Source organism: Halomicrobium sp. HArcht3-1 (assembly GCF_058933345.1).
Map to the genome: position 1 here is coordinate 115,343 of NZ_JBZYDM010000007.1, position 57,671 is coordinate 173,013.

At 64.5% G+C, this 57,671-nt stretch carries 47 protein-coding genes (2 of these 47 running past the window's edge); 20 read left to right on the top strand and 27 right to left on the bottom strand.

Annotated features, from left to right (window positions below):
- The 3 genes from AC5FRW_RS13215 to AC5FRW_RS13225 form a co-directional block, all read right to left on the bottom strand.
- A protein-coding gene (locus AC5FRW_RS13215) for a DUF8593 domain-containing protein (RefSeq protein WP_493568925.1) crosses the window boundary here: on the bottom strand, positions 1–496 show its beginning. 824 nt of this gene lie to the left of the window's left edge; only the first 496 of its 1,320 coding nucleotides appear in the window; its start codon is at positions 494–496; its stop codon lies beyond the left edge, outside the window.
- Positions 497–930: 434 nt separating this feature from the next.
- A complete protein-coding gene (locus AC5FRW_RS13220) occupies positions 931–2,136 on the bottom strand; it encodes a DUF7972 family membrane protein (protein ID WP_493568926.1) in 1,206 nt (401 codons plus the stop codon).
- A 183-nt stretch (positions 2,137–2,319) separates the two neighbouring features.
- The gene (locus tag AC5FRW_RS13225) at positions 2,320–3,306 is read right to left on the bottom strand and encodes a helix-turn-helix domain-containing protein (protein ID WP_493568927.1); all 987 of its coding nucleotides are present in this window, start codon (positions 3,304–3,306) and stop codon (positions 2,320–2,322) included.
- 186 nt (positions 3,307–3,492) lie between these two features.
- Between AC5FRW_RS13225 and AC5FRW_RS13230 the strand changes: the two genes are divergently transcribed.
- Complete coding sequence (locus tag AC5FRW_RS13230; RefSeq protein ID WP_493568928.1) at positions 3,493–3,846, top strand: DUF7344 domain-containing protein; 354 nt, start codon at positions 3,493–3,495, stop codon at positions 3,844–3,846.
- 36 nt (positions 3,847–3,882) lie between these two features.
- On the opposite strand, the gene AC5FRW_RS13235 is transcribed toward AC5FRW_RS13230, so the two are convergent.
- Positions 3,883–4,617, bottom strand: a complete 735-nt coding sequence (locus tag AC5FRW_RS13235; RefSeq protein ID WP_493568929.1) for a mechanosensitive ion channel family protein — start codon at positions 4,615–4,617, stop codon at positions 3,883–3,885.
- A gap of 210 nt (positions 4,618–4,827) precedes the next feature.
- Between AC5FRW_RS13235 and AC5FRW_RS13240 the strand changes: the two genes are divergently transcribed.
- Both AC5FRW_RS13240 and AC5FRW_RS13245 read left to right on the top strand, forming a co-directional pair.
- The gene (locus AC5FRW_RS13240; protein ID WP_493568930.1) at positions 4,828–6,759 is read left to right on the top strand and encodes a hypothetical protein; all 1,932 of its coding nucleotides are present in this window, start codon (positions 4,828–4,830) and stop codon (positions 6,757–6,759) included.
- 209 nt (positions 6,760–6,968) lie between these two features.
- Positions 6,969–7,772 (top strand): sugar phosphate isomerase/epimerase family protein, encoded by an 804-nt coding sequence (locus tag AC5FRW_RS13245; protein ID WP_493568931.1) that lies wholly within the window; start codon positions 6,969–6,971, stop codon positions 7,770–7,772.
- A 5-nt stretch (positions 7,773–7,777) separates the two neighbouring features.
- On the opposite strand, the gene AC5FRW_RS13250 is transcribed toward AC5FRW_RS13245, so the two are convergent.
- Complete coding sequence (locus tag AC5FRW_RS13250) at positions 7,778–8,851, bottom strand: Gfo/Idh/MocA family protein (protein WP_493568932.1); 1,074 nt, start codon at positions 8,849–8,851, stop codon at positions 7,778–7,780.
- A gap of 758 nt (positions 8,852–9,609) precedes the next feature.
- On the opposite strand from AC5FRW_RS13250, the gene AC5FRW_RS13255 reads away from it, so the two are divergent.
- From AC5FRW_RS13255 to AC5FRW_RS13265, 3 genes are all read left to right on the top strand, one after another.
- Positions 9,610–10,788: a glycosyltransferase gene (locus AC5FRW_RS13255; protein ID WP_493568933.1), complete on the top strand. Its 1,179-nt coding sequence runs from the start codon at positions 9,610–9,612 to the stop codon at positions 10,786–10,788.
- A gap of 454 nt (positions 10,789–11,242) precedes the next feature.
- A complete protein-coding gene (rdfA, locus tag AC5FRW_RS13260; RefSeq protein WP_493568934.1) occupies positions 11,243–11,875 on the top strand; it encodes a rod-determining factor RdfA in 633 nt (210 codons plus the stop codon).
- 79 nt (positions 11,876–11,954) lie between these two features.
- Positions 11,955–13,868 (top strand): archaea-specific SMC-related protein, encoded by a 1,914-nt coding sequence (locus AC5FRW_RS13265; RefSeq protein ID WP_493568935.1) that lies wholly within the window; start codon positions 11,955–11,957, stop codon positions 13,866–13,868.
- A 57-nt stretch (positions 13,869–13,925) separates the two neighbouring features.
- Here the strand turns inward: AC5FRW_RS13265 and AC5FRW_RS13270 are convergent, their stop codons facing one another.
- Positions 13,926–16,340 carry a bacterio-opsin activator domain-containing protein gene (locus AC5FRW_RS13270; RefSeq protein WP_493568936.1) on the bottom strand — a complete coding sequence of 805 codons (2,415 nt, stop codon included), beginning with the start codon at positions 16,338–16,340 and terminating at the stop codon, positions 13,926–13,928.
- A 179-nt stretch (positions 16,341–16,519) separates the two neighbouring features.
- Here AC5FRW_RS13270 and AC5FRW_RS13275 point away from each other — a divergent pair, with 179 nt between their 5' ends.
- On the top strand, positions 16,520–17,398 hold the full coding sequence (locus AC5FRW_RS13275; protein ID WP_493568937.1) for a phosphatase PAP2 family protein: 879 nt from the start codon (positions 16,520–16,522) through the stop codon (positions 17,396–17,398).
- Positions 17,399–17,740: 342 nt separating this feature from the next.
- Here AC5FRW_RS13275 and AC5FRW_RS13280 read toward each other — a convergent pair whose 3' ends face one another.
- The 8 genes from AC5FRW_RS13280 to cobN all read right to left on the bottom strand — a co-directional run bounded on the left by AC5FRW_RS13280 (position 17,741) and on the right by cobN (position 29,443).
- Positions 17,741–18,823 (bottom strand): outer membrane protein assembly factor BamB family protein, encoded by a 1,083-nt coding sequence (locus AC5FRW_RS13280; RefSeq protein WP_493568938.1) that lies wholly within the window; start codon positions 18,821–18,823, stop codon positions 17,741–17,743.
- Positions 18,824–19,176: 353 nt separating this feature from the next.
- Positions 19,177–20,652, bottom strand: coding sequence for a cobyric acid synthase (locus AC5FRW_RS13285; RefSeq protein WP_493568939.1), 1,476 nt, complete (start codon positions 20,650–20,652; stop codon positions 19,177–19,179).
- Between the two features lie 82 nt (positions 20,653–20,734).
- Positions 20,735–22,033 carry a cobyrinic acid a,c-diamide synthase gene (locus tag AC5FRW_RS13290; protein ID WP_493568940.1) on the bottom strand — a complete coding sequence of 433 codons (1,299 nt, stop codon included), beginning with the start codon at positions 22,031–22,033 and terminating at the stop codon, positions 20,735–20,737.
- Complete coding sequence (cobT, locus tag AC5FRW_RS13295) at positions 22,030–23,037, bottom strand: nicotinate mononucleotide-dependent phosphoribosyltransferase CobT (protein WP_493568941.1); 1,008 nt, start codon at positions 23,035–23,037, stop codon at positions 22,030–22,032. The genes AC5FRW_RS13290 and cobT overlap by 4 nt, the downstream gene beginning before the upstream one ends.
- Positions 23,038–23,053: 16 nt before the next feature.
- Positions 23,054–23,839, bottom strand: a complete 786-nt coding sequence (locus tag AC5FRW_RS13300; protein WP_493568942.1) for a CbiX/SirB N-terminal domain-containing protein — start codon at positions 23,837–23,839, stop codon at positions 23,054–23,056.
- A 189-nt stretch (positions 23,840–24,028) separates the two neighbouring features.
- Positions 24,029–24,793 (bottom strand): cobalt-precorrin-7 (C(5))-methyltransferase, encoded by a 765-nt coding sequence (locus AC5FRW_RS13305; RefSeq protein WP_493568943.1) that lies wholly within the window; start codon positions 24,791–24,793, stop codon positions 24,029–24,031.
- The gene (locus tag AC5FRW_RS13310) at positions 24,790–25,518 is read right to left on the bottom strand and encodes a precorrin-8X methylmutase (RefSeq protein WP_493568944.1); all 729 of its coding nucleotides are present in this window, start codon (positions 25,516–25,518) and stop codon (positions 24,790–24,792) included. Before AC5FRW_RS13310 ends, AC5FRW_RS13305 begins: the two co-directional genes overlap by 4 nt.
- A complete protein-coding gene (gene cobN, locus AC5FRW_RS13315) occupies positions 25,508–29,443 on the bottom strand; it encodes a cobaltochelatase subunit CobN (protein ID WP_493568945.1) in 3,936 nt (1,311 codons plus the stop codon). The genes AC5FRW_RS13310 and cobN overlap by 11 nt, the downstream gene beginning before the upstream one ends.
- A 34-nt stretch (positions 29,444–29,477) precedes the next feature.
- On the opposite strand from cobN, the gene AC5FRW_RS13320 reads away from it, so the two are divergent.
- From AC5FRW_RS13320 to AC5FRW_RS13335, 4 genes are read left to right on the top strand one after another with little or no spacing between them, the layout of a single operon-like run.
- Positions 29,478–31,676, top strand: a complete 2,199-nt coding sequence (locus AC5FRW_RS13320; RefSeq protein ID WP_493568946.1) for a VWA domain-containing protein — start codon at positions 29,478–29,480, stop codon at positions 31,674–31,676.
- Positions 31,677–31,734: 58 nt separating this feature from the next.
- The gene (locus AC5FRW_RS13325) at positions 31,735–31,923 is read left to right on the top strand and encodes a CbtB domain-containing protein (protein ID WP_493568947.1); all 189 of its coding nucleotides are present in this window, start codon (positions 31,735–31,737) and stop codon (positions 31,921–31,923) included.
- A 2-nt stretch (positions 31,924–31,925) separates the two neighbouring features.
- Complete coding sequence (locus AC5FRW_RS13330; protein ID WP_493568948.1) at positions 31,926–32,717, top strand: CbtA family protein; 792 nt, start codon at positions 31,926–31,928, stop codon at positions 32,715–32,717.
- Complete coding sequence (locus tag AC5FRW_RS13335) at positions 32,717–33,046, top strand: (2Fe-2S) ferredoxin domain-containing protein (RefSeq protein ID WP_493568949.1); 330 nt, start codon at positions 32,717–32,719, stop codon at positions 33,044–33,046. Before AC5FRW_RS13330 ends, AC5FRW_RS13335 begins: the two co-directional genes overlap by 1 nt.
- A gap of 16 nt (positions 33,047–33,062) precedes the next feature.
- Here AC5FRW_RS13335 and AC5FRW_RS13340 read toward each other — a convergent pair whose 3' ends face one another.
- Genes AC5FRW_RS13340 through cbiT form a run of 10 tightly spaced genes read right to left on the bottom strand, consistent with a single transcriptional unit; the run spans position 33,063 to position 40,860 of the window.
- On the bottom strand, positions 33,063–33,434 hold the full coding sequence (locus AC5FRW_RS13340; protein ID WP_493568950.1) for a DUF3209 family protein: 372 nt from the start codon (positions 33,432–33,434) through the stop codon (positions 33,063–33,065).
- Between the two features lie 7 nt (positions 33,435–33,441).
- Positions 33,442–34,668, bottom strand: a complete 1,227-nt coding sequence (locus tag AC5FRW_RS13345) for a CbiX/SirB N-terminal domain-containing protein (RefSeq protein ID WP_493568951.1) — start codon at positions 34,666–34,668, stop codon at positions 33,442–33,444.
- On the bottom strand, positions 34,665–35,378 hold the full coding sequence (locus AC5FRW_RS13350) for a cobalamin biosynthesis protein (protein ID WP_493568952.1): 714 nt from the start codon (positions 35,376–35,378) through the stop codon (positions 34,665–34,667). Before AC5FRW_RS13350 ends, AC5FRW_RS13345 begins: the two co-directional genes overlap by 4 nt.
- On the bottom strand, positions 35,371–35,628 hold the full coding sequence (locus AC5FRW_RS13355) for a ferredoxin (RefSeq protein ID WP_493568953.1): 258 nt from the start codon (positions 35,626–35,628) through the stop codon (positions 35,371–35,373). The genes AC5FRW_RS13350 and AC5FRW_RS13355 overlap by 8 nt, the downstream gene beginning before the upstream one ends.
- The gene (cobJ, locus tag AC5FRW_RS13360; protein ID WP_493568954.1) at positions 35,618–36,631 is read right to left on the bottom strand and encodes a precorrin-3B C(17)-methyltransferase; all 1,014 of its coding nucleotides are present in this window, start codon (positions 36,629–36,631) and stop codon (positions 35,618–35,620) included. Before cobJ ends, AC5FRW_RS13355 begins: the two co-directional genes overlap by 11 nt.
- 2 nt (positions 36,632–36,633) lie before the next feature.
- A complete protein-coding gene (locus AC5FRW_RS13365; RefSeq protein ID WP_493569012.1) occupies positions 36,634–37,503 on the bottom strand; it encodes a precorrin-3B C(17)-methyltransferase in 870 nt (289 codons plus the stop codon).
- A gap of 34 nt (positions 37,504–37,537) precedes the next feature.
- The gene (cbiG, locus tag AC5FRW_RS13370) at positions 37,538–38,533 is read right to left on the bottom strand and encodes a cobalt-precorrin 5A hydrolase (RefSeq protein ID WP_493568955.1); all 996 of its coding nucleotides are present in this window, start codon (positions 38,531–38,533) and stop codon (positions 37,538–37,540) included.
- Between the two features lies 1 nt (position 38,534).
- Complete coding sequence (locus AC5FRW_RS13375; RefSeq protein WP_493568956.1) at positions 38,535–39,401, bottom strand: cobalt-precorrin-4/precorrin-4 C(11)-methyltransferase; 867 nt, start codon at positions 39,399–39,401, stop codon at positions 38,535–38,537.
- Complete coding sequence (locus AC5FRW_RS13380) at positions 39,398–40,249, bottom strand: cobalt-factor II C(20)-methyltransferase (RefSeq protein WP_493568957.1); 852 nt, start codon at positions 40,247–40,249, stop codon at positions 39,398–39,400. The genes AC5FRW_RS13375 and AC5FRW_RS13380 overlap by 4 nt, the downstream gene beginning before the upstream one ends.
- Positions 40,246–40,860 carry a precorrin-6Y C5,15-methyltransferase (decarboxylating) subunit CbiT gene (gene cbiT / locus AC5FRW_RS13385; protein WP_493568958.1) on the bottom strand — a complete coding sequence of 205 codons (615 nt, stop codon included), beginning with the start codon at positions 40,858–40,860 and terminating at the stop codon, positions 40,246–40,248. The genes AC5FRW_RS13380 and cbiT overlap by 4 nt, the downstream gene beginning before the upstream one ends.
- 147 nt (positions 40,861–41,007) lie before the next feature.
- On the opposite strand from cbiT, the gene AC5FRW_RS13390 reads away from it, so the two are divergent.
- Complete coding sequence (locus tag AC5FRW_RS13390) at positions 41,008–41,823, top strand: DUF7839 domain-containing protein (RefSeq protein WP_493568959.1); 816 nt, start codon at positions 41,008–41,010, stop codon at positions 41,821–41,823.
- 440 nt (positions 41,824–42,263) lie between these two features.
- On the opposite strand, the gene AC5FRW_RS13395 is transcribed toward AC5FRW_RS13390, so the two are convergent.
- Positions 42,264–43,004 carry a DUF7260 family protein gene (locus AC5FRW_RS13395; protein WP_493568960.1) on the bottom strand — a complete coding sequence of 247 codons (741 nt, stop codon included), beginning with the start codon at positions 43,002–43,004 and terminating at the stop codon, positions 42,264–42,266.
- Between the two features lie 622 nt (positions 43,005–43,626).
- On the opposite strand from AC5FRW_RS13395, the gene gfo6 reads away from it, so the two are divergent.
- A complete protein-coding gene (gene gfo6, locus AC5FRW_RS13400; RefSeq protein WP_493568961.1) occupies positions 43,627–44,700 on the top strand; it encodes a D-xylose 1-dehydrogenase Gfo6 in 1,074 nt (357 codons plus the stop codon).
- A gap of 394 nt (positions 44,701–45,094) precedes the next feature.
- Positions 45,095–45,844: a ThuA domain-containing protein gene (locus AC5FRW_RS13405; protein WP_493568962.1), complete on the top strand. Its 750-nt coding sequence runs from the start codon at positions 45,095–45,097 to the stop codon at positions 45,842–45,844.
- A gap of 403 nt (positions 45,845–46,247) precedes the next feature.
- Here AC5FRW_RS13405 and AC5FRW_RS13410 read toward each other — a convergent pair whose 3' ends face one another.
- Entirely contained in the window at positions 46,248–49,448 is a 3,201-nt protein-coding gene (locus AC5FRW_RS13410) for an alpha-mannosidase (protein ID WP_493568963.1), read from the bottom strand.
- 126 nt (positions 49,449–49,574) lie between these two features.
- Between AC5FRW_RS13410 and AC5FRW_RS13415 the strand changes: the two genes are divergently transcribed.
- The 3 genes from AC5FRW_RS13415 (at position 49,575) to AC5FRW_RS13425 (ending at position 53,111) form a co-directional block, all read left to right on the top strand.
- Positions 49,575–52,019, top strand: a complete 2,445-nt coding sequence (locus tag AC5FRW_RS13415; protein ID WP_493568964.1) for a glycoside hydrolase family 2 protein — start codon at positions 49,575–49,577, stop codon at positions 52,017–52,019.
- Between the two features lie 157 nt (positions 52,020–52,176).
- Positions 52,177–52,656 carry a hypothetical protein gene (locus AC5FRW_RS13420; protein ID WP_493568965.1) on the top strand — a complete coding sequence of 160 codons (480 nt, stop codon included), beginning with the start codon at positions 52,177–52,179 and terminating at the stop codon, positions 52,654–52,656.
- Positions 52,653–53,111, top strand: a complete 459-nt coding sequence (locus AC5FRW_RS13425; protein WP_493568966.1) for a hypothetical protein — start codon at positions 52,653–52,655, stop codon at positions 53,109–53,111. Before AC5FRW_RS13420 ends, AC5FRW_RS13425 begins: the two co-directional genes overlap by 4 nt.
- Before the next feature lie 45 nt (positions 53,112–53,156).
- On the opposite strand, the gene AC5FRW_RS13430 is transcribed toward AC5FRW_RS13425, so the two are convergent.
- Entirely contained in the window at positions 53,157–54,536 is a 1,380-nt protein-coding gene (locus AC5FRW_RS13430; RefSeq protein ID WP_493568967.1) for an alpha-L-fucosidase, read from the bottom strand.
- A 111-nt stretch (positions 54,537–54,647) separates the two neighbouring features.
- Here AC5FRW_RS13430 and AC5FRW_RS13435 point away from each other — a divergent pair, with 111 nt between their 5' ends.
- The 3 genes from AC5FRW_RS13435 to AC5FRW_RS13445 all read left to right on the top strand — a co-directional run.
- On the top strand, positions 54,648–55,925 hold the full coding sequence (locus AC5FRW_RS13435; RefSeq protein WP_493568968.1) for an outer membrane protein assembly factor BamB family protein: 1,278 nt from the start codon (positions 54,648–54,650) through the stop codon (positions 55,923–55,925).
- Between the two features lie 137 nt (positions 55,926–56,062).
- Positions 56,063–57,088, top strand: a complete 1,026-nt coding sequence (locus AC5FRW_RS13440) for an ABC transporter permease (RefSeq protein ID WP_493568969.1) — start codon at positions 56,063–56,065, stop codon at positions 57,086–57,088.
- Positions 57,075–57,671, top strand: the 5' portion of a protein-coding gene (locus AC5FRW_RS13445) for an ABC transporter permease (protein WP_493568970.1). The gene runs 408 nt beyond the window's last position; 597 of the gene's 1,005 nt are visible here — the first part of the coding sequence; the start codon lies at positions 57,075–57,077; the stop codon falls past the right edge of the window. Before AC5FRW_RS13440 ends, AC5FRW_RS13445 begins: the two co-directional genes overlap by 14 nt.

The window sequence follows — 57,671 nt, forward strand, 5'->3', positions numbered from 1 at the left end:
GTGTCTCCGAGAGTGTCGCGTTACATTGATCGACCGTGGAGTCGATGAGTTCGACATCGACGAACCGGGACTCGATGGTCTCCCGGTCGACGATTTCGCTCTCGACGGTCAACTCCTCGACGACGACGTGTTCGAGGACTTTCCGCTCTGTGATTTTCGTCTCGACCGTCTCACCCTCGGCAAGCGCTCGCTCGACGGCCTCGTTGTCGACGGTCGCTCGGCTGATGACCTCTGACCGCTCGACGATATCGATCTCGTCCTCGTCGCTGCGTCGGATGACGAGTCGATCCCGCTCGCGCATCTCCGAGTCGAACTCGTCCCACGATAGCTCCTCGTGTTCGGCGCGCGTCTCGGACTCGCGGACGATCGCCAGTCGGTGCTCGTCTCCGTCTTCGTATCGTACGGGGACGAGGTCGCGCTCTCTCGACCACCTCTGGATGGTGGAGAGATCGGTCGTGATACGGTCCTCTGTGCGTGGGTCTGAATCGTGTGACATCGTTCAAAATCGGACTGTTCGAGGGATAAGTCTGCGGCCTGTATTTGACGGCCGGGTGGGACAGCGCCGATACCGACGGCGATGCGAGGCGCTCACGCTCGTTTTTTCGGTCCCGGCCACAACCCCGAAATCGAGGCGTGAAACTGCTGGATGACAGGACGCGCCATTCGAGACGGTGGTCGACCGGAGTGATCGAAAGACCGGCGGTGCTGTCCAGTCACGCCGGCAGCGACGACTCCTGTGCCTAACAGCGATAGTGTTGTTAAGCACACCGTTCCTCGTCGCTTTCGCCGCTGTCACGGGTGCCAGGACCACCGCTCGCCGGTTCGTCCGGCGCGTCGTTGCGAGCGTCATACAGCTGTGCTTACTCCCGGCATTCGGGACCCTCTCACTGTGGAACTGCCATCGGTTGGGCGTCGAGCAGACACGCGGGGCTATCGGTAACCGCGGTCGGTGGACCCGTCACGCTGCCCGTCCTCGGACCGTGGCTCTATGACAGGCGAATCGTCGGTGCTCTCCGGGTCGTCCTCGAACGCTCCCGGCGAGTCCCACTGTTCGGGGTCGGTGTCAAGCTGGAGCTCCACGATGTCTGTGTGGCTCGTGGCGTGAACCTTGAACGGGCCTGCGGCGAGCGTCTCCTGTGTGATCGCGGCCACACGAATCACGTGTGCCGTCAGGATGACGTACGGCGACAGCGAGATGGTGTAGGCGAGAATGATGAAGACCGGGATCGACGAGAGTGGCCCAACGTCGAACTCGGGGAGGAGGCCGCCGTCGACGCCCAGTATCAGGTACGAGATGAAGACGATGACCGGCATCGTCGTGTACAGGAGCATGCTCGACAGACGCGCGACCTCGCGCTTGTAGTACAGCGACTCGAAGTACTCCCGACCAGTGGCAAAGAGCGTCAGGGTGTCGACGAGCGAGTCGAGCGCCGTCGCCTCGGCATCCGAGAGCCGCTCGGCGTGCCTGTTCTGGATGCGCCGGGCCGTGTTGAGTTGCCACGAGTAGTCGTAGTTCAGCCCCGCAGACAGGACCTTGAACGTCCCGAACCTCGCGCCGTCGAGCGTCTCCCCGGCCTCGCGGGACTCCGTGATGATCTCGTCGGCCAGCTGTTCGATCTGGTCTCTGAACTCCGTGTTGTCGCTTCGCTGGCCGATCTCACGGAGCGTCCGGGCCTTGCGATAGATGGTATAAAGGATGACTTCGAGAAACGCCGCCGGCTGTCCCGGACTCGCCTCGACATCTGCCAGATCTTCCGTGCGGCGCTGGAACTCGATTGAGGCGTCGATCTCTTCCTGTTCGGTCTCGATGTCCGAAATCTCCTTCGACAGCACGATCGAACTGATGGAGGTGACCACCGAGACGATGAGGATCGCGCCGCTCAACAGCGCGCCAAACAGCGTCCTGAGCGTCGCGGTATCAGAGAGGACGCGCTGCATATCGATCGGTCTGAAGAGCGCCAACAGCAGGAACATCGTAAAGACGCCGCTCAGTAACGCGAGGGTCACCAGCGACCGCCGACCCCGGAACAGCAGCCACTGCGTGAGGGGGGCGAGGCTGAGCCGACGCCCGATGGTCGCTATTCGCTCGGTGATCGGTGTGCCTTCGTCCGTGTCGGCTGCCATCTCGTCCGTCATGATGGCTTCTGGATGCGTCGACGGCAGCGTCTTCTCCTCTGGTCGCGTTCGCTCGTGACTGGGGCGTCGGGCCGCGGTCGGTTATTGATTGGGCTGGCGATAGCAGGGTTCTGTCTGGCACCGCCCGACAGCGGCGAGCAGTGGCTGCCTGCGCGACGGTCGTTCGGTGACGTGGGCCGTCTCTCACAGTTTCGGGATCAGTGCGTCGAAAATCTTCTTCTCGGCTTTCCTGAGATGCTGATGAAACGTGGGTGCCGAGACACCCAGCGAGTCTGCGAGTTCCTCGCCAGTGGTCGCGCGGGGCCATTCGAAGAATCCGGCGCGGTAGGCTGCCTGCAGCGTCGAGCGTTGCCGTTCGGTCAGTGACGCTGCCAGATCGTCGACCGGCACGGATTCGACGGTCCAGTCGGCGGGGATCGTCTGCCGGCTGACGACCTCGGCCGAGGGGTACGTCTCGGTCACGGCCTCGACGACGCGGCGTTCGCCGGGACCCGGTGGGAGTCGAACCGTGAGATCGAAGACGCCGTCCTCGATGGTCGAATCGACGATGCTTCCGTCGACGGCGGCGACAGTGGAGACGATCGGTGGTTCCGACAGGCGGATCTCGACGGACCGGCCGTCGGGCGTCCCCTCCCGGACGGTGAGATCAGTCCAGTGGCCGAACGCGTCGGCGATATCGCGGAGCGGCGTCGACGCTGACGAGACGGTGCCGTATCTGAGATACTCGTCTTCACCCGTGGGAATGGCCTCGTGGAAGGTGAGACGTCCCGAAGTGTCGTCCAGACCCAGCGTCGAGACGCGGTCCGTGGCTCGGAATCCGAGTTCGACGACATCGTCGGCCGTCGGCACTCCTTCGCGGTCGGCGACAGCGTCATCGGACTGGCCCGCCACGTCTCCTGGACACGCATTCCCATCGGCCGGCGGAGGTCGCCTGTCGTCCGACTCTATACCCGAGTGACGCCACCACACGCGACGGTCGTCCTCGACGTCTCTCCCTGTGACGTCGGCGTGTGCTTCCAGCGTCTCCAGTCGTGATCGACAGTGCTGGCGCGGGATGTCGAGGGCCGCTGCCACGTCCTCGGTGGTGAGTGGCGCTCCGGGAGCGGTCTCCGCGAACACCGCGAGTGTCTCCCGTTCCCCCTCAGAGAGGGTGTCCTCGGTCGAATCCATGTATGACGATACTACCACCGTCGAGATTTAACACTTTGACAGGTATATGCAGGGGCGGTCTGTGTGAGCCGGTCGCTCGGTTCGGTCCGTGGATAGCGCCCGGTCCTTGTTCGGTCCGGTGACGTGGACTACCTAATTCTTTAGCGCAAATCCATATAGCCCGTCTCGGCATGGTTTCGAATAGCCATGCACAACGACGAGTCGACTGTCTCGACAGAACTGGTTTCCGAACCCTCTGCCACAGAGCGGTATCGCATCCTCGCCGACGAACAGCGTCGCCTCCTCCTGTCGAACTGTGCGTCGCTGCGTGCGCCCTTCGACACTACTCTCGGAGAACTCGCGAGCGATCTGAGTACGGCAGACGGTGCAAGCGGCGTCGACGAGAAACGTGACCTGCTCGTGCAACTCCACCACGTCCACCTCCCGATGCTCGAAGCGTGTGGTATGCTCACCTACGACCGAGAGAGCAAACGCGTTCGGATCACGCACCCGGAGATGGCCCAGTCGTTCGCCGATGGAATTCCGATCGACTTCGAGTAGCGAAATCGTGGCGTCGCCGACGACAGTCAGGGAGCGTCAGTCGTCGTCTCCGGCCTGCTGGGTTTCTTTCGGCTTTGGCGTCGCGGCGCTTGCACTGCCCATCCACGAGTCGATGTTCTCGGAGACGTAGGTGTGGGCACCCCAGCCGATGGCGATGCCCGCACCGATGGCGAGGGCAGCGGCGAGACCCCACGCGATCGCTCTCGCGAACAGGTAGAGGATGCCAACGTCGACCCCCATCGTGTCCAGTCCGATCACGATGGCGGTGAAGTACAGGAACATCCGGGTCCCCGCGGCGAACCACGCCGTGTAACTGGTCTGGGTCGCCGCGCGAGTGCGCATGATCGCATCACCGATGAAGTCAGCGACGATGAAGCCAAAGACGATGACGGCCAACCCGGCGAGGAAGGCCGGGATGTACGAGACGGCGGTCTGAATCCACTCCGAGAGCAGCGGGATGGCGAGGACGTTCGCGGCGGCGAGGATCGCCAGCGCGTAGACGAACCACTTCGTGATGACGCCGAAGGCCCGCGAGACCGCGTCCTGTGTTCCACCCATCAACCGTCCCAGCGGCGTTTCGAGGACCATCCGGTCGATCTGGACGGCGTCCGTCAACCGAGTGATGAGTCGTGCAGCCCCCGCACCGATGAGCCATCCGATGAGCAGGATGACGAGTGCGGCGACGAGACGCGGGAGAAAAGCGATTATCTCGGCGACGGTCTGTTCGAGAAACGCTGGAATACCGACCTGTATGACGGTGTCTTGGAGCATCGTCGTACTACCTCATCGGTCATTACCCGTCCGACGGGGGTATACCATCGGCCTGCATTGACAAGGGGCACGTATTTCGATCAGCGTGAGCGCCCGGATCGGCAGGCGGTCGGAACGGGAGTGGGCCGCTCACAGCAACGCCGGACCGTTCACCGGCCGAAATACTCACCTCACCAACAATTAATGGCGGTCGGCCACAACGGACGGGAGATGTCTCTCGACCATCTGGAGCGGCTACACGACACGCTCGAACCGCCCGACGGCGACACCCTTCACTACTGGTGGATCTACGCTGCGCCCGAGGATCACTACGACGACCGACCGCCCACAGAGGCGACGTTCAGCCCGTTTCACGCGAGCAACGAGGGCATCGCCTGCGTCGACGACGTGGCCCGCATCGCCGTCGCGTACCTCTCTCACGTCGACGCGTATGGCGACGACCACAGTCGAACGCGGGCGCGACAGGCCATCGAGTTCGTCCTGTACATGCAACAGGACGACGGCACCTTCCTCAATTTCGTGACGGACCCCGAGATGAACGAGACGGTGTTCGGGGACTCCGCGCCGGCGGTCGTCGAGGGCGTCCGCGTCGACGGGACCGCGACCAGTAATCCGTCGCTGGAATTCTGGTCGTCGCGAGCGTGCTGGGCACTCGGCGAGGGGTACGCCCACTTTGCGGGCGTGGACGATACCTTCGCCGCGAGGCTCGACGACGCCGTCCACCGGTATCTCGACGCGCTCGAAAACGGCCCGCTCGAACGGTACGGCGAGTACGAACAGACAGGTGGGCGCGACATCCCCGCGTGGCTACCCAGCGGCGGGACGTACGGGGCCGCACCGTCGGTACTCGGTCTCGCGGCCTACCATCGCGCTGCCGACGACGAGCGAGCGGCGACCGCGCTGGCCCAGATTGCCGACGGCATCTACGAGTGTCGCCGCGGGGACACCGTCGCGGCACCGTTCGGCGCTCACCTCGCGACACCGCCCGGACACGCGTGGCACACGTGGGGTCTCCGGCAGGCCGCGGCGCTCGCGCGGGCCGGTGACGTGCTCGACGAGCGACGCTACCGCTCGTCGGCCCGGCAGGAGGTAACGGCACTGCACAGCCTCCATCTCAGTTCCGACGCCCAGATCGGGAGTTTCGGCCCGGCACCGCTGCCCTTCCATCAGCTTTCCTACGGGACGGACGCACTCGTCCACGGCTGTACGGAACTCTGGGAATCCACCGGCGAGCGCGTGTTCGCACGCCTCGGTGCCCAACTCGCGACGTGGTATCACGGGAACAACGTGGCCGGCGTCAGGATGTGGGACGGCGACGCCGGGCGAGGCTACGATGGCATTTACGAGGACGCCGTCGACTGGAAGTCGGGTGCTGAGTCGACCGTCGCGGCGGTCAGGACGATGCTCGACATCGCACGGTACCCGGACGGCGTGGGACTCGACGGCCGGGTTACCTCGTCGACCGACACCGGCCCCGAACTCGTCGACGCCGAATCGGGGACCCTGAATGCGTGGGCCACGCGCCTCGACCCCGAGATCGGTGGTCCCGTGTTCAACGGCGGGCGGGTCGTCAAGATCCTCGACGACGGACGCCTGCGCTTCGAGCCATCCTTCGACGCCGGCGAGTACCGGCCCTACATCGTCGTCAAACGGACGATCGCACCGGAGGCGACGGCCGTCGTCACCGTCGGCGAAGACGAGCGGACCGCCGATATCGGTGGTGCCTCGACCGCCCATTACGAGATGCTGGCACTCGACCCAGTTACGGTTGCCCCGGACGACACGGTCACCGTGACCTACCGCGGCGCACGCGACCGGAACGCGCGGGTCGACTCGCTGCTGTTCCATCCGGCCGTCGCGTGGCGGATCATCTCGACCGAGGACAGCCGGGGGTTCGGTGCGGTCGCGCGAAACGTGACGGACGACGCTCGAACCGTCTCGCTCCCCGTCCCACTGCAAGGGTCGGGACGGATCGCCATCACGGCCCTCGACAGCACAGGCCACGTCGTTCGAACGGACCACCGGCAGGCCGATAGCCACGCAGCGTCCGACGAGACGCTCGCCGTCCCCGTCGACGGGCGAGGCGTGACTGTCGCCCAGCGTGCTCCGTGGGACGCCGCGACCGAGGACCGACGCGACTGAACAGTCCCGAATGACAGTGTCGATGCCAGGCCAACGGGGTTGCCGTCGTCTCTCCACTCCGGCACCGAGGCGGTCCCGAGTAAGTCGAGCATACACGATGGAGCGAGCGTACACGCACCACACGTCGGTCGTCCGAGCCTTGCTGGCGGTGCTTGCGGAGCCGAGATAGGGCCGCAATAACAATCCGCCGATAGCGCGTACGACGGACGATGACCACCCAGCGAACTCTCCGCGACGGCGCCGATGTACTGTCCGACGGCGGTACGACAGCGCCACCATCCGAGAGATACGCGCTCGGCGTCCAGAGCTTCACCTACCGCGAGTTCGACGTTGACGGACTCTGTGAGGCACTGGCCGGGACGGGCGTCTCGGCGGTCGAACTGTGTCACGAACACGTCACCCCGGAGACGACCCGCGACGATCTCGACGAAGTCCGACGGTCACTCGACGAGGCCGGCCTCGACATCTGTGGCTACGGCGTCGTCGACTTTCGGTCTGGCGACGACGACCGGATACGGGAGACGTTCGAGATGGTCGACCGACTCGGCGGGGAGTACTGTTCGCTCGAATTCCCCCCTGAGGACGACGAACTTCGTGACCAATTGCTCAGCGCGGCCGACGAGTTCGACCTCGACCTCGCCATCCACAATCACGGTCCCGGTGCGACCTACGAAACGATCGACGATGTCGCGGCCGTCCTCGAACAGGCGTCGGACCCGCACCTCGGAGCCTGCGTCGATACCGGTCACTTCTTGCGGTCGGACGAGGACCCCGGCGCGGCCGTCGAACGATTCGGCAGTCGCGTGCTGGCGCTCCACCTCAAAGACTTCGTCGACGCCGAGACGGAGGCTATCCCGGGGGCCGGTCGCCTCGACATCCCGGACCTGCTCGCGACGCTCTCGTCGGCGACGACGTTGCAGCAGCCACTCGTGATCGAGTACGAAGCCGACCCCGCGGACCCGACGCCAGCGGTCCGCGAAGCGGTCGAAGCCGTCGAATCGGCCATGGAGTGACGGCCTCACTCGCGGTGGAACGACAATGGGGAGAGTTCGCCCGAGGCGACCATGGCTTCGAGGGGATTGTCTTCGATTTCGAGCGGGAGGTCGACCCGGCCGCGGCGACGGGCGGACTCGTAGCCGGCGAAGATGATCTCCGTCGCATTCAGCGCGTTCGACGCGTCGAGTTCCGACTTGCGTCCCTCGTCGAGCGCCGCGACGATGTCGGCGATCGCGAGGGCGATCGGGTTGGTCCCGGGCGTTAGCTCATCGAAGGTCAGTTCTTCCATGTCCGCTGGGTCGGTGCTGAACACCTCGACGCCGAACTTCTCGGTGATGTAGACGTCGATGAACCCCTCGGTGCCGATGAGCCGCCAGTCGCCTGCGATGATGCCCTCGGTCGGTCCGGTCAGCGCCATGCCGTAGACGCCGTTTTCGTACCGCCAGATCGCGACGACCTGATTCTCGTTGTGAGTGCCAAAGCGGATGTCTTCCTCCCGGTAATCGAGCTGTGCGAGGACCCACTCGGCGGCGTGTTCGTCGTTGAAGTAGTTGCACAGGTCGACGGCGTGGGTGCCGTTGTCGTAGAAATTCCCCCAGCTATACTCCACCCGTCGAAGCTCCCCGATGGCACCGGCGTCGAGTCGCTCTTTTGCGACCCGGAACGGCCGACCGAACCGACGCATGTGGTTGAACGTCAGTTGCACTCCTCGCTCCCTGCACACTTCGGCCATCCGGCGGCTCTCGCCCCATGTCAGTGCCATCGGCTTCTCGCAGTGAATCGCGTCGACGACGCCGGTCTCGGCGGTGCCGATCACCAGATCGGCGTGGGTCGCCGGTGGGGTGCAGATACTGACGATATCCGGCTCAAGCGCCGCCAGCATCTCCTCGTAGTCGGTGAAGACGCCGTCGCTCGGAATGTCGAAGGTATCGGCGAAGGCGACCGCGTTGTCCTCGACGATGTCCGCACAGCCCACGAGCCGGCAGTTGTCCAGTGCAGTGTACGCCTCGGCGTGTCGGTACGCCATGGCGAACCCGTCGACGGAGGGTTCGTCGGGATCAGCACCGGTGCCGATAAAGGCCACGTCGAAAGTCACGACAGGGTCACGCCTCCGATCGCCTGCGCGTCTGCTGGTGCGACCGGATGAGATCGATCCGGCGTCGCTGTCTCTCTCGTGTGGGCCGACAGTGGGTTTTCGTACACAATACCGTTGGAAGGGATTTTCTCCGTATATGGGTTTTTGCGGGACGGTTGCGGGATACGTCCGTTTCCGTCCCCGTTTTCTCCCAGTTCGTCACGCATTGTTGGGACTGACAGGCCGAGATTGTCCGGCCGTGACAGCGATTACCGAGTCCCAAATCGGAGTAAGTATTTCTTATGTGATACTGTGGCACAGGGGGTAGCCGCGGGTGGCTCTGTACCGCCGCCGTCGGGTCGAATCGGTCGATGGGTCTGGCGGTTCCGACCCCACAGAAGGCCAGATTCCCGACAACAGACAGTGATCGGCCCAGATCGGAACCGGGCGCGGGTTCGGTGGCGTGTACCGATCAGTTTCCTAACTGTTTTCGTTACGACACTGTCGCCGGTCACAGGCAGGAGAATGTGGGCCAGCAGTAAGAACGACGAACTCGATAAACCGTGAGAAGAATGATAAGCACGCCCGTCGAACGAGTGGTCGCGAGACTTGCCTGGCGACGGTTCCGTCGAGCAGTACGAAGAGCGCGTCGTCGATAGCCAGGCCGTTCGTCGAACCTATATCCACTCCTATTTCAAACCATGAGCCAACAGAAGTCCGCGCCGACGGCACAGACTGCGGTGTCTCACTCACGTCGGACCGACACGAAGCACATTACGATGGTAACGACACCCGACGACGGCTCCTGCGGGATCGGAACGTACGCGCGTGACCTCATCGACGGTATCGAGATGGTCGACGCCGACGTGGTCGAGATTCCACAGGACGACCACTCGATCCGTCGCTTTATCGCCCTCGCACTGGAGGCAGTGCGCGCAGATGGCGACCTCATCCACGTCCAACACGAGTACGGGCTGTTCCGACGGATCGGGAGCAGGTATCCCGGGATACTGGGTGTCGTCTTCTTCCCGTTGCTGTATCTGGCCGCTCGGCTCCAGTCCCGGCCAGTCGTCGTGACGATGCACTCCGTTCTCGACTTCGAGCCAGACGAGGCCCCGTTCTCGATTCGCCTCTACCTCCTGTTGAAACACAAACTCATGGCGATCTGCTCGGATCACCTGATCTTCCTCTCGCCGGACTGCGCCGCGACGTTCAGAGCCGACATCGACCTCGCGACAGACGAATGGAGTCGCCTGTCACACGGCGTGAACACCGACGTATCACCAGCACTGTCACAGGCCACCGCCAAGCGACAGTTCGGCTACGACCCCGACGAGATGGTCGTCGCTATTCCGGGGTTCGTCCGGCCGCCGAAGGGCCACGACATCTTCATCGAAGTGGCCCGACGGCTCCCCGAGTACGAGTTTCTGATCGCTGGCGGCGCGCGACCGAAGGGAGAGGACTTCGACTTTGCCGAGTCGATCGCCGAGTCGGCACCGGACAACGTGACGATCGCGGGCGTCCTCGACGACGAGGACTACTGGGCGGCGCTGAAAGCACCGGACCTCGCCGTCCTGCCGTACCGCGTCGTGACCCAGAGCGGGACGTTCAACGCGTGTGCCACACAGGAACTCCCGGTCCTCGCCAGCGAGGCGGAGTATTTCACCAGAATCGAGTCGAACTGGGGTGCCCCAGCGACGGTCGACATCAGCGACAGCGACGCGGTGGCCGACCGAGTCAGGCGACTCCTCGAAGACGACGACCGACGGGCGCGACTCGCCGAGGTCATGACCCAGTACAAGCACGCCAACAGTTTCGAGCAGGTCGGTGCCGACCACCGCCGCATCTACAGGCACCTCGAAAACGGCGGGCACGACGACCTGAAGCTGTCCGCGGACACCAAGCAGTCCATCCCACCGTCCGGTGCCTGTAGCGCCCAGCGAGTGCCGACAGACTGATACGGCATCTTTGGGCGATCGGTTTCTCTCGTCGACGGATCACAGGTGCGCACGTGCAGCGTCCGTGTGCCTGTCCGCGGTCGGCGAGAGATGGGTTGTCCGACCGGTGCTTAACACCGGTGTCGCAGTTACGCACACGTCGATGCAGTACCGGCCGGGACCGTGTTCCTGTCAGCTACTGTCCCCTGCATTACTTCGGTCGGCGACGCGATTCCGAGACCTACTGTCCACCGGCAGTGTATACATCGTTGTAATCAGCATACTGTGCATTCTAGTGTCTCTCGTCGACCGGAGTGGGGTGTAGTGGGGCTTCCGACAGCGAGAACTCGCGCGAACGAAAACTCGTCCGTCGAGTACTGTTGGAAGGGCAAAACGAATAAGTATATATAAGCAATAACGGAGGACATGACGGCAAAAAGAATCGACTGTAAACGAACGACTACTCGTCGTGGCGATGAGTGAGCAGGACCGCGTCTCGACGGCGACCGAGACGACGTGTGACTGTAAGATCGGACGCAACGTCGAACAGTACGACCTCGACCGTCTTCGTTCGGAGCTACTCGATCAGCGTGCGGACGGAGCCAGTCTTCGCCAGCTCGAAACCGTCGTCAACGAGGCGATTCTCAGGGCGGCGCTTCGCGACGCCGAGACGGATGTCATCGGCGACGTTTCGACCATATATCAGCGACTTACCGACGACGACGCCAGTGCCGGCGAACGGACCGAGGTCGTAGAGTGGCTCACGCGGGCCGGTGCCGACCCGGAGTCACTCCGACAGGATTTCGTGTCCTACCAGACCGTGCGGACCCACCTGCGGGAGTGCCTCGACATCGATACGAATCGAGAGACGTCACTGTCGGTCGAGGACGCGAAAGGCACCGTCGAGTGGGCACGATCACGGAGCGAGGGGATCGTCGGTCGAACGATCGAACGCCTCGAAAAGCGCGACCAGTTTCGATCCGGGTCGGTCGAGGTCGAACACGTCATCCGGGTCTCGTGTTCCGATTGTTCCAGAAGTTACCCCATCGATCGATTCCTCGACCGCGGCGGGTGCGAGTGTGGAGGGGCCGACACGACGGAGTCGTAACGCTGCCTTACTGACTGGTATGGATTCACAAGGTATAACTGCGACTCGACGCATCTACAATCAGAGTGGTTCGTAGATAATGGCTCCCGATGCGACCGAATCCGTGACGATCGCAGTGGAGAACGTCGGTGGAATCCGTTCGCACGAGGTGTCGCTTTCCCCCGGCGTGTCGATACTCACCGGTCGGAACGCGACCAACAGGACATCCTTGCTCCGGGCGACGGGTGCCGGTCTGGGTGGGTCCTCGGGCGAACTGCGGGCTGACGCCGACGAGGGGTCCGTCAGGATGACCATCGACGGGACGGAGTACTCGCGTCGGCTAGAGCGTGACGGCCAGTCCGTCCATGTCGACGGGAACCCGTACACGCCAGACGGCACGCTCGTCGATCAGTACAGCTGTCTGCTCGCGGACAATCCGGCGCGAAAGGCCGTCGAGCGCGGCGACGGCGAGGCGCTGCGAGACTGCATCATGGCCCCCGTCGACACGGCCGAGATCAGAGCGACGATAGACCGGACCCGACAGGAACTTGCATCACTGCGCGCGGACCTCGAAGCGGCCCGCGAGCAAGCACAGCAGATTCCGGAACTGGAGCGGCGACTCGCCGACCGGCGCGAGGAACTGACAGACGTGCGCTCGGAACTCGAATCGGTCCGGGAACGTGTCGCCGAGTACGAGGCAGACGCCGACGAGGCCGAAGCGGCCGAGGCGGTCGTCGAAGCGCTTCGGTCCGTCCGAGACGAGTACGAGCGCACCCGCGATCAACTCGAAACCCAGCGCAACGCGCTCGACTCACTGCAGTCCCAGCGCGAGTCCGTCGTGGCCGAGCTATCGGCGCTCACGACACCCGACGCTGATCGGTCGGAACTCGAAAACGAACTCTCGCGCTTGCAGAACCGCGAGCGAGAGCTTTCGAACACGATCAACAATCTCTTTTCGATCGTCGAGTTCAACGAGCGACTCACCGACGAGGACGTACTCCCGACAGCGTCGGACGACGTGACCGCCGCCCTCGACCCACAGACCGAGACTGTCGAGTGCTGGACCTGTGGGACCGAGGTCGAGCGCGAGCAGATCGACACCCAACTGGACACCGTTCGCGAGGTCATCGAGGAAAAGCGCCGCGAGCGAAACGAACTGAAAGCCGAAATCAGTGACCGGCAGGCGGCGCTTGACGACGTTCGTGCAGCGGCCGAGAAACGCACGTCCCTCGAAGCGCAGCGCTCTGACATCGACGCGGAGATAGACGAGCGCGAGGCCCGCATCGAGTCACTCGAAGAACGGACGGACGAGCAGCGAGCACGCATCGAGGAACTGGAGGCGGAGGCGGCAGCGTCGGACGACATCCGGGACAGCGACGTACTCGAACAGTACCAGCGACTCTCGGAACTGGAGTACGAGCGCGGCCAACTCGACGAGCAGGTCGAATCGATCGAGGCGCAACTCGACGCCGCGCAGGAAGCGGCCGACCGTGCGGACGACCTCGAAGGTCGCATCGAGGAGCGCCGTGACGACCTCACTGCGGCCCGCAATCGCATCGAAGCACTCGAACGCAACGCCGTCGAGACGTTCAACGAACACATGGAGACGGTCCTCGAACTGCTCGGATACGAGAACGTCGAGCGAGTGTGGATCGAGCGCAGAGTCGATGGCCCGACCGACGGCATCGACGACAGCACCTTCGCGCTCCACATCGTGCGGTCGAGAGAGGACGATGTCGTCTACGAGGACACGGTCGATCACCTCTCAGAGTCAGAACGGGAGGTCATCGGGCTGGTCGTCGCCCTCGCCGGGTATCTCGTCCACGACGTCCACGAGACGGTGCCGGTGATGCTGCTCGACTCACTGGAGGCCATCGACGCCGAACGGATTTCGGCGCTGGTGGACTACTTCGCAGCGTTCGTTCCGTACCTCGTTGTCGCGCTCCTGCCGGAGGACGCTGCCGAACTGCCCGCCGACTACGACCGAGTACAGATGGGTGAGGCCAGGGCCTGACCAGCGGTCGGCGGCCGAACCGGTGCTGTCGGAAGCGAGGCGACACCCGCTGTCGGCTCACACGAGCGTCGAGCCAGTCATCTCGAAGAGCGAATCGAACACCTTCCGCTCGGCCTTTCGGAGGTGCTGATGGAACGTCGGTGGGGCGACGCCGAGGGAGTCTGCGACGTCTTCACCGGATGCCTCGCGGGGCCACTCGAAAAAGCCCGCGTGGTGAGCCGACTCCAGTGCGGCGCGTTGCCTGTCCGTCAGATCGTCGAGTAGCGTGTGTACCATCGTGTCGGGCGCTCTTTGCACCGATCGTTGCTGTCGCTTCAGCAGGTTCGCACTCGGGTACGACTGCGTGACGATGTCGACGAAAGTGGCGACGTCGCAACTCGGGGCGAGACAGACCCGGAGTCGGTAGTCTCCGTCCTCGATCACGGCCGTCTCGATGGACCCGCCCTGTGAGGCGAGTTCCGAGAGCACGGGCGGTTCCGAGGCCGTAATCTGGAAGTGGATGTCCTCGCCGTCCTCCCGGAAGGACACGGCGTCGTAGAACGGGAGCGTCTCGACCATCGCCGTCACGATATCGATGCCCGCCGAGGTCGTTCGTCCGAACAGGAGGAACTCGTCGCCCATCAGCGGGACGACGTGTTCGAGTTCGATTGGGGCCTCGGCGTCCACCTCGACACCCAGTTCGTCGAAGACGTGTTCGATACGGAATTCGAGTTCGACGATCTCGTCGGACATGAGCGCCCGTTTGCGCTCGGTAGCAGCGATCGCGTGGCCGACGATCTCACCGAGTTGGCCGATGACATCGCCCTCCCTGCCCTCGAACGCGGACTGTCGATCCGCGTAGACGTTCAGGACGCCGTACGTCGTGTTCTCGTGGACGATCGGGATCGCCGCAGACGACTGAAAGCCGTACTTCTCGGGGATCTCGCGCCACGGGCTGTACTGTCCCTCCGTCGCTGCATTGCGGGATGTCTGGACCGATCGCGTCAGGAGCGCCCTGCCTGTCGGACCGTGACTCTCCGGTCTGTCCGGATCGACGGAGATGACGATGTCGTCGAGATACCCTTCCACGCCGGCCTCGGCCCGGAGTTCGACGGTCTGGGTCGAGGGATCGACCTCACCGATCCACGCGAAGCGATACGACTCCGAGGCCGCGAGTTCCTCGCAGACGGTTTGCTCGATCTCCGCGCGGGTCGATTGCTCGGTGACCTCGCTTGTGATTCTGGTCACGACGCCACTGATATTGTTCAACGCCGCGATCTGCTCGCGCTGTTGCAAGAGCATCTGCTCGTACTCGTCCCGCTCGATGGCGGCGGCGAGGAGATTGGCGATGGCCTGCACGAACGTCGCGTCCCGCCCGGAGAACGTCCGCTGGCCGGTGTCGTGCGTCCCGAGAACGCCCCACGGGTCGGCTGGAGAGCCGATGACGACGCTGATCCCGCTCGTAACGTCGTGGTCGGTAAGCAGGTCCGGGCCGCTGAACCGCGACTCCGCCGAGAGATCCTCGACAACGACCGGGCGTGCCGCCGACAACGTGTGTGCCGCTTGCGAGTCGTCGTCACTGGCCGACACCGTTGCGGTACCGACGACACCCTCGTCCCAGCCGACACCCTCGCGGAGGTGAAGGCGCTCGCCAGCAGCGTCCAGTTCGAGTACCTTGCAGTAGTCGGTGTCGAGCGTCTCGGCGACGAGTTCGACCGCCTCGGAAAACAGTACGTCGATGTCGGTGCAGTCGAGCGCGCGGCGTCCCAGTTCGGCGACCGCCTCTTGCTGTCGGACCCGGGTCGCGAGTTTCCGCTCGCGAGTCCGCCGTCCGGAGATGTCACGAACGATACCGATGGTGCCTCGTCGATCGGTCTCGAATTCGTACGGGACGGTCCGGATCTCGACCGGGACAGTCCCACCGTCTCGTGTCTCGATTCGCCCTTCCGTCGTCGAGCCATCGGCGTCCTCTGAGCACTGCCAGCGCGACGGCGAATCGGTCTCGCTGCTCGCTACAGTGCCGGAGAGTCGCGTCACCGGCGACCCGAGGAGGTCCGCCTCGTCGCGGCCGATCAGCGAACAGAAGGCGTCGTTGACCGCGATGAAGCGGTCATCGTCGAGCACGTAGATGCCGTCCTCGACCGTCTGGACCACCGCTTCGTACAGTGCCAGTGCCCCATCACGCCCACTCCGCTCGGCGACGAACGAGGCGGACTGACCGGTGACGTGATCGACAGCACCGTCGGTAGTGGCTTTGGCGACCGCACTGCCGTCGCTCGCGGCCTGTCCGCCCGACCGACGCCACCGCCGCCCGTCGGCGGTCGCTTCGCTCTCGACGAATCCGCGGGCGGCAAGCCCTTCGAGTCGCTTTCGAGCCGACTCAGTGCCGATGTCGAGACGGTCGGCCACCGCTGTCGTCGTCAGTGAAGCCGTTTCCTCGTCGAAGAGTGACAGTGTCTCTCGGAGACGAGTGGCTAGCTGTTCGGCTCCCATTCCCGTTCGTGAAGTGACGAGACGGACGGTAATCAGCGTTCCGTCGCTGGTAGCTCCCCAGGTATGGAGACAGGACACAGTGTGACCAGCGCCGACCGGGGCAGTGCGTGGGGGAGGATATATTAGTGTCGTCGGTCAAACGGCCGGTAATGTTCAGCGCTGGACGCAGTATCGGTATTATGGACGCACTACACGGGGCAGCCCCGGAGTCGCTCGTCCTCTGCTTTGCCTTGCTCACCCAGCTGGGCGACGTCTGGTTCCTCTTTCTGCTCGCAGGTGGCCTGTACGTTGCAGGCGACGAGATCCCGCGGTGGGGGATCGATCGGCGCGCGGGCGTGTTCGTGCTCGGACTCTTGCTCACCTACATCGCCTTCATCGGCGTCCTGAAGCAGACGTTCCTCCTTCCGCGGCCCCCGGGTGCCGGGGAGGCACCCGTCGTTGGGTGGGTCCCGGGCGTGCTAGCAGGCGTGATCGACAACGCGTCGACCGCCGACGGCCCGGGATTCCCGAGCGGGCACGCACTCGGAACGACGATGGTCTGGGGGGGTCTTGCAGCAGTCATCGTCGACGACGGCCGATCGCGCACGTGGTTCGCCATCGCCGCGGCGGTCGTCGGCGTCGTCTCAGCTTCGCGCCTCGTGCTCGGAGTGCACTACGCCGTCGACATCGTGGCCGGAATCGGAGTGGGGCTGATACTGTTGGTGGGACTCTTCGTCGGCTCCGAGCGCGGGAGCAAACCCGCCCGCGTCCTGCTGGTGGCGGTCGGCATCGGCGCTGTGGGTCTCTTGCAACGTATCCACTTCGAGAGTGTCGCCGCGGTCGGCACCGCAGTCGGTGCGTGGCTCGTCTGGCGCGGTGTCGCCGAATCGACGCCCGCCCATCCGTCGACCCGCCGCGAGGTGGTCGCCGGCTTCGCCGTGCTCGCCCTCGCTGGCGCGCTCTTCGTGTCGATATACGCCATCACGCCGGCCGCTCCGATCACGTTTCTCGGGACGGCACTCGCTGGCGGGACCGTCGTCGGCGCACCGCTGCTCGGTAACGCCGTCGTCGGCGACTGAGTGCTGTCCGTCCACTTCGTTCTGACGTATCGACTTTCGTTGAAATCCGTGCTGGCAAACGTGGTTGGTGGGTGTCGCACGATAGTCGACAATCAAGCAGACAACGGATCACGAATGCGTGGTGAATGCAGTCGCTGTCTGCAGCAGGACCGCCGGAACCAATCGCTGCTTGGTGATCATAGCACGAGCGGTTTGTCGCGTTCAGCCGCCCATATATCGTATGTCGCGATACGATTGTGTAATGCAGCCACGGTGAGACGAGCCGCCCCATTGATAGACGCTCAAGCCTGTTCACAGAGGGCGTACGATTCAGACCTCCCTACAGAAACCGTCTCCCGGGTTCTAGAACAGTCCCGAATCCTCCTTCGGTGGGACATCCCCGAGCACGCCGACACTGTTGATAGTGTTGGCAGCGAAGTAGACCGCTCCGTCGACAAGCACCGGTGGTGTCGTAAACACCACGTCGAAGCCGTCGATATGATAGTACCAGCGCACGTCGCCGGTCTCGCGGTCGAACGCGGCGATCGTGGGCCACGTCGTCTCCAGATCGAACTCCTCGGACTGAACCGGGGCGACGACGGTGTCCTGGCCGACGCACAGCCCCTCTTGACACCCCTGCGCGTCGAGACGCCACTCTTCGGTCCCATCTTCGACAGCGATCGCTGCGAGGCGATCGGAAGTCAGCCAGTACGCAGTACCGTCCGCGAGAGCGATGCCGTAGGCCTCGCGGTCGTAGCTATCGAGCCTTCGGAGACGCTCGCCGGTGTCGGCGTCGTGGACGGTGAGAGCACCGTCGGCAGCAGCGACGATTCCATCAGCAGTCGGTCTCGGACCGAGCGCGACGTTCTCGACGCTCTGGCTCCACACCTGACTACCGTCCGTGATATCGAGGCGATACAGTGTCGAGTCCGAGGCGACGAAAGCGCCGTCGCCCCGGACTGCGGGAGCGTCGACAGTGGGTCCCGCGAGCGGAGCGGACCACTGCTGTTCTCCAGTCGTGGCGTCGACCGCCGTGAGGGCTGTCTCTTGCCGGGAATGTTCAGGAATCAGCACGAGTGTCTCCGCAGGAACTGCAGTCATCTCGGTGCGAGAAACGGTGCCGGATAGTGTCGCAGTCCACTCCTGATCGCCCGACTCGCGGTCGAGCGCGATCACCTGCTCTCCATATGCGGCGACGAGCAACTCCCCGATGACGGCGGATGTATAGGAGTTTGCCGTCTCGATACCGACACTCCAGCGTTCAGAACCGTCCGTCGCGTCGAGTCCGACGATTTTCGGGTCAGGGTCCGAATCGACGTTGCCGATATACACCGCTCCGTCGGCCGCGACCGGTAGCCAGCGCGTGAATGCGTCCGACGTCCATGCGAGGTTCCCGCGCGGTGGGGCAGTCGCCTTCGTTGCCCCCGTGTTTCCCTCGTCTCGCATGTACTGACGCCACGAACCTTCGGGAGTCGACGGGAGAGACCGGTCACCGTTGCCGAGACAGCCGCTGAGACCAACACTGGCGAGACTCGCCGTCAGGAACGTTCTCCGCGTTATACCGTCCGTGATTCGTGATGTCTCACCTGTTTGTGACGATGCATCGAATAGGGTCCCGCTGATTTTGGAGGGCTGCATGCAGATCGTGTATCGAAATATCATTGTAAGAGTGTGTCGGATGTTCCGTGACCACGACAGCGAAGTGCGGTGCCGGAACGGACTGTCTGAATAGAAATAGGAGGGATCTAGTCGCAGGGAATTCGATTTCGGAGACCGAGAGAGACGATCAGAGACAGACGCTAGTCAAAGAGCGACTGGTCCACGTCGCTCACGAGAGCTGCGGCACGGTCGTACGGCGAAGGTCGCTCGGTAGCTGTCGTGTCGCGCTGTTTGTCCGCATGTCTGAAGATCGAGTCCACCAGAGCATCGCGGACGCGCTCGTTTTCGAACAGGCCGTGCAGATAGGTCCCGAGGACAGAGTGAGTGGCAGCACTTTGCGCTTCCAGCGGTCGGTCGACGGCGTCAGTGTGTGTCGTCTGCCCCATGTGGATCTCGTATCCTGAGACGGTGCCCGTGACGCCGTCGATCGGTCCCGTGCCCGTGGCTTCGAGACGGACCTGCTCGACCCGTTTCTGGCGTTCGAAGTGGGTCTCGACGGGGAGGAGACCGATCCCGTCGAGCGTGTCTGCCGTGTCCGTCCCCTCGATGGTGGCGTTCGTAATCCGCTCGCCGAGCATCTGATAGCCCCCACAGATGCCGACGATCGGTCCCGAAAAGGCCGACAGCGCATCGTCGAACCCAGCGTCTTTGAGCGCGAGGAGGTCGTCGACGGTGTTTTTCGTTCCGGGAAGGATGACGGCGTCCACGTCTGGTAGCGTCGCATCCAGCGGAAGGTATGCGACGCGGACCCCCGGAGTACGGGCCAGCGGTGCGAGGTCGGTAAAATTCGAGATTCGCGGGAGTCTGGGAACGCCGATCGTAACGCTTCGGTCGGATGTGACCCCATCGTCGTCGCCGAACACGGCACGCTGATCCGCGGACGGTAACGAGACGCTGTCCTCCTCGGGCAATCCCGGGTCGTCGTAGGGGACGACACTGAGCACGGGAATGTCCGTCCTGTCTTCGAGTTCCTCGATACCGGGTTCGAGCAGTGAGGCGTCACCGCGAAATTTGGTGATGACGAGTCCACGGACACGATCACGGAGGTCTGCCGGCATGAGTTCCAGCGTGCCGTAGAGACTGGCGAACACGCCGCCACGTTCGATGTCGCCGAGGAGGACGATCGAAGCATCCGCGAACCGGGCCGTTTCGACGTTCGCGAGGTCGCGGTCGTGGAGATTGATCTCCGCGATGCTGCCCGCACCCTCAGCGACGACGACGTCGTGTTCCGCCGCCAGCCGTTCGTAGGAGTCGATCGCTGCACGGCGTGCGCGGTCCCAGTGGTCGTCGTAGTACGCTCCGGGTTCGTAGTGACCGACGGCCTCGCCCTGAATGACGAGCTGACTCTCGCCATCGCCACGGGGTTTCAACAGCACCGGGTTCATGTCGGTCGTCGGCGTCACGTCCGCACCACGGGCCTGAACGAACTGGGAGACGCCGATCTCTCCCCAGTCGCCGTCCGGGGTCACGACCGCCCGGGCGTTGTTGCTCATGTTCTGGGCCTTGAACGGCGCGACTGACACGCCCTGACGAGAGAGTCGGCGACAGAGACCGGTCACGACCGTGCTCTTGCCCGCGTGGCTCGCCGTCCCCGCGACGAGGATCGTTCGAGTCATCGGTCCCCCGTGAGCGCTCGCGCCCGCTGGTCTGGATCGACCGGCAGCGTCGATGCTGGGTCGACTGGGGCGGGCGTTTCGATCATAGTGAGTCGACGAACGCGTCGAAGGCACCACTCTCGGGGTGGACGTGACAGTACGTCCCGAGGGTCTCGTACTCGGTGAGACCGTCCCGTCCGTCCGCGATACCGTCCCCGCGCTCGACAGCGAACGCGTACGTCCCGTCGCTCGCGACATCGGCACTGGAGTAGTGGAACTCGTGGCCCCGGATCGTCTGGCCGGCGTCGGCGGTGAGTGTGTGCTCCCGAGCGCGGAGTTCGACGTGGTCGAGTGCCTGATACCGGTCGTGCATCCGAACGTCCGCGGGCAGGACGCCCGCCATTCGGTGGGTTTCGCCGTCGACGGTCGTCAGCGTCTCGGCGAGCGCCAGCAGGCCACCACACTCCCCGAGGACGGGACGGCCGTCGGCCGCCACACTGGCGAGTCGGTCTAGTGCGGTACTCTGGGCCAGCCTGTCAGCGTGACGTTCGGGGTATCCGCCCGGGAGATAGACCCCATCACACTCGGGCAGTTCGTCGCCAGCAATCGGTGAGAAGGTGACGACATCGCCGCGCTCGCGCAGGCGCTCCACGGTCGCGGGATACCAAAAGCAAAACGCCTCGTCCCGGGCCACCGCGACTCGCCTGTCCGTCCCAGACCGAACCGGCTCCTGCTCGGGGCGTGGCGGTGTGCGTGCGATGTCGACGAGACGCTCGGCGCGAATCTGCTCGGCCGCGTCGGCGAGGGCCTCGGGTGCGAGGGGCGATTCCTCGCCCATGTGGAGACCGAGGTGACGGTCGGGAATTTCGAGTTCGTCACGCGGCGGAATGCGACCCAGATAGGTTAGGTCGTCGGGGAGCGCGTCACGAATCCCCTGTTCGTGGCGGCCACCGTGAGCGCGCTGGGCGACGACGCCGACGACATCGACATCGGCGGCCGTCTGTTCGCTGTATCGCTGGAAGCCAAGGGCAGTCGCAGCGACACTCTCCATGCCCGCTTTCGCGTCGACGACGAGGACGACCGGCAACCCGAGTGAGTCGGCGACCATAGCGGTACTGGAACCGTCGCCGTCGTACAGCCCCATCACGCCCTCCACGACACAGATGTCGCCGTCGCCCCGGTAGTAGTTACGCCGGAGTCCGTCGGTCCCCTGTAGCCAGCAGTCCAGCGTTCGCGATGGGCGACCGGCCACGTGTTCGTGATGACTGGGGTCGATGAAGTCGGGTCCCGCCTTCGCGGGCTGAACCGCGTACCCCTGCTCGGTGAGGGCCTGAATGATCGCGAGCGTGGCAACAGTCTTGCCGACGCCCGACCGTGTCCCGCCGACGACGACGCCGTTCATGTGTCTCCACTGTCCTCCGAACCGACGAGTCTGTCGTAGACGGTGACGATCTGCTCGCGCACGGCCGCCATCGACACTTCGGCACCAGCGGCCAACGCCAGCGCACCACCCATGCCCACTCCTTCCTTGGCCTCGCCAGCGACGTAGGCGTCCATCGCCGGGTGGCTGACGCGCTCGAACCCCGGGTCGGTGACGGTCAGCGACAGGTCGAGATCGGCCGCCAGTTCGCGGATACCCGCCGTCTCGTCGGCAGCGACGAACGATGTCGTCGAAAGCGAAAGGGCAGCGTCCGTGCCCGCGTGGCGAACGAGTGCTCCGGCGGCCGCCATCTGGGTGCCGCCGGCGAGCGTGACACTCGTTCCCGCCTCGGTCGCGCCGACCGCCATCCCGGCCACGCCAGCGAGGACTGGATCGCCGGCGCACCGAATCGCCTCGATCGGTTCCCCGGCAGCCCCGCCCCGCGAGAGGTCGCTCGCGTCCAGTGCGTCGTCGACGACCTCGCGCTTGAGCGCGAGTGGGTTTTCCGGGAGCGACGAGGAGACCGTCGGCTGCTCGCCGAGGGCGGTGAGAACGCCCAGCGCGGTCGTCGTGCCGCCGGGAATGGTCTCGCCGATCACGATTTCGTCGTCGGGCAGGGACCGCCCCACTCGCCGTGCGGCGTCGAACGTGTCCGCTGCCGACGCGACGGAGGCGGCGGAGCGAATGTCGTCGCCGACCCCGTCACCGACCGACACCGTCGGTGCCGTCGTCGGTCGTGCGAGTCCCGCATCGGCGACGAGCAGATCGAACCCGACCAGTTCGCGGACGGCGCGAGTGACGACCGCTGGCGTCGGACAGCCAGTCGGACTCACGGGGACGACGGGCGCCTGCACCGGCTGCCCGTACTCGACGATTTCGAGGTCGGCACTCGGTGTGTGGACCATCACGTCGGGGGAGGCCCCTGCCGCGCTGATCCCGTCGATTCGGGCCGTGTCGGTGTTGCCCGCGACGAGAACGAACCTCATCGTGCCACCGAGATCATTACCGCTGTCTCCCCTCGCCGTCGGTCGCCACCGGGCGCTGTGTCCGTGCCAACTGCGCCTCGAACGATGCTGTCGACGCCGTCTCACTGGCGAGCGCGCGCTGCTTCTCGACCTCCGCGTGAACGGCGTCCGTGATCCGCGAATGAGCGCCGAGCGGATCGGCGTACTCGATACCGCCGCGTGCGAGTTCGAGTTCCTCGGGAATTCTGGTCTCGGTCGCTTCGGTTCGTGTCAGAAAGAGCGGGACTGCGACCGAACGGGTGTTAGCAGTGTTGTACCGAACGCATTCGACCGTCGGATTCTGGAGGAGATAGCAGGTCAGCACCTCACCGTAGGCCGAGTGTTCTCGCAGTCGGGCCGCGTGATAGTCAGTCGTCTGTCGGTGGTACGGTTTCGAGCTACTCCCAAAGCTGACCAGCACGAGCGACACGTCGTCTGCGGCCGGAATCAGGCTCGTCCCTCGCTCTTCGAGGACCCCGGTGACGGCCGGACTCTGGCCCAGTGGCTCGCAGTAGCGGACGTCCCCGGAGATATAGGAGAGAGCGGCGGGGACGCCGTTGGTCGTGGCGTGGGTGTGGGCGGTACACATCGGGACGGCATACACGGTGTCGGCCGAGATCTGTTCGAACGTCGCTTTGAGTTCGCGGATCGGTTCACTCTCGTAGGTCGCGACCGCAACGTCGTCGGCGACGGGACGCCGTCTGAGCCGACTGGCGTGTGTTTCGAGGACTTCCTGGGCGTTTCTCGTCTCCCGGCCGATGAGCAGGATTGATTCGGTCGTCATTGGTGTTCCACGTATACAATTGAGCTTTCGTTAGCCCAATTCGGATTGTCTTAGCTGATGTAACGAACTCTCAAATAAGTTTTGATGGGACCGTTTTGTCGGGACGGCGTGGCAGCGATACACCAGTGGATCAGTGTCACAGCGAAGCCGGTGTCGACTAAAAACGCAGCGGAGCGCCGAATCTCTCCGCTAGTCGGAGCGAACAGCCAGCACCGACAGATCGGAGAACGGCGACGTGGTCTCGTCGGATTCAGCCGTGCGTGTCCCTAGCTGTCCAAGCGTCGTCGTCGTGATCGTCTCGTCGTCGTGTGTCAGCCGTTCCAGCACGAGCGCGTCGAGCGTGGGGGCGGCCCCCGCGTCGAGCAGGTCGGCGGCGATGTCTTCGGGCATCCAGTCGTAGGGGCGGGGAAGCACCAGCAGATGTCGCTCGCCGACTGCGTCCCGAAGCCGCTGGCGGTCAGTGGTGATGTCGCCGCTCTTGTGCAGGGTCACGAACGTCGTCTCCTCCATCGGTGTGCGCGCTCTGCTGGCGGCCACCTGCAACGAGGAGATGCCGGGAACGACCCGGACCAGTCGGTCGACGGCTGCCTGTACCTTCCCGACGAACTGATAGCCCGAGTGGTTCGGATCACCCATCAGCACGGCCGTGCCGTTGTCCCCGTCCGCGACGCGGTCGGCGAACGTCGACAGCGTCTCGCCCTCGTCGCGATACCCACACGTCAGGCAGTCCGCGTTCGTCTTCTCGCGAACATAGTCGACGACAGTCTCGAATCCAACCACGACATCGGCTTCACGAATCGCCCGCTCGCCCCGCGGTGTCAGGTACGCCGGATTGCCCGGGCCGATGCCGACCGCATGCACAGGCTCCACTCCGGCCGCAGGCGCATTTTCGGGGGCTGCGGCCGCGAGCGCCGCCGGGTCCGGGCCGGAATCGAGATCGTAGGGGTCGCTCACGGGAGGTCGACCTCGCCGTCCCGAACGTCACTCGCCACGTGAACGAGTTCGTTCGTCAGTCCGGCCGCCAGCCCACTACCGCCGCGGCGACCGACGTTCGTGATCGCGGGGACATCGTGAGCGTCGGCGACGTGGCGCAGCCGGTCCCGGCTTTCGGCGGCCTTGACGAAGCCGACCGGCGTGGCGACCACGACGGCGGGGCGCGTGCCGTCTTCGATGCAGTCCGCGAGTGCGAGCGCCGCGGTCGGTGCGTTCCCGACGACGGCGATGGCGTCGTCGTACACCCCCTCGCGGTCGAGTTCGAGGACAGACGCGGCCGTCCGGGTCATACCGGTCCGGTCCGCGAGTTCGGCACCGTTGCCGATGGCCTTCCGGACCGGACAGTCGTGGCCCCGACCGGTGATCCCGGCTTTCACCATCGTGATGTCGGTCACGATGGGGCGTTCGTCGAGGACCGCCCGTGCGCCAGCGACGACCGGTTCGTTCGCTGTCTCACCGGTGAACCGGACGAGGTGCTGGAACTCCGGGTCGCCGGTCGCGTGGACGCTCTTCTGTCTGATCCGGTCGGCCAGCGTCTCGTCCGGGACGAGTTCGCGCACCCGATCCATGCTCGTCTCGGCGATCCCCATCGCGTTCTCGGTCGTCGCACCGAGATCGGCATAGGCCTCGAAGTCGCCGGCAGCGTCGGCCTCGCTGTCGTCGTCCGGGGCCTGTTCAGTCGTCATCGCTCGACACCTCCGCTGGGCTCTCGTTGCCCGCACGGGCTTCGAGATCACCGTCGACGCGGAGATTGATGTCTCGAAGCCGGTCCGCGATATCGTCGTTGGCGTCCCACAGCCCGCGGTCGATCGCTTCTAGAAGTGTGTCGCTGATACTCTCCAAGGCCCACGGGTTCACGTCGCGCAGCCACGCCTGTCGGTCCTCGTCGAAGGCGTACTTCTCGGCGACGTCGGCCCAGAGCGCGTCACTGACGACACCCGTCGTCGCGTCCCAGCCAAGCACCACGTCGACCGTCGTCGAGAGGTCGCCCGCGCCCTTGTAGTCGTGGTCCTCCATACTGTCGAGCCAGTCGGGATTGAGCACGCGGGCACGCATCGCCTTGCGGACCTTCTCTTCGTTCGTGTACACCGAGACGTTGTCCGGGTCGCTCGAATCGCCGACGTACGAAGCCGGCTCCTCGCCGCTGATCTCCGAGACGGCGGTGATGAAACCGCCGTGGAACGCGTACCAGTCGGAGCTATCGAACTCGTCCTGCTCGGCGGTGTCTTCGATCTTGACGGTAGCGTCGACGCTTCCGAGACGGCGCTCGAAGGCGTCGTGGGCCTCCGTCACCCGGCCGCGTTTCCCGAGCGCGTAGCCGCCCCACTGGACGAACACCTCGGCCAGATCGGAGCGGTCGTCCCAGTTGCCCTCGTCGACCGCCTTGTTCGTGCCCGCACCGTACCCGCCGGGCCGGGTCGTGAACACCCGCTGTCTGGCGGCCGTCTCCGGATCGTCGACGCCCTGCTCGTCGAGGCGCTCGGTCTCTTCCTCGACGTGTTTCTTGACGTAGTTCATCTCATGTGGCTCGTCGAGGTCGACGACCGCGTCGACGGCGTCGTGAACGACGCTCGCAGCCTGTGGGAAGGCGTCGCGGAACAGCCCCGACACGCGAGTGGTCACGTCGATCCGGGGACGGCCGAGTTCGTCCAGCGGAATCGGGGTGACGCCGTCGATCCGGCCGGCGTCGGTCCACTCGGGTTCGACGCCCATCAGCGCGAGCACCTGCGCGATGGTCTCGCCCCGGGTGCGAACGGTCGGCGTCCCCCACGCGACGACGCCGACCTCCTCGGGATACTCGCCTTCTTCGTCGTGATGGCGCTCTGCGATACCGTCGGCGACCTCCCGGCCGACGCGCCACGCGCTCTTTGCCGGTACTTTCCGTGGGTCCAGCGTGTAGAAGTTCCGTCCGGTCGGCAACAGGTCGACGCCGCCCCGCGTCGGCGCACCGCTTCCGCCGGGCGGGACGTACTGGCCGGCCAGCGCGTCGACCGTTCGCGGGATCTCCTCGGTGGCCCCGTGGACGCGAGGGGCGACCTCGTCACAGATGAACGTCAGCGCGTCACGCAGGTCGTCGTGTGCGCCGGAGCGCGCGCGTGCATCCCCCAGCGGGTCGATGTCGACCACGAGGAGGTTCATGTTGACTTCCTCGTCCGGTCCCGCATCCGTCTCCGCGGCCGGGATGTCGAAGTCGTAGTCGGCCAGCGTTTCGACGAGTGCGAGACTCGTCTGGTACACTTCGTCGGCCGCCTCGGCGAGTGTCATACCAAGTGCGTCATCGTATACGCCCGGTTCGTCGAGCATCCGCTGGTAGTCGATACCGAGCACGCCGGCCACGCTCTCGCGGAGGCTCGGCCCGCCCGGGTTCTCCAGTCGGGTGAGCGCGACGAGGTACTCGACGAGACGGTCACCTGCCGGTGGCTCGCTCATCGTGTGCAGCCCCAGCCGGATCTGGGTCGTCTTCACGTCCGTGAGGTACTCGTGGACGCGTTCGACGAGGTCGTCGATAGCGAGGGCGTCTCCCTCGACCGTTCCCTCCGCGAGCGTCGAACCGGCTTCGTCGGGACCGCGAACGTCGGCGCGCTCCTCGATTTCGCCGTCGATGCCGAGTTCGACCGCCAGATCGAGGTCGTCGATCTTCTCCCGGAGGAGCTGTTCGAGATGGTCACCGTCGTCGGGGCGGGCGTCTTCCATCCCGGCCTCCCGGTACTGGTCGGCGAGAGACTCCAGTTCGGCGAGTTCGTCGTACGTGCCGGCGTTTCGCATCACCGGCGTCAGGTAGTCGACGACGGCCGCGTAGGAGCGCCGTTTGGCCTGTGTCCCCTCGCCAGGGTTGTTGATGATGTAGGGGTAGACGTTCGGGATGTCGTCGACGAGCTGGTCGGGGGCGCTCTCGCCGTCCAGTCCGACCGTCTTGCCGGGGAGCCACTCCAGACTGCCGTGCGTGCCCAGATGCACGACCGCGTCGGCCTCGAAGGCGTGTTTGAGCCAGCCGTAGAACGCCACGTAGTCGTGAGGCGGCTGGAGGTCCGAGTCGTGGTACACTTTCGAGGGGTCCATGCCGAACCCGCGCGGTGGCTGGACGGTCACGAGGACGTTACCAAACTCGACGCCGGGGATGGCAAAGGGGCGGTCGGGCGCGTCACCCCACTCGTCGACGACGTTCGCTTGGAAGCGGTCGTCCATCGCGTCGAACCACTCGCGGTACTGGGTCGGCGAGACCACGTCGACGCTCTTCTCGCGCACGTCGTCGGGAGCGACCCAGCGGTCGTCGAGCGTCAGTTGCGCGGTCAGCTGTTCGATCAGCGCCTGCCCGCTCGTCGGAACCGCCCCGTCTCGCGGGTCGCTTTGCTCCCCGTTCGACTGTTTCGAGGCGCGTAGCGGCTCGCCCAGATCGTACCCCCGCTCGGCGAGTTCGTCGAGTAGATTGATCGTACTCTCCGGGCTGTCGAGTCCGAACGCGGTGCCGATGCCGTCGTCGCTCGGCGGATAGTTGTGCAGGACGACCGCGACCGTCTTTTCCTCGTTCGGTGTGTGGCGGAGGGTCGCCCAGTTGACTGCGAGTCGCGCGGCGTGGTCGACCCGGTCGTCGATGGGGAAGTGCTGTTTCGGTGCCGTCCCGATCCCCGCCTCGTCGTCGGTCCGCTCTTTCCCGCTGATCGGGTGGGTGATGACGTTGCCGTCGAACTCCGGCAGCGCGACCGACAGCGCGAGTTCGAAGCCCATGACGCCCGTGTCGCTGCTCTCGTAGCGGGAGCGCGACCGCATCGTGGTGACGGTCTGGACGACCGGCACACCGAGTCTGTCGAGGAAGACATCTTCCGCGCCGGCTCCCTCGTCGTCGGCCGCTCGGCCGCGCTCGTCCATCGACAGCGAGAACATGAACGACGACAGCACCGCGTCGACGACCGGCTCGCCGTCGTCCAGCAGCCACGCCTCGGTCACGCGCTCTGCGTCCCACTGTTCGTCGGTGTCGGTCGCGGGATTGCAGAAGATCGGCAGTGCGTTGGCACCCTGTGCCTCGACAGCGCGGACCTGCGCGTCGACGTAGCGCGTGTTCTCGTGGGTCCAGTGGGATTCGTAGAACCAGAGCGCGACGGTCGGTTTGTCCGGGTCGAGCGTGGCGCGCAGTTCCTCGTAGGACGCGCCGGGGTGGTCGGGATGATAGACGCCCTCCGTCGGCAGTGTCACCGGGTCGTCGTACTCACACGGGCTCTCGCCGTATTCGTCGGCGAGGAAGCGAAGGCAGTTCGCGATGTTGCTGGTCCCGCCGCGTTCGAGGTACTCGTACACTCGGTCGCGATGTGTCGCCGTGACGGACGTGTCGTCGAGTGCGTAGGCGTCGCCGGTCGATTTGACGACCAGCGGGACGTTGGCCGACTCCAGCCGCTCGACGGCGTGATCGTACCCCGGCATACTCTCCTCGGCACCGTGGAGCCAGAAGATCGCCGCCGTCGCGTCCGCCAGTTCGTCGAGGAACGCGTCGACGGCCGTCTGCTCGTCTAGGTCACTCTCCGAGCGGACGATCAGGTCGATGTCGGTGCGCGACGCCGCCTGCTGGACAGCGCCAAGCTCGTTCTCGGTCGCGGTATATAGGCCGATTGTGGGCATAACGTTGTTAAACCTCTATTTCAGTAATACAAGTATGGTTGATTACGGCGGAGGCAAAAAGGCTTCGCACGCCCGGGGAGACTCGCTGTCGTTCTCCGAGGTCGTCGGGCAAGAGCAACTAAAAGAAGCATTGCTGGCGGTCGCAGCGAACGACGACCTCGATGGACTGCTCGTCCAGGGCGAGAAGGGGACGGCGAAGTCGACGGCGGTACGGGCGCTGACCGACCTGCTGCCGACACAGGTCGCCGTCGAGGACTGTCCCTACGGTTGCCCGCCGAACGACCCCGACCACCAGTGTGAGAACTGCCGTGAGCGGAGCGACCCGCCGACGATCGAACGGGCCGTGCCGCTCGTGACGCTCCCGCTGGGGGCGACCCGCGAGCGGATCGTCGGCACGCTCTCGGTCGCGGACGCACTCGATGGCGACTACGAATTCGATCCGGGACTGCTGGCCCGTGCGAACCGGGGTATCCTCTACGTCGACGAGGTGAACCTCCTCGACGACCACCTCGTCGACGTGTTGCTCGACGCGGCGGCAAGCGGCGTCAACAGAGTCGAGCGCGACGGGATGAGCGTCGCCCATCCGGCCGGCTTCACGCTCGTCGGGACGATGAACCCCGAGGAAGGAGAGCTGAGACCGCAACTCTGCGACCGGTTCGCGCTACAGGCGACGGTCACCGGCTGCGAGGACATCGACGAACGTGTACGGATCATCGACCGGGTGATCGGCCGAACGTCCGGCGAGCAGACCGATCAGTCGGGAGCAGACCGGGACGATGCCGACTACCGAGCGCAATTGTGTCAGGCCCGCGAGGGACTGGCTACGGTCGACCTCCCGGCCGAATTCGCTCGCGAGATCGCCCAACTGTGTCGTGACGCAGGGATCGACGGCCACCGCGGGGACATCGCGATCGCACGTGCCGCCAGAACGTTCGCCGCGCTCGATGGACGCTCGACAGTCGCCAAAGCGGACGTGGAACGGGGGGCCACGCTCGCGCTGCCCCACCGACTCCAGTCCCGTCCCTTCGAGGAGGCACCCGATCCCAGCGAACTCGTCGACGATCACTTCGACGAGGAGAGTGATGGCGAGAGCGGTGACGACGAGAGCGGTGACGGCGAGAGCAGTGACGGCAGACAGGAGGAGCCGACAGAGCGCCCGGAGGAGCGAGCGGACGCCGAGGAGAACGGTTCCAGCGAGAGCGGTGACGGTGCAGAATCCGAGACGAGCGACGATACGGACCCATCGGATGGGACCGAGTCCGACTCGTCCGAGCGAGACGACGGAACGGACGAGGAGACGGACAATTCGTCTTCGAATCGACCTGCAGAGACGGTGACCGGAGGGAGCGAGGCGGATGCAGACGACAGCATCGCGGCGGAGCCAACGGAGCCAGATCAGCAGTCGGAGGACGACGATGGGACCGAGGAGACACCGATCGTCCCTGGACAGTCTCGTGCGGACATCGGCGCGGGAAGCGCGCCCGAAATCCCCGCCCCCGAAGCCGTCGAACACGAGCGAGCGGGTGGCGGCTCCCGCTCGCGAACACAGCCACACGTCGACAACGACGGGACGCGAGTGCGAACCGAGCGTGCCGATGCGACTGGGCGCATCGACGCCGCAGCGTCGGTGCGGGCAGCCTCGACGCGCGGGGCGTCGGCCGTCGAATCGCGGGATCTCCGGCAATCCGTCCGTCAGAGCGAGGCCGGCGCGCTGGTGGTGTTCGTCGTCGATGCGAGCGCCTCGATGGAGCCAGCGATGCGTGCGGCGAAAGGAACGGTGCTGGAACTGCTGAAAGACGCGTACCAGCAGCGCGACGAAGTGGCGTTCGTCACGTTCGCGGGCGAGGACGCCGACGTGTTGCTCCCTCCGACCGACAGCGTCACGCTCGCGGCACGCCATCTCAAGGATCTGCCGACCGGTGACCGGACGCCGCTGCCGGCCGGGATCCGAACGGCCAGTGACGTGATAGACCGGGCCGACCCGGACACCAGCGTGGTCGTAGTCGTGACCGACGGAATGGCGAACGTCGCCGACGACAGCCCAACCCGGGAGACGCGCGACGCCGCCAGGCGGCTGAGCGCGCTCGATCCGCAGGTAGTGGTCGTCGACGCGGGCGACGGTGACAGAGCCGAGGTGACGGACGTGATCGTCGACGAGACGGGAGGCGAGCGGGTCCCACTCTCGGCACTGTCTGCCGACCGGATCGACGAGACCGTCGACCGGGAAACGTGAGTTTCGCTCGTTCGGAAGTTTTACAATCTCACTTGGTGTTGTGAAAGTGTGGTTTAGAATGGCGACTGCCAACAACACCGTTTACGATCGGATCGAACACGCTCGGATGGAACTAACGGCGACACAGATGGCCGTCGGACTCGCGCTCGTCGCGGCACTCGGATTCGCGCTGCTGTTCGTCCAGGAGCCGATGGCACACGACTCGCTGCACAACTTCCGGCACGCAGCGGGCATCACGTGTCACTGATCATGCTCACGGACTACCTGAAGCGAGGCGTGACGGCTGGCGTGATCGCAGGGCTGGTGTTCGGACTGCTCCTGGCGCTCGTCGCGAACCCACTGGTCGCGTTCGCCGACGACCTCGGTCACGGGACTGCACAGGCCGTCGATCAGCACGACGAACACGCAACCGAGGACCACCGCGGGGAGACCGGCGACCACCACGACAGCGCCGTCTCCACGACGGTGACGAACGGCGTGAGCGTCCTTGCCGGCGTCCTCTGGGGCGTTCTGCTGGGCGGCGTCGTCTTCGGCATCGCCTTCTACGTCCTCGAACCAGCGATCCCGGGAACCGGCGCGACCAAGAGTTATTTGCTTGCCGCCGCCGGCTTCCTCACCGTCTCCGGTGGGCCGTGGCTCGTCCTGCCGCCACAGCCCCCGGGCGTCGAACAGGCACTCCCCACGGAGACACGCATCGCCCTCTACGGGGGGATGATGCTCGCCAGCGCGCTCGTGTGCCTGCTCGCGGGTGCCGTGTACAGTAGCGTTCGAGACAGGCGCGGCCGACGGGTCGCGACCGTGGCCGCACTTTTGCCCGTCGGTCTGCTCGCAGTCCCGGCTGTTTTCTCCCCGGCCAACACCGTGGCGGTCTCACTCCCAGACGGGCTTGCGACCGGGCTGACCGGGATGGTCGTGTTCGGGCAGGCCCTCCTGTGGGTGCTCCTCGCGGCCACGCACGCCCGACTTCACCGTCACTCCGAGGAGATGGGTGCCTCGGCAGTCGGAACAGGACACACCGAGGGAGCGCTGGCGGCTGACTGATGGAACGGCGAACCGAGGACGTGCTCGAAAACGGGTTCACCGATCACGTGCTGGTCTGTACGCACGCTCGGGATTCGGAGTACGCGTGCTGTGCGGAGGCGTCCGGGCAGGAAGTGTACGAAGCAGTGATCGCGTGGCTCCGAGACCGTGATATCTTCTGGTCTCGCGTCCACGTCGCCGAGACCAGCTGTCTCGGCCTGTGCAGTGAGGGGGGCACGGCGGTCGCGATCCACCCCCGCAATCGATGGTACTCCGACGTGCGACCCGACGACGTGCCGGCGCTGCTCGAAGCCGAGTTCGGTCCCGAGGGGTCACAGCTCGGCGAATAACGCGACTGAAGAAATCCTATTCGTCGACTGGGAACGTCTCGTGGAGCACGTCGTGTGCCTCTCCCAGCCCACCGAGCACGCTCTCGCCCTGCGTCGTCAGTCGGTGAACGGCACGCTCTGCGTCCCGGACGGCGACGAGACGACCGCGCATGTAGTCGTACTCCGGGTCGTCCGGATCGGTCGCAGCGATCTCTTCTTCGAGGTCGACGAGCGCCGCGTCGAGGTGGCGCTCGATGGCTGCGAGGGTCTCTGCGTGGGCCAGTGCTTCGATCGGGCCGTCGAGGTGACCGTCGAGTTCTTTCTCTGCGTGTTCACGCGCGCTCCGGTCTTCGGTCCCGAGCACGTTCATCAGTCCGAGTCGTAGGGCTTCGATTTCGTAGCAGCTCATTGTTGGGTTACAGCGTTTGGTCGACGAGGTCGGAGACGATGCGGTCCCGGTCGAGGTGGGACGAGACGATGCGCTCTGCGTCTGACTGGTCGACGCCGCCGTACCAGACGCCGTCTGGATAGACGGCGACCATCGGGCCGTCGCCACAGCGGCCGAGACACGACGAGCGGGTGATGCGAGCGTCGCAGGCCTCGGAGTCGCGAGCCGCCTGTCGCAACCGTTCGAGCACGGCCGGCGAGCCGTCGGCAGCACACGTCTGGTTCGTACAGACCGCGACGTGGTTCGCCGGTGCGTCGTGGGCGTGTGGCTCGTCGGCCACGTCGTCGCGGTCGGCGTGGGATTCCTGGTGAGTCATCGCCCGCAACTGCGCTCGCGCGCCGCCGACGTCTTCCTCGTAGCCGTCGAGTTCGACCTTGTACTTGCAGGTGTCACAGGACATATCGACGCTGTCGGTCCGGGCTTCCTGCCAGCGGTCGCCCAGCACGTCCAGTAGCCGCCCGTCGGTCCCGAGCGGATCGCCGGCCGCGGCGTCGACGTACGGGTACTCGTCGTCGAACTCGGCGGTCGCGTCGCGGATGCGCCCGGTGAGCACGCCGTCGCCGAGCATGTACGGCAGCACGACCACGGCGTCCGGGCGCTGTTTCGCCACGGTGTGGAGCGTCTCGTCGAGTTTGGGTTCGGTGATCCCGATGAAAGAGGCGTCGACGCGGTCGAAAGATCGTCCCTCGTACAGGAGCCGGGCGAGCTTGTGCGCGTCGCTGTTCGCGTCCGGGTCACTGGAGCCACGCGCACAGACGACGACCGCTACGTCCGCGTCGTCACGGTCGACGCCGAGCGTCGCCTCGACCGTGCTGGCCCGGTCGTCGAGGAGGTCGACGAGTGCGGGATGGACGCCCAGATGTGCCCCGTTGTGGATCGTGAGTCCGGGGTGTTCGGAGCGAGCCGTCTCGACTGCCAGTGGCACGTCGTTCTTGACGTGACTGGCTGCGAACAGCGATAGCTGGACGACCGTGAGGCGTGACACGCTCGACGCTAGCCCTGCGATGGCGTCGGGGATCGACGGCTTCGCGAGTTCGAGGAAGGCCGCGTCGACCGGGACGCCGAGTCGGCCCTCCAGATCGGCGGCGAGCGTACGGACCTGTTCGTTGGACTTCTCGCGGCGCGAGCCGTGCCCGACCAGCAGCACGGCTTCGTCGTCGAGTTCGACCGGGGTCGCGTTCACGTTCGTGGTCATCGTGCGAGGTCGCCCACCTCGCTGTCCGTCGCTCGTTCGACGCTACGCCGGAGTTTCTGGCGGCGCTCGGCCGAGTACAGCCCCGACGCGTCGCTGCCGGCGTAGAGCCAGTCCGTGAACGCCGCCGTGTCAGCATCGTCTGCCAGCCCGAACCAGTAGCCGCCGGAGGACGACGCCGAGAGGTCGTCGGCTGGAACGTGGGGGTCGGCGGCGTCGAGCAGCGACCGAACGGTTCGGAGCAGCGCCTCGTCCTCGTGGACAAAGGAGATGCCGACCGAACCGGCGGACTCGCGGAAACAGACGGTGCCGCAGGCTTCGAGCAGCCCACGCAGCAGTTGGGGGCGGTACTCGCTGAACGTATCGAAGCGATAGCCGCCGGGCTGTCCGTCGACGGGGAGACCGAGCGCAGCGCCGGCGCGGTCGGCCACCGTCCCGAACACCTGTAGCTCGTACTCGTCCTCGTACCGGACGATCGAGGCGTCGTGGGCCGACGAACGCGAGGCGGTCCGATGCTCGGCGTCCGTTCGCGCGGTGCCGGCGATGGCTGCGAGCGCGTCGGCCGACGTTTGGTCGCCCGTTCGAACGGTCACACACTCCGCTTTCAGTTCGCCGTCACCGGCGACGTGTCCCCAGAAGTACGCGGTGGCCGGCGTCGCGGCGAGCAGATCGTCGACCGGGTCGGGCGTCGCGGGCCGATCTGCGTCACTCATCGTCGCCCTCCGTCAGCACGTCGATCGCATCGACCGGACAGGCGCTGGCCGCCTGTCTGGCCGCCGTCAGCCGGTCGTCGGTAAAGGTCACGAGCTGTGTGCCGTCCGCGTCGGTCTCGTGGCTCCCGTCGGCGTCCTCGATCGTCGCCAAGCCGTCCGGGGCTTCGACGAACCGGTCGTCGCGGACGAGACAGGCGAACACGCCATCGCAGGCGTTTCGGTCGAGTCGAACCTGGTACTCAGTAGTCATACTTGGACTCGTACCCCCGCGGGGTCACCATGCGGCCGTCCCAGACGTACGTCTCCTCGTTGCCGACGATGATCGTCGTCGTCATGTCGACCAGATCAGTTTCACCGAGGGCCGCAAGCTCTTCGAGGTCGACGATATCGACCTGTTCGTCCTCGCGGCCCGCACCGTGGACGATGCCCACGGGCGTGTCGGGAGCGCGATGCTCCATGAGGATCTCACAGCACTTCTGGAAGTTCTCCCGGCGCTTGCGGCTCCAGGGATTGTAGATCGAGATCGTAAAGCCCTCTTTGGCGGCCGCATGAAGGCGTGACTCGATGGTCGGCATGTCGGTGAGGTGATCCGACAGCGAGATGCTGACCGTGTCGTTCACGAGTGGTGCGCCCAGTCGCGCGCCACAGGACTGTGCCGCAGGGACACCGGGGACGACCTCGAAGTCGACCATCTCTGCGGTCGCGCCCTTCGATTCGAGGATTTCGAGTGCCAGCCCCGCCAGCGCGTAGACGTTGGGATCGCCGCTGCCGACGATCGTCACGTCGTTGCCGGCCAGCGCGCGGTCGATTGCCTCTTCGGTCCGGGAGACTTCGCCACACATCGGCGTGTCGTACAGTTCCTCGGCCGCCGCGGTGATCTCGTCGGGTAGCAGTTCGATGTACGTGGTGTAGCCGACGATGTGTGCCGCGTCCAGCAGCGCCCCGCGAGCACGCTGGGTCATCCCCTCGGGCTGTCCGGGACCCAGTCCGACCGCGACGAGGCGGCCGGGATCGGCGTCGAAATCGTCGACGGTCGAACCGACCTTCTCGTCGGTCGTCGAGGAGCCGCCACAGCCGGCACTGGACGAGGAACCGTCGGAACTCGCGCCGCATTTCGATCCCGTCTCTGTACTCGTGTCGGTCTCGGTACTGCTCGCACCGCACTTCGACGGACTGTCGTCCGCCGAATCGCTACGACACTTCGATTCCGTCTCTGTACTCGCGTCCGTGTTCGTGGTGTCGTCAGTGCTCATTGTCAGAAGTCGTCGACGTCGCGCCCGCCACGCGGTGTGACGAGGTGTTTCCGGTACTCGTTCTCCCAGACCTCCGTCTCGTGGTTGCCGATCAGGATCGAGGTCCCCATGCCACCGACCTCGTCGTCGTAGTCGGTCGCCTCGCCGAGGGTCGTGATCGTGTGTGTCTCGTCGTCCAGATTCCGGCCGGCGTCGCCGCGGCCGGCGTCGTTGAAGATACCGACCGGAACGTCGTCGGCGCGCTCCTCCCGGACGACCTCGATGGCGCGCTGGTAGTCCCGCCAGCAGTTGTACAGGACGATGACGAAGCCACTGATCGCCGCGGCCCGCAGTTTCTCTTCGATCTCGTCCCAGCCGCGCCACTTGTCCGACAGCGAGACGGTACAGAAGTCGTTCGACAGCGGTGCGCCCAGATTGGCCGCCCCGCCGAGTGCCGCCGTCACGCCGGGGACGACCTCGATGGGTACGTCGTCGGCCCCGTCGGACTGTGCCATCGTGAACAGGAGGTCGCTCTTGCCGTAGACGTTCGGGTCGCCACCGGAGACATGGGCAATGTCCTCGCCGGCCCGCACACGCGCGAAGGCTTCGCGAGCCAGTTCGACCTGCTTGCCCATCGACGAGCGTATCAGTTCCTGACGAGTGCCCCCCGGACGTTCGAGGACAGTCCCCTGTTCGTCACCGGCGGCCGTCCCACCGTCGGCTGTCGCTTCCACCTCGGCGCTTTCGGGCGGTAGCGTCCCGTCGCGCCGGAGGAACTCCTGATACAGCGTCGACGCGATGACACAGTCGGCGGTGGTGATGACGTCCTTGGCCCGCTGGGTCATCGCGTGGGGCAGTCCGGGACCGATGCCGACGACGTAGAGCGTCCCCATCTCGTCGCCGTCGGCCGAATCCGTCCCAGTCACGTTACCGCCCCACCGCGACGGTGACGGCGTCGTCGAACCGCTCTTTCTCCCGGGCGAGTTCGTGGTCGCGCCCGCCGGCGATGGCCGACGCCTCGGCGATGCCCGGCCAGCCGATCAGTTCCTTGGATCGTGACGGAGAAGGGCCTTCGAACTCCTCCAGCGTCCCCTTCTCGAAGAGGACGACGCCGACACCGATCTCCTGTGCTGCCTCGTAGAGTCCCGCTTCGCCCTCCTTTCGGGTGCCCGTGGCGACGAAGTCCACGTCCGAGCGGTCTAAGCCGAGATCCGAAAGCGCGGCGTCCCAGGCATCGAGTACCTGTGCTTTCTCGACGCCCGAGACCGTCCCGGTTCCCAGCACGACGCCGTCCGTTGCGTTGCGCTTGAGGACGGTCACGTCGTCGCCGACCAGCACCGCCCGGGGGCCGTCGAGACGGGCCACCGGACCGAGTTCGTCGTTGAGAACGGCGAGGTTCGTCGCCACCGTCGAGTCGCCGTTGACGACGTGGGTGTCGAGTGCCTTGGCCTTGCTCTCGACGCCTTGCTTGCCCGCGGCCTCGCTGGCAGTCGTCATCGCAGGGACTGCGCCCAGCTTCGAGAGATCGTGGGCTACCTGATTCGCGCCGTGATGGCCGCCAGTGATCGGAATTGCCCACGTGAGTGCTTCGTCGACGACGACGATAGCGGGGTCGTCCCACTTGTCGTCGAGCAGCGGTGCGGTCTTGCGCATCGCGATGCCAGAGGCCATCAGGCCGACGAAGCAGTCGTACTCGCCCCAGTGCTCGCCGAACACGTCGCCGTGGTACTCGATGATGTCGACGGTCTCGTACTCGCTGCCGATCTCGTCTCTGATTTCGCGTGCCGTGTCTAATTTTCTCTCGAAGGAAATTATAGCGATCTCCTCGGCCACCTCACCATCGGAGTCGGGTGTCGAACAGTGGCCGCCGGAGCTGTCGGTCGATTCGCCTGTGTCGGTGTCGTCGTTCGTGTCGGTGCTCATATCAATCGTCGGCCTCGCTTTCGGTACTGTCTCGGTTCGCCCAGCCGTCGTAGAGGTACGACCGCTCGTAGCCGGCCCTCCGGGCCGCATCGCCGATGACGACCAGCGCCGACGCGCGGTAGCCCGCCGCTTCGACCGCGTCACCGATCGTCTCGATGGTCCCTTCGATCACGTCTTCGTCGGGCCAGGAGGCGTGATAGACGACGGTCACGGGCGCCTCCGGGTCGTGGCCGTCGTCGAGCAGGCGCTCCATCGCCTCGGGGATGGCGTGGGTGCCCAGATAGATGCAGGTCGTCACGTCGCCCATCTCGACGAACTCGCCGATGTGATCGTCCTCGGGGTCGAGCGTCTTGCCCTGTGGTCGCGTGAAGGCGACGTGGTTGGCGACACCGTTCAGCGTCAACTGGGTTCGCAGCGTCGCGCTGGCGGCGAAGGCCGCGGTGACGCCGGGGACGATGTACGTCGGCACGCCCTCGTGTTCGAGCGCATCCATCTGCTCGATGGCCGCACCGTAGATCGCCGGATCACCGCTGTGGAGTCGGACGACCGTCCGGCCGTCCTCGTAGGCGTCTCGCATCAGCGGGATCAGCTCCTCAAGATCCTTGCCGATGCTCGACACCTGCTCGGCGTCGTCACAGTACTCGTCGAGGAGTTCGCTGTTGACCAGCGAGCCGGCGTGAACGACCAGATCGGCCGCCTCGACTAGCTCTTTGCCAGTGACGGTGAGCAGCCCGGGATCGCCCGGACCCGCGCCGATAAACGGGATGCCGTCCTGTGTCTCGCCAGCGGTTCGCTCCGCGATTCGTGGGTCACGCTCCGTCGCTCGGGTGGCCGCTTCCGCGTCGATGGCGTCCTGTGGATCGGTCATCGTTGGCGTTCCTCCGGGTGTTCGTCACCGCAGGCCGCTCCTTCGGCCCGCTCCCGCGTGAGGGTCGTTGCGCGATGGCTGTCCCCGACACCGGGCGAATCGATCCGGGTCCCGCCATCCGTCCGTGTTCGCGTCTCGGCGTCGGTCTCGCTCTCGGCATCGACCGCTTCGAACGCCGCGGTCGCCGGCTCCGACGTCACGCCGCGTTTCTCCGCGTAGGCGAGCGTGTAGTAATCCCGGTCGGTCAGAGCGTCGGGATCGTCCGTCACGACCGTCTCGCCCTGCTCCATGTACAGCCGCCGGCCGTACACCACGTCGTAGCCCGCATCGACGAGCCGTTCGTGTGTCGTCGGCACGTCGGTGACTTTGAACAGAATCATCCGATCCGGACCGGTGGGAGCGACACCGCGGGCGGCCTCGTGGAGCGTGATACTCGACCCGGACGAGATTTCGACGCCCAGCGCGGTCGTGAAGGCCGTGACGGCGCTCACGCCGGGGACGACTTCGACCTCGACATCGGGATGGAAGGCAGCGAGGGTCCGCCGCAAGTGCCCGAACGTGGAGTAGACGTTCGGATCACCGAGCGTGACGAACGCGGCAGTTTCGTCGCGAGCGCGCGGTGCGATCTGTGCCGCGGCGTCGCGCCACGCGCTGCGGAGTTCGTCTTCGTCGCGGGTCATCGGGAAGTCGAGATCACCGATCCGGTCCACAGGGACGTGCTCGGTCGCGACGGACCGGGAGAGCCGTCCCGGCGAGTAGACCACGTCCGCCGCTTCGAGGACGCGACGCCCACGTACGGTGACGAGGTCGGCGTCGCCGGGACCGAGACCGACGCCGTAGAGTGTCATCGTCCCCTCCCGTCGGTGCGGTGCTCCGACGGCGGCCGTGTCTCGGGTGTACCGCCGTCCGTCGCGACGGGATCGGTCCCGCCCACCAGCATGTACACGGGGTTGTCCGAATCGAAGCTCGTCGCACCGGCGAGTTCGTAGCCGTGGCTCACCTGAAACTGGACGACTTCGTCGAGGAGGTCCCGCTGTCGGAACGCCTCGGTGGCGGCCCCGGCGACTTCGAGCCGGGAAACGTTCATCACGACGCGGTCGATCCCCGTCCGGGCCGCGTGATCGAGGACCGCCTCGTAGTTGCGACTGCCCCCGAGAAAGAGGACATCCGCGTCGTCAGGGAGTCCATCGGGCGCTTCTGTCTCGCGAAGCGTTACGTCCCCGGTCCCGTCGTTGGCAGCGAGATTCTGTCTGGTCGTCTCGATACGGTCGGCGTGTCGTTCGAGCGCAGTGACCCGACCCGCGCGCCGGGCCGCCCCGATCGTGACAGCCCCGGTACACGAACCGACCTCCACGAAGTGGTCGGTCGGTCCGAGGTCGAGTTTGCTGAGAAGGACGGCCCTGACCTCCGGTTTCGTCGGGCCGGCCTTCGCATCGTGTGGGAGCGATACGTGTGCCATCGCCGAACACAACTATCGTAGGGCGTAAAACAATTTTGGTTGTTTTAGCCCAACCAAGATTGTCTATATCCTGCGATGCGTCCCAGATACGCAACTCGGAGCGTTTTACAGCAAAGTTACTTTAGCTCACGGGCCACACAACAGGCAATGCCGACCAACGCGTCCGATCCCGACGAATCCAGCGTCCTTCAGAGCAAACGGAACGCCACTCGGTATCAGATTCTGGTCCAGATCGCCGAACGACAGCCCGCGGTCAATCAACAGGAGATCGCCGATGCCATCGGGATCACCGCACAGGCCGTCAGCGACTACCTTCAGGATCTGGCCGAGCACGGATACGTCAACAAGCACGGCCGTGGCCGGTACGACGTGACCAAGGAAGGCGTCGACTGGCTGATCTCACAGACTGACGAACTGCGTCACTTCGTCGAGCACGTCTCCGAAGACGTCATCGGACAGGTCGAGATCGAGACCGCACTCGCGACGACGGCAATCGACGAAGGCGAGACTGTTTCACTGACGATGCAAGACGGTGTGCTCCGGGCGATGGCTGGACAGACAGGAAGTGCAACTGCAGTTGCAGTCACGGATGCGCGAGCAGGACAGGACGTCGGGATCACGAATTTCGATGGGGTCGTCGACTACGACCTCGGTTCGGTGACCATCGTCTCGGTGCCGCAGGTCCAGAACGGCGGCAGCGCCGCGGTCGATCCGGGAAGCGTCGCCGAGATGGCCGATGACCACGACCTGATCGCGGTTAGCGGCGTCGGAGCGATCGCCGTCACGGAGGCCGCATCCCTCGAAGCAGACATCCGCTTCGGAACCACGGCTGGCGTTCGAGAAGCAGCGACGAGAGGACTCGACATACTGCTCGTGTCCTCGACGGACCACCTCTCGGCTCACACCGACGAACTCCGCGAACAGAACCTCAGCTACGAAGTCGTGGATGTCACAGCGTCATAGTCAACGGGAGGGTGGCACTGGCGTCCACTCGACGACCGGCGTGGTGCTCCCATCAGGCACGGGTGTCGACCGGACGAGCGCTTGAATCGAGGTCTTCTGAGGTCTTTCGTCTCCAGAAGTCGGCTAGATGGACCTTGGCACGTGAGATTGTTGCGAAAAGACGGTATTTGTATTTGTCTTGCGCCAACTTATTTCGTATATCGCACTACTCAGCCTGATAGTTCAGTTTCTCAGACCATATGGGTAGCAGATAGATCGGAAAGTGGCAAGCGGACGATGGGCGTGTGCCCCGCTGTAAGTAGCGACACCTCCCTCTGATTGCCATGGAAGATGGCTACAAAATATAGTCATACAGTATAGCTATGTTTTGTAGCTACTAATGATCGCGATACGGCACAGCAACGGAGTGGTACGGTCAACACCCGAAGAGGACGTGTTGCTCAGTCTCGCAACGAGACACAATCGCGGAGCCGTGCGACAGCCATGAGAACCGGATACGTCTGAGGTTCGTCGTGGTACAGCGACTCACAGAGGTTGTGACCGTCGAGATACGAGAGCGATCGGTCTGCGAGTTGGGATTGTCGGGTCGTGGTGATCGCCAGCAGTTCGTCCCTGAACTGCTGTCGGTACCACGCCGGGACGACAGTAGAGTCGAGACCGTCCAGCACTGCCGTGATGTCTTCACGCAAGGATCGCAGCGAGGCCACTTCCGCGTCGAGGGTCTCACAGAACTCGTCGCGGTCGGCGGCGGCTTGCTTCGCCGCCGACACGACAGTTTGCTTTTGCTGGGGAAGCAACGATGGGTCTCTCGGCGATTCGAAAAGGGTCGCGACCTCCGGTCCGAGCTCGGCACGAACGTTGGCTGTGAGCGATTCGTCGTACACTGCCTCGAAATGATCGACAGCCATGACCGTCTCACGATACGCGGGACGGAGGGCAGAACCATCGGTGTCTGGCTGCTGGCGCATGACAGTAATCGAGGGGGTGAACTGTGTCCCGGCGGCATCGGCAGGCATGGCGGCGACTCGATCAGCGAACGCCTCGAAGGCGTCTCGCTCCGTGGCGACCTCGTTGTGCTCTCGCTGTGCCCGGTCGATCGCGTTCGAGATCGGCTTTCGAACGTGCTGACGGAGCGAATGGAGGTATTGAAAGGGACCAGGACGGGTATCGAGGTCGGCCATCGACTGGTAGTAGGGAGGGGGATAACTAAAATGCTCGTTTCACATATATGGCGTTGCGAGGTGGCTTCGTTTGGGCAAACGCACAATCGTAGCGATGCTGATAGACGGCGCGCATCGACTGTCGCGGGGTGCAGCCGTGAAGAGACACGATGAATAGCCCAGCCAGCGAGATTGGTCAGTGACTCTAGCTAACTGGAAGGTACAGATAGTACAGCCCACTATATCATATGACGATACAGTATAGCCACACCGTATAGCTATACGAGGCAGCTATATCAGCTAGCTGACGACGGTCGCTGAGCCAGTCAGTACGCCACCATACCTGTGGAACTTCCTCGATGAGAGCGCCACACAAAGACTGAAAGCCCGTCTCCGGCGATTCTGCAGACGAGTAGCCGAAAGGAGACAGTAAGTCCCGACGATTGACTATTCCACTGAGAGGATGCGGATATCTATTCAGTATAGCTATTTGATATAGCTATATGATATGGCGAGGCGGTAACGGCAGCCAGTCGAATTCAAAATAAATCGGGACCGAGGGTCTGCTGTGAGCAACAAGTATGGGGGAGACCTATCGAACCGACCGGAGTGTTTTTTGAGAGGGGTACAGAACGGGACAGTAATGCACGACTGGATCACGACGTACGAGGACCGGGACTGGCAAACGACAGACGAAGGCACCATCAGGTATGCGCTGCTCGGACTCGGTTGGTGGACACTCGACGTTGCGCTCCCTGCAATCGAGAACTCCGACCTCGGGGAGGTGACGGTGCTGGTCAGTAGTTCGACGGAGAAGGCAGCCGATGCAGCGGCCGAAAACGACGTGGGCCATGGAATCAGTTACGACGAGTTCCACGAGGGTGTGGCGAGTGACGAGTACGACGCGGTGTACGTCGGGACGCCGAACGCCTTGCACCTCGAATACGTCGAGACGGCGGCGGACCTCGATAAGGCAGTACTCTGTGAGAAGCCCATGGAGTCGACCGTCGAGCGTGCCCAGCAGATGGTCGCGGCCTGTGAAGACGCCGACGTGCCCCTGATGATTGCCTACCGGATGCAGACCGATCCTGCTGTTCGCCGCGCGCGCGAACTGATCGAAGACGGCTTCCTCGGAGAGCCGGTCTCGGTCCACGGACACAACACCCAGCCATTGCTGGAGATGATCCCGGACCCCGATCAGTGGCGACTGAACCCGGACATCTCGGGGTACGGAACGTCCGTGATGGATCTCGGCATCTACTCTATCAACACAGCGCGATTCCTCTTACGCAAAGAGCCGGTGGCGGTCGCAAACGAGATGCACTCCCGCCACGAGGCGTTCGGCGACGTACCGGACGAACGCTCCTCGTCACTGCTGGCGTTCGAAGACGACGTGACGATGGTCACGACGGCGAGTCAGAACGCCCACTCGGATTCCCGCCTGACGATCACCGGTACGGACGGACAGATCGAGATCAACCCCGCGTTCCACGGCGAGGCGACACTGCGCCTGCGGCGGGACGACCTCACCGTGACGGTCGACCACGAGACGTACGACGCCCAGCGAGAGATGCGCGAAGAGTTCGACTACTTCGCAGACCGCGTGTTGACCGACGGCGAGATATACCCGGACGGCCGCCACGGGCTACAGGACATGCGGATCATTCGGGCGATCCACGAGGCCGGCGAGACCGGCGAGCGTGTCACACTCTCCTGATCGTCACCGCGTGCACCGGACGGTACGATAGGATCAGTGGTGGCGGCGACGATCGCCGGCAAGCATCTACAGGAATCCGTATGCGGAGGTTCGACGGGAACACGTTCCTTCGACAGATCTGTCGGACCGTCCACTTTCGACGACGACAGATGTGACCTTGCGGAACGCTGTTCCACGATGACCGAATAGTACTATCGAAGCCCGGAACGCATCGGGAAATAAACGTAAAATCACAGCTGTACCGGTGTTAGATAAAGCCTTCGCTAATGCTGAAAGCTTGAGTCGGGAGACCGGCCCTACCGACAGTCATGGCTAGACTGGGATTCCTTCGACATTTCAGGCGGGATCAGTCGAAACGGTGACTTTTTGCAGGGCTGTGAGAGACCCACCGACTATGGGACGACAAGTCACCGTCTGGAACGAGTTTCGACACGAACGAGAGAACGAGACGGTCGCGGAGATCTACCCCGACGGGATTCACGCCGTCATCGCGGACGTCCTCGAAGCGGCGGGACACGATGTCACGACGGCCACACTCGACGAGGGGCCACAGCACGGTCTCACCGAGGATGTCCTCGCCGAGACGGACGTGCTGACCTGGTGGGGCCACGCCGCCCACGACGAGGTACGCGACGAGGTCGTCGAGCGCGTCCAGCAACACGTCCTCGACGGGATGGGACTGTTAGTGCTTCACTCCGCCCATATGTCGAAGATCTTCAGGACGTTGATGGGGACCGGATGTATGCTCAAATGGCGCGAGGCCGCCGAGACCGAGCGACTGTGGGTGACCGATCCATCACATCCGATCACCGACGGTCTTCCCGAATCGTTCGAAGTGCCAGAGGCGGAGATGTACGGTGAGCACTTCGATGTCCCACAGCCAGAATCGCTCGTGTTCACGTCCTGGTTCGAAGGTGGTGAAGTGTTCCGGTCGGGATGTTGCTACTCTCGGGGGAAAGGCCGGATCTTCTACTTCCGACCGGGTCACGAGACCTATCCGATCTACCACCAGCCGGAGATTCAGCAGGTCCTCGAAAACGCCGTCGACTGGGCTGCACCCAACGAGAACGGCCCGGATGTCTATCGAGGTAATCACGAACCGATCGAAGACATCGATGTCGACGACGACCGCACAGTTCACTGATCGGACTGGCGATCAGCAATCTAAACCGGGAATAGCACGAACGAAGAGAGCTATTTCGAGAGACGTGGATTTGTTTAATGCCATTATAATTAATCTAAAATAGAACGTCGTCAAAGAGAGCCGAAATGGCAGCACATATAGCCATCGACCACTGTTTGTAGAGAACGTCGTTCGCACTCATCGAACGAGGTGAAACCAAGTAGCGACAGTGATCCGTTCGAATCAGGAGACAGCGCGTTCCAGTCGGCCGACGGTCGGGTGGCTATCTCGACACTCGACAGGCCATATGCGAAGTGGAGATTGTAGTACCGTATTCGGTGTTCGACTGGAGTGTCTGAGAGTGTCTTCCGCTATAGGGCGGTAGAGTGCCAAATAGAAGGGTTAGATCGCCGGAGTAGCGCTCTCAGTCGCTGATCTGGACTGCGATCGTCTTGATCTCGAACGGCTCGAAGGAGAGAGCCTGTCGTGAATCGTCGACAGCAAAGGAGTCCCGGGTGTCCTCGATGAGATTCGTTTCTCGGGCCTCGGTGACGGTAAAGTCGAAGTCGACCGTCGTGTCGACGTGGCGGCCGGCCGACTCGTACAGGCGAACGACGAGTTCGTCGTCACTGTCTTCCGCACGCTTGATCGCCGAGACGACGACATCGTCGTCGCCGACGGTCACCGGTGCGAAGTCGGCTTCTTCGTCGACCGGGCGCGCACGCGTGGTCGCGTTCAGTTCGCTCGCAGCACGGTCGATACCGGCCTCGGCCGGTCCGTCCTCGTGGGCGAGCAGCGTGTACGTGAACTCGTGGGTACCGCGGTCGGCCTCGGGATCGGGGTGGTTCGGCGCGCGCAGCAGCGACAGGGAGATGTCGGTTCCGTCGACGTTGACCCCGTACTTGCAGTCGTTGAGCAGGGCGACGCCGTAATCGGTCTCCGAAACGTCGACCCACTCACCACCGGCCGCCTCCCACCGCGCAGCGTCCCACGAGGTGTTGCTGTGGGTGTCTCGCTCGTGGTGGCCAAAGTGGGTGTCGTAGGTCGCACTCGTCGCAGCCACGCCGGCCGGGAAGTGGGCCTTGAGGAGCTTCTCTTCTTCGTGCCAGTCGACTTCCGTCCTGAACTCCACGCGCTTTGCGTCACGATACAGTGAGATTTCCTGGACGAGCGAGGAGTCGCCGAACGAGCGGGTCTGGCGGACCGTCGCTCGAACGGGACCGGTCTCGACGACCGTCGTCTCCGGGGCCGGAAGCTGGTCGCCGACGTCGTAGACGTCTTCCTCGATGTCCCACGCTTCGAAGTATCGGGGCTGGTCGCGGTACAGCATCAGCCTGTTGCCCGGTTCGTCGAGGACCGAACGATCCTGCTCCTCGTCGTAAACGGAGACGGTACCATCGCTCTCGAACGACACCGTGACCAGACCGTTCGAGAGCCGGTCGGTCGACACTTCGAAGGGTGACTCGACCGGCTCGGTGGCGCTTGCAAGCGAGAGGGTCGTCGCACCCAGCTCGGGCAGTTCAGGGGTCTCGACGAGCACCTGCTCCTCCGTGTCGTCGCCGACGCCGGCAGTCGTCGACTGGACTGCCAGCGTGTCGTCGCCCCCGGCTGTTCCGACCAGGTCGTCAGCCTCACCGGACACGTCGTCAGCAGGGACCGTCGCGACACTCTCGTGTGCCCACGACAGCGGATTCGTGACAGCGAGCCGGTCGCTGTCGGTCGGTTCGCCGAGTAGTGCGTCAAGCGCTGCCGCCCGCGCGTTCGCGGCCGTCTCGAAGACACGGCTGTAGTCCCGGTCGGCATCGGCGTACACGTCCGTCTGGGAGGACCCCGGCAGGATGTCGTGGAACTGATTGAACAGGAGCACCTTCCAGGCGTCCTGAAGCTGTTCGTGGGGGTAGTCGAACGCCGTCGTCGCCGTCGCGATGGAACACCAGAGTTCGGCCTCTCGAAGTGCGTACTCGCCTTTGCGGTTGTTGCGCTTGGTCTGGGCCTGACTCGTGAGCGTCCCGCGATGTTTTTCGAGGTACAGTTCCCCGTTCCAGACGGGATAGTCGTCGTAGTTGCGTTCGAGACGGTCGAACAGCCCCGCGAGCGATCCGTGTTCGATGTCCGGCAGCGCCTCGATGTCGTCGACGACCTGTCCCTTCTCGATCATCTCGCGAGTGGGGCCGCCACCGCCGTCGCCCCAGCCAAACAGGTACGCCCGGTCCGTCGTCGTCGCGTTCTGGGAGTCGTTGTACACCGAGTGGGTGATCTCCTCGACGTCCATCTGGCCGTTGTACGTATCGCCCGGTGGGAAGTGTGCGAGTACCTCCGACCCGTCGATGCCCGCCCAGCGGAACGTGCTGTGCGGGAAGTCGTTGATCTCGCTCCAGGACATCTTCTGGGTGAGGAAGTACGGACAGTCGGCCGCCTTCGCGATCCCCGGCAACCCGGCACTGTACCCGAACACGTCGGGGATGAACGTCACCTTCGGGTCGACGTCGAACTCCTCGCGGAAGTAGCGCTTGCCCAGCAGATACTGCCGCGCCAGTGCTTCCTCGCCCGCGTTGTTGATGTCCGACTCGACCCACAGGGCACCTTCGGGGTGCCACTGACCGTCGTCGATCCGCTGGTCGATCTGATCGAACTGCTCGGGGTAGCGGTCACGGATCCACTCGTAGAGGTGGGGCTGGCTCTGCATGAACGTGAACTCGGGGTAGTCGTCCATCAGCGACAGCACGTTCGAGAACGACCGTCCACACTTACGCACCGTCTCCGACCACGGCCAGTGCCACGCCAGATCGAGGTGGGCGTGGCCGACGGCAGTCAGTTGCTGCCCGGTGAGGTCCGAAGTGATGTCCGTCTCGACGGCCTCCAGTTCCTCGATCGCAGCGCGGGCGCTCTCTCGGTACTCGTCCTCCGAGTCGGCGTCGAACGCGAACGTGTGGCTGGCTGCGACGAGTGCGTCGAGCAGGCGGCCCCGGTTCGGCGAGTCCTCGTCGTACTGCTCTCGGAGGTCGTTGCAGATCGACACGTGACGGTGGAAGTCTGCCACCGCTGGCCGCTCGGCGTACAGTTCGGCAGTTTCGAGCGTGAACTCGTCGACGCCGAGGTTGCCCCACAGGGTCGTGGTCCCGGCCTCGACGAGGAGATCGAACGACTCGCCGCCCTCGGCCTCGTCGACGAGCTTGTAGGAATCGTGTCCGTTGTCGAAGGACTTGACCGGCGTCCCGTCCTGAAAACACAGCGACTCCACGCGCGGGTCGCCGTGGTGGCTCGACCCGTACAGTGGTTCTGCCACGAAGCGCAGGTAGACCGGCAGGCCGGCCATCGACTCGGGGACGGTACACTGGAGTCGGAACCAGACGTTCTGGCCGACGGCTTGCTCTTCGGAGACCTGTCCGGTAAGCACGTCTGCGTCCGCGTCCCGGCGGTCGTCGGGTGTCGTCTCCCGGCCTCGCTTCCACGTGAATCCGACCGAACACGGCTCGAAGGACTGCTCTCGGGCCTGCTCGGGCGTCAGGAACGCTCGCGTCTTGTGATGTGAGATGTTCTCTATCTCGCAGCGCTGTGCGACGCGGAGGCGCTGGAGACGTTCTTCAGTCTCGTCGGCGCGTTTCGCACTGCTAGTGTCGCGCATGCTACCCACTGTTCGAGCGATCACCTTAACTGTCGAGGGTTTCGGTCGCACTCGAAGCGGTCTGGGCAAACAGACGGAACACGCGACCCCGATAGAGTTATTGCCGAGAGAGCGAATACCGCGTACATGGAACGCCACTCTCTCAACGGTAGCTGGCAGTGTGTCCCGACGGACGGGAGCCAACAGTTTCCAGCGACGGTCCCCGGAGATGTCTACAGCGATCTGCTGGCTGCCGGTCGGATCTCAGACCCCTACAGTGCCGACAACGAACTCGACGTGCAGTGGGTCGGTGAACGCGACTGGATCTACCGGCGAACGGTCGATGTCGACGACACACTGCTGTCCGAAGAGCGCCAGACCCTCGTCTGTCACGGACTGGACACTGTCGCCACGGTCCGGGTGAACGACACCACCGTCGGTACGACGGACAACATGCATCGGCGCTACGAGTTTGCCGTCGGCGATGCCCTCGAACCCGGATCGAACGACATCGAGATCCGATTCCAGTCGCCGGTCGAGTACAGCAGCCAGCGCGCAGCGGACCACCCCTACGGCGTGCCCGTAATGCGCTACCCCAAGGACGTGCCCGACCGCAATCACATCCGCAAGGCCGCCTGTCACTACGGCTGGGACTGGGGACCGTGCCTGCCGACGATGGGAATCTGGCGGGACATCGAACTGGTGGGTCACTCGGGACCCCGTCTCACCTACACGAAGAGTCGACAGGAACACCACGACGACGGCGTCGACCTAGCTGTCGATGTGGGTCTCGATGTTCCGACCGAGACCGAAGCGACGCTGACCGCCAGTATCGCTGGCGTCACCGAGACCACGACCGTGAGCGTCGACGGCGGTTCGACGGAGCAGACGCTCGAACTCACCGTCCCCGACCCCGACCTCTGGTGGCCCAACGGCTACGGCGACCAGCCACTGTACGACCTGACAGTCACCGTCGATAGCGAGCACGACACCGAGACGACGACCGACCGGGTGGGCTTTCGCGAAATCGAACTGTGCCGCGAGGGCGACGACGCGGGAGAGTCCTTCTTCTTCGAAGTCAACGGCGTCCCCGTGTTCGCGAAAGGAGCGAACTGGATCCCGATGGAGGCGCTCCACGGCCGCGTCGACGAGGGGGAGTACACCGATCTGCTGAACAGTGCCGCCAGTGCGAACATGAACATGATCCGTGTCTGGGGTGGCGGCCACTACGAACACGACACCTTCTACGAGCGCTGTGACGAACTCGGGCTACTCGTCTGGCAGGACTTCATGTTCGCCTGCTCGCTGTATCCGGCCGACGACGGGTTTCGCGAGACGGTGGCGGCGGAGGCCCGCTATCAGGTCCGCCGCCTCGCCAATCACCCGAGCATCGCAGTGTGGTGTGGCAACAACGAGAACGAGGAGGGACTGCACAACTGGTGGGCCGACGAGGATCACATCGAGCATCTCGAGGCCGACTACGAGGCGATCTTCGTCGATCTGCTCGACGAGATCGTCACCCAGGAAGACCCGTCACGTCCCTACTGGTCGGCATCACCCTCCAGTGGCCGCGAGTACGACGATCCGTACATGACGGAGCGAGGTGACATCCACTACTGGGACGTGTGGCACAGCGGCGCTTCCTTCGATGCGTTCGAAGAGACCGAGCCGCGATTCGTCTCCGAGTTCGGCTATCAGTCGTTCCCGTCGCCAGAGTTGCTTTCGTCGGTGCTCCCGGAGAGCGAACTCAACCCGACCGCACCGCTGATGGAACACCACCAGCGCAGCCCCGGCGGGAACGGTCGAATCCTGTCGCGGATGACCGACAACTTCCGAACGCCGTTCAGTTTCGCCGATTTCACGTACCTGAGCCAGATTCAACAGGGCATGGCGTTGCGGACCGCGATCGAACACTGGCGGCGGCTCAAACCACACACGATGGGGGCGCTGTACTGGCAACTGAACGACCTCTGGCCGTGTGCCTCGTGGTCCTCGATCGAGTACGGCGGCGACTGGAAGGCAGCCCAGTATATCGCCCGGCGGATCTTCGCGCCGCTGCTCGTCTCGACGACGGAGACCGACGACGGCATCGAAGTGTGGCTGACCAGTGACCAGCGCGATCCGGTTTCGGGCACGCTCACTGTGGCTGTCTGGACGCTCGACGGTGAGCGGGTCCACACGGAGGCACACGACACGACCGTAGCGCCACTCGACAGCACGGCCGCACTGACCGTCGATGTCGACGAGGTCGCCCCGGACGTCGACCCGTCGAACTGTCTCGTGCGGGCAGACTTCGACGGCCCCGTCGAGTCGTACCCGTCGGTCGCGTTCCGGGAACCGTACAAGCGACTCGACCTGCGCGAGCCAGAGATCGAGGCCCGCGTCGACGGCGCGACCGTGACCGTAGAGACGGACGTGCCGGCGCTGTGGGTGGCACTCGATGCCCCGCTGTCCGGCGCTTTTTCTGACAACTACTTCCATCTCGTTCCGGGAGAGGCCCGAACGATCACCGTCGAGAGCGACGCAACCCGAGACGAAATCGAGAGCGCGCTCGGGGAACTCGACGTCACGCACCTGCGCGAGACGTACTGATACCGCTGGCTGTTGCTGGGACGAGAGATTCGTGGCCCGGAGTCGAGCATCGCGTGACAGACCGACAGCCGACAGTACCAGCCTGCCGAGCAATCGACCACACGGCGAGCGCATCGTGTTCCCCAAGCATTATGGACTGGTGCCGTGATCCTCCTGTGTGAATTGCGGGCACGACAACTCCGGTCGGCGAGCGGTGGGGCGGCGTCGTCTGCTGGCCGGTCTCGGCGGTCTGGTCGCACTGAGCGGGTGCCTCTCGGCCGGGTCCGACGGTGGCTGTGCGAACAGCGGCGTGCCACAGGGAGGACTCCGACTCCTCAACGCCGACACAGAAGCTCACACGATCGAGCTAACGGTGTTTCTCGATTTCCTCGCGGTTCGAGAGGTCGTGTTCGAGGAGCGCGTCACGGTCCCGGGCCGGAACGCGGACGGCGACCGACACGTACTGGTCGACGATGTCGTCGACCGGAACGGGCGACACGTCCTCCGTGCCCGAGTGAGGGCCTCCGGCGAGACGACCGACTACCTCTGGGACGTGTCGGCCGACGGCTGTACCGGTCTCGTCGTCTCGGTCGACGACGGCGTCGCGACCGTCACCCCCGTCGACACGGACGACACGGGGGGTGGGCAACAGCCGTGAGCGCCGCTCGTCACCGCTGGCGCGGTCTGGACCACCCGGAGTTCGTCGGAGGACTGGTCATCGTGGGCTTCTCGTTTGCCGTGGGGAAACTGGGGGTGTTGCCGACGACGGCGATCGTCGCGAACGGGTTCCTCGGTGGGATCGTCGCCGGGGCGCTGACCGCGTGGGACGACGCGGGCTACTACCGTGGGGCACTCGCTGCGGTCGTCGCGACGCCGCTGTTGTTGGCGCTACACGTCGTCGACGACTTCGTCATCTCTGGCCGGTACGACGTGGTGCTCACGACACTCGGGCGACCGCCCGGAACACTCGTCGATCAACTGATCGTCTACGGCATCTACGAGGGACTGGCCGTCTCGCTTCCGGCCGCCGTCGCTCTCGCCACCGGACTCGTGGGCGGCGCGGTCGGCTTTCGACTGCGCCGACTGTTCGCCCGTCGCTCGGTGTTACGGTAGCACAGATCGGCACTCGGGGTGGTCGACCGAAACCAACTGGGGGAATCAGGACGACGATGCCGAGTTCGCCACGTCCTGCAGCGCGAGCGTGTACGCCACGCCCGGATGGTCGGCCGGCGGATTGGCGTCGAAATCGATGGTGACCGCCCCGTCCTCGTGCTTCCAGTCGACCGGCTCTTTGCCGGACGCCGTCAGGAGCGACACCGAAGACGGTGTCACGTCGGGGCCGGTCTCCAGCAGCGTCTGCTCACCGATTGCCCAGTCGAACAGCGTCGCGTAGAGTGTCCCATCTTTCCAGGTGTAGCGCACGTCGGTGCTGGAAGCGACGCTGTCCTCGGCCTGCTCCCAGTAGGTGGTCCCGAAGATGGCCTCGCCGTTGACTGCGAGCCACTCGCCCAGCCCCCGCAGGCGTTCTTTCTGGATCGCCGGGATGGTGCCGTCGGCTCGCGGGCCGACGTTGATGAGGAGATTGCCGTTCTTCGAGACGATGTCGACGAACGAGTGGACGAGTTCGTCGACCGAGAGATAGTGGTGCTCTGGTTCGTTGCGGTTGTACCCGAACGACCCTCCGAGTCCGCGCGTCGCTTCCCACTTGTGTTCCTGTATCTCGTCGAACGTCTCGTACTCCGGCGTGTAGAAGTCGCCGTGGGTCTGCTCTTCGCCCGCACCGAGACGGTCGTTGACGGCGACTTCCTTGTCCCACTCCTCGGCCGCCTGCTCGTAGTAGTATGCGACCGTCTCTTTGGTCCCGTACTCCTCGGTCTCGGCCTTCCAGTTGCCGTCGAGCCAGAGGAGATCCGGCCGTGTCTCGTCGATGAGTTCGGTCAGTTTCTCGTTCATGAACTCGATATACTCCGGGCCGGGGTGGCCCTCGTCGTCGATGTCCGGGTGACCGAACAGGCCGGGGTTGTTCGGATCGAAGAAGTTCAGGAGGGCGTGAAAGGAGCCGGCGAACTTCATGTCACGGTCACGGACGGCCGATCCGAGTTCGCCGACGATGTCCCGATTGGGACCGCGCTCGACGGTCGTCCAGTCGGTCACATCGCTGTCCCACAGCTGGATGCCATCGTGGTGTTCCGCGGTCAGGACGACGTAGCGCGCACCGACCTCCTCGTCGAAGAAGGTCGCCCAGCGGTCCGGGTCCCAGCCGTCGGCGCTCCACTGCTCCAGAAAGTCGGTGTACTCGACCTGTTGGCCGTACGTCGAGCAGTGGTAGTCGTACACGTCGCTGTCCTCGTCGTACATCCCTCTGACGTACCACTCGGCGTATCCGGACTCGCTGACCTCCCCGTCGTCGGTGACGGGTGCCCACGCGGGGACGGAGTACGCCCCCCAGTGGATGAAGATCCCGAGTTTCGCGTCGTCGTACCACGCCGGTAGTTCGTGCTGTTCCAGTGACTCCCACGTCGGCTCGTATGCAACCATACAGACCTGTGCGGGCAGCCGGGTAAAAAATGTTCGTCACCCACACGGGCGGCCCCTGACGGCGCGCCAGCCAGACAAACGTTTAAGCGAGCGGTCGCCGAACAGCCAGCAGTGACTGACGACAGCACACGGGTCGATCGTCGGAGCGTGCTGGCCGTCGTCGGGAGTACGCTGGTGGCCGGCTGTTCGGCACCGTCAGCGACGACGACCGAGACTCCGACCGATCGATCGACCCGAACGGACGACACTGAGCAAACGAGCGAGCCGACGACCGACCTGTCCATCGACACCGGATGGGGAATGTTCGGCTGTGATTCGCGCCACACGAGCCACAGTTCCGAGGCGGACGGACCGCGATCCGACGCCACACAGCAGTGGTCACACACCTGTGCCGAAGATCAGGGTGACATCCTCGGGACACCGGCGATTGCCGACGGTATCGCGTACGTCGGCTGTGGCCGCTCCGTGGAAGCACTCGATGTCGCGACCGGCGCAGTCGAGTGGTCCCGGACGCTCAGCCGCGCCAATCGCTTCTCGCCAGCGCTCGGTGACGGCCGCGTCTACGTGACGGTCCGCGGGGAAGAGGCCGGCCTGTACGGCTTCGACCGCGACGGCGGCGACACCGAGTGGCACCAGCCCTTGCAGGTCGTCTCGGCCCCGGTGTACGCAGATGGAACGGTTTACGCGCGCACGCGAGAAACAGAGACTTCGATTCGGGCCTTCGCAGCGGACGACGGGACCGAGCAATGGCACCACGGGCGAGACTGCCAGCCCTCGGATGCAGTCTGGTCGCCCCCGACCGTCCTCGACGAGACGGTCCTCTACCTCGCGACGTGTACAGAGCAAGAGCAGTCGACGCTGTTCGCCCTCGATCGCGCCACGGGCACCGAGCAGTGGCACCTCGATATCGACACCGTCGCGAGTCGCTCGGCTCCAGCAGTGACGGACGGGGTCGCGTACTTCGGCGACAACAGCGGTCGCCTCCACGCAATCGATCTCACGGCGCAACGCGAGCAGTGGACAGCCCCGCTCGAAGGACAGCTCTGGACGACGCCGACGATCGGCCACGACACCGTCTACGTCGGTAGTGTGACCGGCGGGCTGTACGCCGTCGACGCCGCCGAGGGGACCGTCGACTGGCACCGCAACGTCGGACTCACCTACGAGACAACGGCGTTCGACGGCGAGACCCTGTACGTCGGCGGCGTCAATCTACAGGGCATCGACCCGGCGTCGGGCGAAACGCTGTGGCGAGTCGACACGACGAACACGTTTTCGAGCCAGTTTGCTTCCCCCGCCGTCGTCGGGAACGCGGTCGTTGCGACCAGTTGCGTCAAGACGGATTCCCAGCAGACCCGCTACGACAATCGAATCCACGTCGTTGGGTGAGACGGACGACTGTCGCCGGGAGGCAGTTCAGCTGTCTGCTGTCAGATGCGCTCGAACGCAGGCCACAGCAAATCTCGGGGAGCGCGCCACGATACTGCTGCGCAAATTATATATAGAGGGTTTGCAAACAACGTCGTATGCGGTATTATGCCAAGCGAATCGGCCAATCAGTGCTGACGTTGTTCGTAGTCGTGACGATCACGTTCTTCATGTACCGCTTGCTCCCCGGTGGGCCACTAGAGTTGATGCGCCAGCAGTTGCTACAGGACATGGCGAATCAGGGCACCGGGCAGGCGAACATGCAGGAGGTGAACAGACTCATCGAGCTGTACACGGGCTTCCAGCCCGACGCACCGCTGTACGTCCAGTATTTCAACTACATCAAAGACATCGTCCTCTACCAGGACTTCGGGAAGTCGATCTGGCAGAACGAACCGGTGTTCGACATCCTGTTCAAGGCGATGCCGTGGTCGATCTACGTGAGCGTCTACGGACTCGTGCTCGGGTTCTCGACGAACGTCTTCATCGGCGCGTTCATGGCCTATCGCGAGGGGTCACGGTTCGACTCGGGGATGACCGGCATCATCGTCGCCGCCAACTCCGTCCCCTACTACGCGGCGGCCATCTTCATGCTCATCGTCTTCTCGTACCAGCTAGGGTGGTTCCCGATCGCCGGGCGATACGGGCCAGCGACGACACCGGGATTCAATCTCGATTTCATGGTGAGCGTCGTCCACCACTCCATCCTCCCGATATTCACCGGCTTCGTCGTCGGATTCGGGGGTGGGGCACTGGGAATGCGGGGCAACAGCGTCCGCATCCTCGGAGAGGACTACGTCCGCTCGGCCCGGCTTCGAGGACTCAGTAGTCGGCTCATCGCGGCCCGCTACGTCGGGAAAAACGCCATCCTCCCGATGTACACCGGGCTGATGATCGGGCTGGCGGGCATCTTCTCCAGCAGCGTCATCATGGAACAGATCTTCACGTATCCGGGCGTGGGCTGGTACACGTTCGGTGCACTGGAGAATCGGGATTACCCACTCCTGTTGGGATCGTTCATCTTCTTCACGACGATCACACTCGCCGGCATCACGATCGCAGACATGACATACAGTCTCATCGACCCACGAATCGAATCGGGAGGCGAAGATGAGTCGTTCTGACTCGGGATCGGCAGCCGACTTTCTCGGCGACATCGCCGACGAGAGCACGGAACCGCTCTCGCGGAAAGAACGATTCGACCGGTTCCTCGAAGACTCGATCCGAACCCCGTTCAGGATCATCTGGGGGGACCTCCGAACCAGGGTCGGGATCTCGATCCTGCTTGCGTTTGCCCTCATCGGGACAGTCGGTGTCTCGGTCGTGCCCAGACCGGAGTTCAACGAAGCGCCGCGATACGTCCCGCCGTTTACAAACTGGGCAGTACCACTCGGGACGGACGGCTATGGCAAGCCAATCGGGAAGCAACTGATCCACGCGACCCCGGCCGTTCTCGAAATCGTCATCGCAGGGGCCGTCATCTCGATGGTGCTCGCGACGGTCATCGGCGTCACGGCCGGCTACAAGGGTGGCAGGATCGACAACATCCTGATGTTCGTGACCGACATGGTGCTGACGATTCCGGGGCTTCCCCTGATCCTCGTCATCGCCGCGGTCTTCACCCCGGAGCGACCCTTCGTCGTCGGCCTGTTGCTGGGCATCGACAACTGGCCCGGTCTCGCCCGGACCCTCAGGTCACAGGTCCTC

Excerpts from the sequence above, each read along its gene's own strand:
- AC5FRW_RS13240 (WP_493568930.1), top strand. The coding sequence starts at position 4,828 with ATGTCTCTCGACCATCTGGAGCGGCTACACGACACGCTCGAACCGCCC.
- AC5FRW_RS13405 (WP_493568962.1), top strand. The coding sequence starts at position 45,095 with ATGGGACGACAAGTCACCGTCTGGAACGAGTTTCGACACGAACGAGAG.
- AC5FRW_RS13290 (WP_493568940.1), bottom strand. The coding sequence starts at position 22,033 with ATGAACGGCGTCGTCGTCGGCGGGACACGGTCGGGCGTCGGCAAGACT.
- AC5FRW_RS13345 (WP_493568951.1), bottom strand. The coding sequence starts at position 34,668 with ATGACCACGAACGTGAACGCGACCCCGGTCGAACTCGACGACGAAGCC.
- AC5FRW_RS13350 (WP_493568952.1), bottom strand. The coding sequence starts at position 35,378 with ATGAGTGACGCAGATCGGCCCGCGACGCCCGACCCGGTCGACGATCTG.
- AC5FRW_RS13310 (WP_493568944.1), bottom strand. The coding sequence starts at position 25,518 with ATGACGACTGAACAGGCCCCGGACGACGACAGCGAGGCCGACGCTGCC.
- AC5FRW_RS13395 (WP_493568960.1), bottom strand. The coding sequence starts at position 43,004 with ATGGCCGACCTCGATACCCGTCCTGGTCCCTTTCAATACCTCCATTCG.
- AC5FRW_RS13225 (WP_493568927.1), bottom strand. The coding sequence starts at position 3,306 with ATGGATTCGACCGAGGACACCCTCTCTGAGGGGGAACGGGAGACACTC.
- cobT (WP_493568941.1), bottom strand. The coding sequence starts at position 23,037 with ATGAGGTTCGTTCTCGTCGCGGGCAACACCGACACGGCCCGAATCGAC.
- AC5FRW_RS13255 (WP_493568933.1), top strand. The coding sequence starts at position 9,610 with ATGGTAACGACACCCGACGACGGCTCCTGCGGGATCGGAACGTACGCG.
- AC5FRW_RS13440 (WP_493568969.1), top strand. The coding sequence starts at position 56,063 with ATGCGGTATTATGCCAAGCGAATCGGCCAATCAGTGCTGACGTTGTTC.
- cbiT (WP_493568958.1), bottom strand. The coding sequence starts at position 40,860 with ATGGCACACGTATCGCTCCCACACGATGCGAAGGCCGGCCCGACGAAA.
- AC5FRW_RS13430 (WP_493568967.1), bottom strand. The coding sequence starts at position 54,536 with ATGGTTGCATACGAGCCGACGTGGGAGTCACTGGAACAGCACGAACTA.
- AC5FRW_RS13275 (WP_493568937.1), top strand. The coding sequence starts at position 16,520 with ATGGACGCACTACACGGGGCAGCCCCGGAGTCGCTCGTCCTCTGCTTT.
- AC5FRW_RS13380 (WP_493568957.1), bottom strand. The coding sequence starts at position 40,249 with ATGACACTCTACGGCGTCGGTCTCGGTCCCGGCGACGCCGACCTCGTC.
- AC5FRW_RS13280 (WP_493568938.1), bottom strand. The coding sequence starts at position 18,823 with ATGCGAGACGAGGGAAACACGGGGGCAACGAAGGCGACTGCCCCACCG.
- AC5FRW_RS13235 (WP_493568929.1), bottom strand. The coding sequence starts at position 4,617 with ATGCTCCAAGACACCGTCATACAGGTCGGTATTCCAGCGTTTCTCGAA.
- AC5FRW_RS13230 (WP_493568928.1), top strand. The coding sequence starts at position 3,493 with ATGCACAACGACGAGTCGACTGTCTCGACAGAACTGGTTTCCGAACCC.
- AC5FRW_RS13325 (WP_493568947.1), top strand. The coding sequence starts at position 31,735 with ATGGCGACTGCCAACAACACCGTTTACGATCGGATCGAACACGCTCGG.
- cbiG (WP_493568955.1), bottom strand. The coding sequence starts at position 38,533 with ATGAGCACCGACACGAACGACGACACCGACACAGGCGAATCGACCGAC.
- cobN (WP_493568945.1), bottom strand. The coding sequence starts at position 29,443 with ATGCCCACAATCGGCCTATATACCGCGACCGAGAACGAGCTTGGCGCT.
- AC5FRW_RS13285 (WP_493568939.1), bottom strand. The coding sequence starts at position 20,652 with ATGACTCGAACGATCCTCGTCGCGGGGACGGCGAGCCACGCGGGCAAG.
- AC5FRW_RS13390 (WP_493568959.1), top strand. The coding sequence starts at position 41,008 with ATGCCGACCAACGCGTCCGATCCCGACGAATCCAGCGTCCTTCAGAGC.
- AC5FRW_RS13270 (WP_493568936.1), bottom strand. The coding sequence starts at position 16,340 with ATGGGAGCCGAACAGCTAGCCACTCGTCTCCGAGAGACACTGTCACTC.
- AC5FRW_RS13330 (WP_493568948.1), top strand. The coding sequence starts at position 31,926 with ATGCTCACGGACTACCTGAAGCGAGGCGTGACGGCTGGCGTGATCGCA.
- AC5FRW_RS13335 (WP_493568949.1), top strand. The coding sequence starts at position 32,717 with ATGGAACGGCGAACCGAGGACGTGCTCGAAAACGGGTTCACCGATCAC.
- AC5FRW_RS13220 (WP_493568926.1), bottom strand. The coding sequence starts at position 2,136 with ATGACGGACGAGATGGCAGCCGACACGGACGAAGGCACACCGATCACC.
- gfo6 (WP_493568961.1), top strand. The coding sequence starts at position 43,627 with ATGCACGACTGGATCACGACGTACGAGGACCGGGACTGGCAAACGACA.
- cobJ (WP_493568954.1), bottom strand. The coding sequence starts at position 36,631 with ATGAGCACTGACGACACCACGAACACGGACGCGAGTACAGAGACGGAA.
- rdfA (WP_493568934.1), top strand. The coding sequence starts at position 11,243 with ATGAGTGAGCAGGACCGCGTCTCGACGGCGACCGAGACGACGTGTGAC.
- AC5FRW_RS13300 (WP_493568942.1), bottom strand. The coding sequence starts at position 23,839 with ATGACGACCGAATCAATCCTGCTCATCGGCCGGGAGACGAGAAACGCC.
- AC5FRW_RS13340 (WP_493568950.1), bottom strand. The coding sequence starts at position 33,434 with ATGAGCTGCTACGAAATCGAAGCCCTACGACTCGGACTGATGAACGTG.
- AC5FRW_RS13410 (WP_493568963.1), bottom strand. The coding sequence starts at position 49,448 with ATGCGCGACACTAGCAGTGCGAAACGCGCCGACGAGACTGAAGAACGT.
- AC5FRW_RS13245 (WP_493568931.1), top strand. The coding sequence starts at position 6,969 with ATGACCACCCAGCGAACTCTCCGCGACGGCGCCGATGTACTGTCCGAC.
- AC5FRW_RS13355 (WP_493568953.1), bottom strand. The coding sequence starts at position 35,628 with ATGACTACTGAGTACCAGGTTCGACTCGACCGAAACGCCTGCGATGGC.
- AC5FRW_RS13265 (WP_493568935.1), top strand. The coding sequence starts at position 11,955 with ATGGCTCCCGATGCGACCGAATCCGTGACGATCGCAGTGGAGAACGTC.
- AC5FRW_RS13365 (WP_493569012.1), bottom strand. The coding sequence starts at position 37,503 with ATGGGGACGCTCTACGTCGTCGGCATCGGTCCCGGACTGCCCCACGCG.
- AC5FRW_RS13320 (WP_493568946.1), top strand. The coding sequence starts at position 29,478 with ATGGTTGATTACGGCGGAGGCAAAAAGGCTTCGCACGCCCGGGGAGAC.
- AC5FRW_RS13375 (WP_493568956.1), bottom strand. The coding sequence starts at position 39,401 with ATGACCGATCCACAGGACGCCATCGACGCGGAAGCGGCCACCCGAGCG.
- AC5FRW_RS13415 (WP_493568964.1), top strand. The coding sequence starts at position 49,575 with ATGGAACGCCACTCTCTCAACGGTAGCTGGCAGTGTGTCCCGACGGAC.